The organism is Pseudomonas sp. FG35 (genome assembly GCF_057809295.1).
This window is the reverse complement of the sequence record NZ_JBMDJR010000013.1, coordinates 1-57,671: the sequence shown is the minus strand read 5'-3', so window position 1 is coordinate 57,671 and position 57,671 is coordinate 1. Positions and strand designations below refer to the sequence as shown.

35 protein-coding genes (1 of these 35 running past the window's edge) are annotated in these 57,671 nt (G+C 62.2%); 18 read left to right on the top strand and 17 right to left on the bottom strand.

From position 1 onward, the window contains the following. From ACODTD_RS22815 to gloB, 7 genes are all read right to left on the bottom strand, one after another. Window positions 1-223: the start of an ABC transporter ATP-binding protein gene (locus ACODTD_RS22815; protein WP_285358110.1), read on the bottom strand. It extends 1,388 nt beyond the left edge of the window; only the first 223 of its 1,611 coding nucleotides appear in the window; its start codon is at window positions 221-223; its stop codon lies beyond the left edge, outside the window. A gap of 1 nt (window position 224) precedes the next feature. Next, window positions 225-1,244: an ABC transporter permease gene (locus tag ACODTD_RS22810; protein ID WP_221533088.1), complete on the bottom strand. Its 1,020-nt coding sequence runs from the start codon at window positions 1,242-1,244 to the stop codon at window positions 225-227. Window position 1,245: 1 nt separating this feature from the next. Next, window positions 1,246-2,319: a microcin C ABC transporter permease YejB gene (locus ACODTD_RS22805; RefSeq protein ID WP_039770815.1), complete on the bottom strand. Its 1,074-nt coding sequence runs from the start codon at window positions 2,317-2,319 to the stop codon at window positions 1,246-1,248. A gap of 4 nt (window positions 2,320-2,323) precedes the next feature. Further along, window positions 2,324-4,165 (bottom strand): extracellular solute-binding protein, encoded by a 1,842-nt coding sequence (locus ACODTD_RS22800; RefSeq protein WP_221615754.1) that lies wholly within the window; start codon window positions 4,163-4,165, stop codon window positions 2,324-2,326. Then, the gene (locus ACODTD_RS22795; RefSeq protein ID WP_489105237.1) at window positions 4,162-5,994 is read right to left on the bottom strand and encodes an extracellular solute-binding protein; all 1,833 of its coding nucleotides are present in this window, start codon (window positions 5,992-5,994) and stop codon (window positions 4,162-4,164) included. Before ACODTD_RS22795 ends, ACODTD_RS22800 begins: the two co-directional genes overlap by 4 nt. Before the next feature lie 175 nt (window positions 5,995-6,169). After that, entirely contained in the window at window positions 6,170-7,648 is a 1,479-nt protein-coding gene (locus tag ACODTD_RS22790; RefSeq protein ID WP_011333612.1) for a transglycosylase SLT domain-containing protein, read from the bottom strand. Window positions 7,649-7,747: 99 nt separating this feature from the next. Then, on the bottom strand, window positions 7,748-8,515 hold the full coding sequence (gene gloB, locus ACODTD_RS22785; protein ID WP_011333613.1) for a hydroxyacylglutathione hydrolase: 768 nt from the start codon (window positions 8,513-8,515) through the stop codon (window positions 7,748-7,750). A 65-nt stretch (window positions 8,516-8,580) separates the two neighbouring features. Here gloB and ACODTD_RS22780 point away from each other — a divergent pair, with 65 nt between their 5' ends. The 5 genes from ACODTD_RS22780 (at window position 8,581) to ACODTD_RS22760 (ending at window position 13,774) form a co-directional block, all read left to right on the top strand. After that, a complete protein-coding gene (locus ACODTD_RS22780) occupies window positions 8,581-9,339 on the top strand; it encodes a methyltransferase domain-containing protein (RefSeq protein WP_007956935.1) in 759 nt (252 codons plus the stop codon). A gap of 92 nt (window positions 9,340-9,431) precedes the next feature. After that, window positions 9,432-9,893 carry a ribonuclease HI gene (gene rnhA / locus ACODTD_RS22775; RefSeq protein WP_011333615.1) on the top strand — a complete coding sequence of 154 codons (462 nt, stop codon included), beginning with the start codon at window positions 9,432-9,434 and terminating at the stop codon, window positions 9,891-9,893. Between the two features lie 82 nt (window positions 9,894-9,975). Then, window positions 9,976-10,734, top strand: coding sequence for a DNA polymerase III subunit epsilon (dnaQ, locus tag ACODTD_RS22770; protein ID WP_011333616.1), 759 nt, complete (start codon window positions 9,976-9,978; stop codon window positions 10,732-10,734). A gap of 155 nt (window positions 10,735-10,889) precedes the next feature. Then, the gene (locus ACODTD_RS22765) at window positions 10,890-13,145 is read left to right on the top strand and encodes an Orn/Lys/Arg family decarboxylase (RefSeq protein ID WP_285358121.1); all 2,256 of its coding nucleotides are present in this window, start codon (window positions 10,890-10,892) and stop codon (window positions 13,143-13,145) included. Window positions 13,146-13,159: 14 nt separating this feature from the next. After that, window positions 13,160-13,774: a GNAT family N-acetyltransferase gene (locus tag ACODTD_RS22760; protein WP_221615757.1), complete on the top strand. Its 615-nt coding sequence runs from the start codon at window positions 13,160-13,162 to the stop codon at window positions 13,772-13,774. Here the strand turns inward: ACODTD_RS22760 and ACODTD_RS22755 are convergent. Next, window positions 13,740-14,633 (bottom strand): LysR family transcriptional regulator, encoded by an 894-nt coding sequence (locus tag ACODTD_RS22755; protein ID WP_489105236.1) that lies wholly within the window; start codon window positions 14,631-14,633, stop codon window positions 13,740-13,742. The genes ACODTD_RS22760 and ACODTD_RS22755 overlap by 35 nt on opposite strands. Window positions 14,634-14,718: 85 nt before the next feature. Next, window positions 14,719-14,955: a hypothetical protein gene (locus tag ACODTD_RS22750; protein WP_007956926.1), complete on the bottom strand. Its 237-nt coding sequence runs from the start codon at window positions 14,953-14,955 to the stop codon at window positions 14,719-14,721. Between the two features lie 185 nt (window positions 14,956-15,140). On the opposite strand from ACODTD_RS22750, the gene ACODTD_RS22745 reads away from it, so the two are divergent. After that, window positions 15,141-15,698 (top strand): NADPH-dependent FMN reductase, encoded by a 558-nt coding sequence (locus tag ACODTD_RS22745; protein ID WP_011333620.1) that lies wholly within the window; start codon window positions 15,141-15,143, stop codon window positions 15,696-15,698. Window positions 15,699-15,800: 102 nt separating this feature from the next. Beyond that, window positions 15,801-17,084 (top strand): arsenic transporter, encoded by a 1,284-nt coding sequence (locus ACODTD_RS22740; RefSeq protein WP_201817413.1) that lies wholly within the window; start codon window positions 15,801-15,803, stop codon window positions 17,082-17,084. Here ACODTD_RS22740 and ACODTD_RS22735 read toward each other — a convergent pair. Beyond that, window positions 17,081-18,031, bottom strand: a complete 951-nt coding sequence (locus ACODTD_RS22735; RefSeq protein ID WP_201817411.1) for a DUF1853 family protein — start codon at window positions 18,029-18,031, stop codon at window positions 17,081-17,083. The genes ACODTD_RS22740 and ACODTD_RS22735 overlap by 4 nt on opposite strands. 115 nt (window positions 18,032-18,146) lie before the next feature. On the opposite strand from ACODTD_RS22735, the gene ACODTD_RS22730 reads away from it, so the two are divergent. The 6 genes from ACODTD_RS22730 to pepN are packed head-to-tail and all read left to right on the top strand — an operon-like array spanning window position 18,147 to window position 24,660. Next, window positions 18,147-19,037 carry an NAD(+) kinase gene (locus tag ACODTD_RS22730; protein WP_011333623.1) on the top strand — a complete coding sequence of 297 codons (891 nt, stop codon included), beginning with the start codon at window positions 18,147-18,149 and terminating at the stop codon, window positions 19,035-19,037. Next, on the top strand, window positions 19,034-20,008 hold the full coding sequence (locus tag ACODTD_RS22725) for a metallophosphoesterase (protein ID WP_170929009.1): 975 nt from the start codon (window positions 19,034-19,036) through the stop codon (window positions 20,006-20,008). The genes ACODTD_RS22730 and ACODTD_RS22725 overlap by 4 nt, the downstream gene beginning before the upstream one ends. After that, the gene (locus ACODTD_RS22720) at window positions 20,005-20,874 is read left to right on the top strand and encodes a rhomboid family intramembrane serine protease (protein ID WP_201817409.1); all 870 of its coding nucleotides are present in this window, start codon (window positions 20,005-20,007) and stop codon (window positions 20,872-20,874) included. The genes ACODTD_RS22725 and ACODTD_RS22720 overlap by 4 nt, the downstream gene beginning before the upstream one ends. A 30-nt stretch (window positions 20,875-20,904) precedes the next feature. Continuing rightward, window positions 20,905-21,165, top strand: coding sequence for a YeaC family protein (locus tag ACODTD_RS22715; protein WP_011333626.1), 261 nt, complete (start codon window positions 20,905-20,907; stop codon window positions 21,163-21,165). Then, entirely contained in the window at window positions 21,162-21,992 is an 831-nt protein-coding gene (locus tag ACODTD_RS22710) for a DUF2797 domain-containing protein (protein WP_201817404.1), read from the top strand. Before ACODTD_RS22715 ends, ACODTD_RS22710 begins: the two co-directional genes overlap by 4 nt. A gap of 10 nt (window positions 21,993-22,002) precedes the next feature. Further along, complete coding sequence (gene pepN, locus ACODTD_RS22705) at window positions 22,003-24,660, top strand: aminopeptidase N (RefSeq protein WP_285358132.1); 2,658 nt, start codon at window positions 22,003-22,005, stop codon at window positions 24,658-24,660. A 66-nt stretch (window positions 24,661-24,726) separates the two neighbouring features. Here the strand turns inward: pepN and katG are convergent, their stop codons facing one another. Continuing rightward, window positions 24,727-26,994, bottom strand: a complete 2,268-nt coding sequence (katG, locus tag ACODTD_RS22700; RefSeq protein WP_285358134.1) for a catalase/peroxidase HPI — start codon at window positions 26,992-26,994, stop codon at window positions 24,727-24,729. Window positions 26,995-27,268: 274 nt separating this feature from the next. Between katG and ACODTD_RS22695 the strand changes: the two genes are divergently transcribed. Continuing rightward, window positions 27,269-27,646: a hypothetical protein gene (locus ACODTD_RS22695; protein WP_041475214.1), complete on the top strand. Its 378-nt coding sequence runs from the start codon at window positions 27,269-27,271 to the stop codon at window positions 27,644-27,646. Between the two features lie 96 nt (window positions 27,647-27,742). Here ACODTD_RS22695 and ACODTD_RS22690 read toward each other — a convergent pair whose 3' ends face one another. Both ACODTD_RS22690 and ACODTD_RS22685 read right to left on the bottom strand, forming a co-directional pair. Beyond that, window positions 27,743-29,953 carry an LTA synthase family protein gene (locus ACODTD_RS22690; RefSeq protein ID WP_011333631.1) on the bottom strand — a complete coding sequence of 737 codons (2,211 nt, stop codon included), beginning with the start codon at window positions 29,951-29,953 and terminating at the stop codon, window positions 27,743-27,745. Window positions 29,954-30,258: 305 nt separating this feature from the next. Then, window positions 30,259-30,594: a hypothetical protein gene (locus tag ACODTD_RS22685; RefSeq protein WP_011333632.1), complete on the bottom strand. Its 336-nt coding sequence runs from the start codon at window positions 30,592-30,594 to the stop codon at window positions 30,259-30,261. Window positions 30,595-30,847: 253 nt separating this feature from the next. Between ACODTD_RS22685 and ACODTD_RS22680 the strand changes: the two genes are divergently transcribed. Beyond that, window positions 30,848-31,861, top strand: a complete 1,014-nt coding sequence (locus ACODTD_RS22680; protein ID WP_489105235.1) for an ABC transporter substrate-binding protein — start codon at window positions 30,848-30,850, stop codon at window positions 31,859-31,861. Between the two features lie 157 nt (window positions 31,862-32,018). After that, a complete protein-coding gene (locus tag ACODTD_RS22675) occupies window positions 32,019-32,435 on the top strand; it encodes an organic hydroperoxide resistance protein (RefSeq protein ID WP_007956881.1) in 417 nt (138 codons plus the stop codon). A gap of 83 nt (window positions 32,436-32,518) precedes the next feature. Here ACODTD_RS22675 and ACODTD_RS22670 read toward each other — a convergent pair whose 3' ends face one another. From ACODTD_RS22670 to ACODTD_RS22655, 4 genes are all read right to left on the bottom strand, one after another. Next, entirely contained in the window at window positions 32,519-32,995 is a 477-nt protein-coding gene (locus ACODTD_RS22670) for a copper chaperone PCu(A)C (RefSeq protein WP_011333635.1), read from the bottom strand. Then, a complete protein-coding gene (locus tag ACODTD_RS22665; protein WP_039770777.1) occupies window positions 32,995-33,600 on the bottom strand; it encodes an SCO family protein in 606 nt (201 codons plus the stop codon). The genes ACODTD_RS22670 and ACODTD_RS22665 overlap by 1 nt, the downstream gene beginning before the upstream one ends. A 151-nt stretch (window positions 33,601-33,751) precedes the next feature. Further along, window positions 33,752-35,170 carry an AdeC/AdeK/OprM family multidrug efflux complex outer membrane factor gene (adeC, locus tag ACODTD_RS22660; RefSeq protein WP_489105234.1) on the bottom strand — a complete coding sequence of 473 codons (1,419 nt, stop codon included), beginning with the start codon at window positions 35,168-35,170 and terminating at the stop codon, window positions 33,752-33,754. A 62-nt stretch (window positions 35,171-35,232) separates the two neighbouring features. Continuing rightward, entirely contained in the window at window positions 35,233-36,027 is a 795-nt protein-coding gene (locus tag ACODTD_RS22655) for a helix-turn-helix transcriptional regulator (protein WP_011333638.1), read from the bottom strand. Between the two features lie 491 nt (window positions 36,028-36,518). On the opposite strand from ACODTD_RS22655, the gene ACODTD_RS22650 reads away from it, so the two are divergent. Both ACODTD_RS22650 and ACODTD_RS22645 read left to right on the top strand, forming a co-directional pair. Then, window positions 36,519-42,929, top strand: coding sequence for an amino acid adenylation domain-containing protein (locus tag ACODTD_RS22650; RefSeq protein ID WP_489105233.1), 6,411 nt, complete (start codon window positions 36,519-36,521; stop codon window positions 42,927-42,929). 185 nt (window positions 42,930-43,114) lie between these two features. Next, window positions 43,115-57,671: amino acid adenylation domain-containing protein (locus ACODTD_RS22645; protein ID WP_489105232.1), on the top strand; the 14,557-nt coding region annotated here is incomplete at its 3' end.

The following is a 57,671-nucleotide window of genomic DNA, read 5'->3' as shown; positions in this document are numbered from 1 at the left end:
AGTAATTGATGCTGCCGGCCGGATGCCGCGCCAGCGGGTAGGGCAGCAAGCGCAGGATCGAGTGCGCGGTCACCGATTTGCCCGAGCCGGATTCGCCGACCAACGCGAGGGTTTCACCGCGCTTGATGTCGAAACTCACGCCTTCCACGACCCGGTGCACACGCTCGCCGAAACCGAATTCGACGGCGAGGTCGCGCACTTCGATCAGATTGTCCTGATTCATTTCACTTCCTCGGGTCGAAGGCATCGCGAGCGGACTCGCCGATGAACACCAGCAGACTCAACATCAGCGCCAGCACCGCAAACGCACTCATGCCCAGCCACGGCGCTTGCAGGTTGGATTTGCCCTGGGCCACCAGTTCACCCAGCGACGGACTGCCGGCCGGCAAGCCGAAACCGAGGAAGTCCAGCGCGGTGAGGGTGCCGATGGCGCCGGTCAGGATGAATGGCATGAAGGTCATGGTCGAAACCATGGCGTTGGGCAGGATGTGGCGGAACATGATCGCGCCATTCTGCATGCCCAGCGCCCGGGCTGCGCGCACGTATTCGAGGTTGCGCCCGCGCAGGAACTCGGCGCGCACCACGTCCACCAGGCTCATCCACGAGAACAACAGCATGATGCCCAGCAGCCACCAGAAGTTCGGCTGGACGAAACTGGCGAGGATGATCAGCAGGTACAGCACCGGCAAGCCCGACCAGATCTCCAGGAAACGCTGGCCGGCCAGATCGACCCAGCCACCATAGAAGCCCTGCAAGGCGCCGGCGATCACGCCGATGATCGAGCTGAGCACGGTCAGCGTCAGGGCAAACAGCACCGACACCCGGAAGCCGTAGATGACCCGCGCCAGCACATCGCGGCCCTGATCGTCGGTGCCCAACAGGTTGACCGCCGACGGCGGGGCGGGAGCCGGGACTTTCAGGTCGTAGTTGATGCTCTGGTAGCTGAACGGAATCGGCGCCCACAGTACCCATGCGTCCTTGGCCTTGAGCAGTTCGCGGATGTACGGGCTCTTGTAATTGGCTTCCAGCGGGAATTCGCCGCCGAAGGTGGTTTCCGGGTAGCGCTTGATCGCCGGGAAATACCAGTTATTGTCGTAATGCACCACCAGCGGCTTGTCGTTGGCGATCAGCTCGGCACCGAGGCTCAGGCCGAACAGGATCAAAAACAGCCACAACGACCACCAGCCACGCTTGTTGGCCTTGAACAGTTCGAAGCGCCGGCGGTTGAGAGGGGACAGGTTCATCTCAATGCTCCCGGCTGGCAAAGTCGATGCGCGGATCGACCAGGGTGTAGGTGAGGTCGCCGATCAGTTTCACCACCAGCCCCAGCAGGGTGAAGATGAACAGGGTGCCGAACACCACCGGGTAATCGCGGTTGATCGCCGCTTCGAAACTCATCAGGCCGAGGCCGTCGAGGGAGAAGATCACTTCCACCAGCAACGATCCGGTGAAGAAGATGCCGATAAACGCCGACGGGAAACCGGCGATCACCAGCAGCATCGCATTGCGGAACACATGGCCGTAGAGCACGCGGTGGCGGGTCAGGCCCTTGGCCTTGGCGGTGACCACGTACTGCTTGTTGATTTCGTCGAGGAAGCTGTTTTTGGTCAGCAGGGTCATGGTCGCGAAGTTGCCGATTACCAGCGCCGTCACCGGCAGCGCCAGGTGCCAGAAGTAATCGAGGATCTTGCCGCCCAGGCTCAGCTCATCGAAGTTGTTCGAGGTCAGTCCGCGTAAAGGAAACCAGTCCAGGTAACTGCCGCCGGCAAACACCACGATCAGCAAAATCGCAAACAGGAATGCCGGGATCGCATAACCGACGATGATCGCCGAACTGGTCCAGACGTCGAAATGGCTGCCGTGCCGCGTGGCCTTGGCGATCCCCAGCGGGATCGACACCAGGTACATGATCAGCGTGCTCCACAGCCCGAGGGAGATCGACACCGGCATCTTCTCCTTGATCAGGTCGATGACCTTGGCGTCGCGGAAGAAGCTGTCGCCGAAATCCAGCCGGGCGTAGTTCTTGACCATGATCCACAGGCGTTCCGGGGCCGACTTGTCGAACCCGTACATCTTCTCGATTTCCTTGATCAGCGCCGGGTCAAGGCCCTGCGCGCCGCGATAGGAGGAGCCGGCCACCGACACCTCGGCACCGCCGCCGGCGATGCGGCTGGTGGCGCCTTCGAAGCCTTCGAGCTTGGCGATCATCTGTTCCACCGGCCCGCCGGGCGCGGCCTGGATGATCACGAAGTTGATCAGCAGAATGCCGAACAGGGTCGGGATGATCAGCAGCAGTCGCCGAAAAATGTACGCCAGCATCTGATTACTCCGTGCCCGCAGGGTCGGCTTGCAGTTGGGTTTCGACTTCTACCGCAGGTTTCGCATCGGGTTTGACCCACCAGGTGTTAATGCCGATGTCGTACTTGGGGGAGACTTTAGGGTGGCCGATGTGGTTCCAGTACGCCACGCGCCAGGTCTTGATGTGCCAGTTGGGGATCACGTAGTAGCCCCATTGCAACACACGGTCCAGAGCGCGGGCGTGGGCCACCAGGCTTTTGCGCGAATCGGCGTTGATCAGGTTTTCCACCAGATGGTCGACCACCGGGTCCTTGAGGCCCATTGAATTGCGGCTGCTGGACTTGTCGGCGGCGGCGCTCATCCAGAACTCACGCTGTTCGTTACCCGGCGAGTTGGACTGCGGGAAGCTGCCGACGATCATGTCGAAATCCCGCGAACGCACGCGATTGACGTATTGCGATACGTCCACGCGGCGGATCACCAGATCGATGCCGAGGTCGCTGAGGTTGCGCTTGAACGGCAACAGCACGCGCTCGAATTCGGTTTGCGCCAGCAGGAATTCGATGACCACCGGTTTGCCGGTGGCGTCGACCATTTTGTCGTCGACGATTTTCCAGCCGGCCTCTTGCAGCAACTGATACGCCTCACGCTGTTGTGCGCGGATCATGCCACTGGCGTCGGTTTTCGGATTCTCGAAGGCTTCGCTGAACACCTGCGCCGGCAGCTGGCTGCGGAATGGATCGAGGATTGCTACCTGCTCTGCATCAGGCAGGCCGGTGGCGGCCATTTCCGAGTTTTCGAAGTAACTGCGGGTGCGCGCATAAGCGCCGTTGAACAATTGCTTGTTGGTCCATTCGAAGTCGAACAGCAGGCCGAGGGCCTGGCGTACCCGCACGTCCTGAAACACCGGCCGGCGCAAATTGAAGACGAAGCCCTGCATGCCGGTCGGGTTGCTGTTGGCAATCTGTTCCTTGATCAGTCGCCCCTCGGTCACTGCCGGCACGTTGTAGGCGTTGGCCCAGTTTTTCGCGGCCATTTCCAGCCAGTAATCGAATTGCCCGGCTTTCAACGCTTCCAGCGCGACGGTGTTGTCGCGGTAATAGTCGGTGGTCATCACGTCGAAGTTGTAGAAGCCGCGATTGACCGGCAGGTCCTTGCCCCAGTAATCCTTGACCCGCTCATAACGCACCGAGCGTCCGGCCTTCACTTGGGTGACCTTGTACGGGCCGCTGCCCAAGGGGATTTCCAGGTTGCCCTTGTTGAAATCACGCTCGGCCCACCAGTGCTTCGGCAGCACCGGCAACTGACCGAGGATCAGCGGCAACTCGCGGTTGTTGGTGTGCTTGAACTTGAACAGCACCTTGAGCGGGTCTTCGGCGATCACTTCTTCAACGTCGGCGTAGTAGCCGCGATACATCGGTGAGCCTTCCTTGGTCAGGGTCTGGAAGCTGAATACCACATCGTCAGCGCGTACCGGGTGGCCGTCGTGAAACTTCGCTTCGGGCCGCAGGTAAAAGCGTACCCAGCTGTTGTCGGGGGCCTTTTCGATCTTGCTGGCGATCAGGCCGTATTCGGTGAACGGCTCGTCCAGACCCTGTTTGGCCAGGGTGTCGTAGATCAGGCCGATATCGTCCGCCGGCACACCTTTGCTGATGAACGGGTTGAGGCTGTCGAAACCGCCGAAGCCGGCCTGGCGGAAGATCCCGCCCTTGGGCGCGTCGGGGTTCACGTAATCGAAGTGCTTGAAGTCGGCGGGGTATTTCGGCGGCTCGTTGTACAGGGTCACGGCGTGTTGCGGGGCGGCACAGGCCAGCCCGGCGAACAGCAGACCGCTGGCCTGCACAAGCAGGGCGCGGATAGGCTTCATCGATCTTTCTCCGAAGATTTCAGCCACCACGCGCTCAGGCCCAGGGTGTAGGGCGGCGTAGTGACGAAGGCGAACCGGTTGCGGTACGCCAGACGGTGATAATTGAGGTACCAGTTGGGAATGCTGTAGTGCTGCCAGAGCAGCACGCGGTCGAGCGCCTTGCCGGCGGCGACCTGTTCATCGCGGGTGCGGGCGGCGAGCAGTTGCTCGAGCAGATGATCGACCACCGGGTTGGCGATGCCCGCGTAATTCTTGCTGCCCTTGACCCCGACCTGGCTGGAGTGGAAGTACTGCCACTGTTCCAGCCCCGGGCTGAGCGTCTGGTTGAGGGTCATCAGGATCATGTCGAAATCGAACTGGTCCAGACGCTGTTTGTATTGGGCGCGATCCACCGTGCGCAGGCGCGCGTCGATGCCGATGCTGTTGAGGTTTTCGATGTACGGCTGGAGGATTCGCTCCAGGTTCGGATTGACCAGCAGCAACTCGAACCGCAGCGGTTGGCCGGCGGCATCTTGCAGACGCTGGCCGTTGAGCTTCCAGCCAGCCTCGGCCAGCAGCGCCAGGGCCTTGCGCATGGTTTCCCGAGGAATGCCGCGACCGTCGGTCTGCGGCAGCGTGAACGGTTCGGTGAACAGCCGCGCCGGCAGTTGATCCTTGTACGGTTTGAGCATCAGCCATTCATGGCCGACCGGCAGGCCGACGGCGCTGAACTCGCTGTTGGGGTAGTAGCTGGTGGTGCGCTTGTAGGCGTCGCTGAACAGCGCGCGATTGGTCCATTCGAAGTCGAACATCAGGCCCATGGCTTCGCGCACCTTGATGTCGGCGAAGGCCGGGCGTCGGGTGTTCATGAGCAGCCCCTGGCTCTGGGTCGGGATCTGGTGCGGGATCTGCGCCTTGATCACGTCGCCGCGACGGATCGCCGGGAAGTTGTAGCCGTTGGCCCAGTTCTTGGCCTGATGCTCGATATAGATGTCGAACTCGCCGGCCTTGAACGCTTCGAAGGCCACATCGCTGTCGCGGTAGAACTCGACTTCCATGCGATCGACGTTGTACTTGCCGCGATTGACCGGCAGGTCCTTGCCCCAGTAGTCCTTGACCCGCTCGAAAATCAACTGCCGCCCCGGCGTGACCGAGGTAATGCGATACGGCCCGCTGCCCAGCGGCGGCTCGAAGGTGGTGGCCTTGAAGTCGCGGCCCTTCCAGTAATGCTGGGGCAGCACCGGCAATTCGCCGAGGCGCAGGATCAGCAACGGATTGCCGCTGCGCTTGAGTACGAAACGGATGCGCTGCGGATTGAGGATATCGACGCGGAGCACTTCCTGAAGGGCGGTGCGATACAGCGGGTGACCTTCCTTGAGCAGCAGGCGATAGGAAAACGCCACGTCGTACGCGGTGATCGGTGTGCCGTCGTGGAAATGCGCTTGCGGGCGCAGATTGAACACCACCCAACTGCGATCTTCGCTGTACTCCACCGATTGGGCGATCAAGCCGTAACTGGATGCTGGTTCGTCCCCGGACGGCGCGTATTGCCCGGTGCCGACCATCAGTGGCTCGTTGAGCTCGTTGATGCCGTACTGCAGGAAATTGGGGGTGGTAACCGGGCTGGTGCCCTTGAAGGTGTAGGGGTTGAGCGTATCGAAGGTGCCAAACGCCATCACCCGCAAGGTGCCGCCCTTGGGCGCTTGCGGGTTGACCCAGTCGAAGTGGGTAAATCTGGCCGGGTACTTGAGCGTGCCGAACTGCGCATAACCGTGGCTTTCGGTGATCGTCGCGCTGACGGGGGAGCTCAAGGCCAGGCTGATCAGGAGCAGGAGGAGGGGACGCTTCAAGTCAGATCCGATCCAGGCGGCTTGGGCTTTGTGGGCGGTACAGTAACAGCTTGTATGGACAGGAAAAAGACAGGGGCTTAATGCGCGGTTAATTGTGGGAGCTGTCTGCGCCGATCTACGGAAATATCAAAAAATGACAGGCGAAAAAAAGCCCCTGAAATTCAGGGGCTCCTTGTCAGTGCGGCTGGTAGACCGTGAGCATCTGCCCAGGCTTGAGCGCCTTGCCGGCGCCCGGATTCCAGCGCTTGAGGTGTTGCATCTCGACGTTGAAGCGCTTGGCCACCACGTACAGCGTGTCGCCACGTTTGACCTTGTACTGGGTCTGTTGCTTGCCGTCGTCATTGGCTTTGGTCTTGCTGCTGGTCTTGCTGTTGGCCGCGACAACCGTATTGATGCGTCCGCCACTGTTACGCGCCGGGGTGCGTCTGGTGGTGTCCTGCATGACCAGGGTCTGGCCGACCTTGAGGTTCTTGCCGGTCAGCTTGTTCCAGCGTTGCAGGTCCTTGACCTCGACCTTGTTGGCCTTGGCGATGGAGCCGAGGTTGTCGCCGCGCTTGACCCGATAGGCGCGCTTGGCCTGGGCGATCTCGCTCGGGTCGGCGCCTTCGAACACCGGTTTCAGCGAACGCGGGCTGATCAGCTCTTCAGGACGCATGGTCTGCAGGCTGGCGGTCAGCAGTTGTGCCTTCGAGGTCGGCACCAGCAGGTGCTGCGGGCCGTCGATGGTGGTGCGCTGCTTGAACGCCGGGTTGAGCTGGAACAGCTCGTCTTCATCGATGTTGGCCACCGCTGCGACCTTGGACAGGTCCATGCGCTGGTTGATTTCGACGACCTGGAAATACGGTTCGTTGGCGATCGGGTTGAGGTTCACGCCATAGGCTTCGGGCGTCAGCACCACTTGCGAGAGCGCCAGCAGTTTCGGCACGTAAGCCTGGGTTTCCGCCGGCAGTGGCAGGTTCCAGTAGTCGGTCGGCAGGCCGAGCTTTTCGTTGCGCTCGATGGCGCGGCTGACCGTGCCTTCACCGGCGTTGTACGCGGCCAGGGCCAGCAGCCAGTCGCCGTTGAACATGTCATGCAGGCGGGTCAGGTAGTCCATCGCTGCCGTGGTCGACGCGGTAATGTCGCGACGGCCATCGTAGAAACGGGTCTGGCGCAGGTTGAAGTAGCGCCCGGTGGACGGGATGAACTGCCAGAGGCCCACCGCGTCGGCCCGGGAATAGGCCATCGGGTTGTAGGCGCTTTCGATGACCGGCAGCAGTGCCAGTTCCAGCGGCATGTTGCGTTCTTCGAGGCGCTCGACGATGTAATGAATGTAGAGGCTGCCGCGTTCGCCGGCGTTCTCGAGAAAGGAAGGGTTACTGGCGAACCACAGGCGCTGTTGCTCGATGCGCGGGTTCACGCCCAGACCTTCCTGCAGCTGGAAACCACTGCGCATGCGCTCCCAGATGTCCTGAGGCACCTGCGGGCTGGGCTTTTCCGACAGCCAGATGGGCTTCTGCTTGGCTCGCGCAGCAATGTTCGGCGTATGCGTCGCTTCAGTCTGCGGAGCATGGCTGGAACAGCCCGCCAGCGTGGCGGACACAGCCACCGCGATGGCTTGCGCCAGGCGGGTCAGTGCATCTGAATTGACGGACTTACGTATGGATGACGACATTGGCTGGAAGTAAGTTCCGGGCAAAAATGTCGGGCGATTCTAGAAAGCGCACCCCCTGCGGTCAACCATTCAGAATTTTTGTACCAGGCGGCGAGCCACTCAGAACGTATCTTTCCATGCCCGCAGAGCCGCAAAAACCTCACTCGGCGCCCGGTTCTGAGGGCCGTTCCGTTCGTCCACTTTTTGTGTAACTAATATTTCACCGGTGCGCAAAAACGGGTTTGTGAGTTTTTCCAGCGCAAGGGTCGAGGGCAGGGTCATGACACCGTTCTCACGTTGCCGGGTGACTTTTTCCAGACGGGCGGCGATGTCCCGGTTGTCCGGCTCCACGGCAGCAGCGAATTTCAGGTTGCTCAGGGTGTACTCGTGGGTGCAGTAGACCAGCGTGTCTTCCGGCAGCGCCGCCAGACGGCTCAACGACTGGTGCATTTGTTGCGGCGTACCTTCGAACAGACGGCCGCAGCCGGCAGCGAACAGGGTGTCACCGCAAAACAGCAGGCCGTGATGGTAGTAGGCGATGTGTCCGAGGGTGTGGCCGGGAACGGCATAGACATCGAAGTCCCAGCCGAGCACGCGCACCGTGTCGTTGTCCTTGAGGGCCACGTCCCGCCCCGGAATGTTTTCGCTGGCCGGTCCATAGACCGTGGCACCGGTGGCCTTCTTGAGCGTCTCGACGCCGCCGACATGGTCGTGGTGATGGTGAGTGATGAGGATGTCGCCGAGCACCCAGCCCGGATGCGCGTCGAGCCACGCCTGCACCGGGGCGGCATCGCCTGGGTCGACCACTGCACAACGCTGGGTGGCATGATCCTGTAACAACCAGATGTAGTTGTCGGTGAAGGCGGGCAGGGCACTGATCTGTATCATCGTCGAATTCGCCAAGCGGGTAACATTGGCGCATCTTAGAGGTTCCTGGCGTGTTGGAGAATGCAATGATCGATAAAGCGTTCGCTCAGGCCGATCCTGACTGGCTCGCGCTGATCGGTGCAGCCCGTGAATGGCTGTCCGGCCCCCTCGGGCAATTTCTGCTGGACGAAGAACGGCGCATGCTCGAAGACGAGCTGGGCCGGTTCTTCGGCGGCTATCTGGTGCACTACGGCCCGTCCGCCGAAACACCGCCGTCGGCGCCGCAGGTGCAGCGCAACGTGCGGCTCGGTGCGCCGTTGCCGGGCGTGGAAATCGTCTGCGAAGAACAAGCCTGGCCGTTGAGCGAGCACGCCGCCGATGTGGTGGTGTTGCAGCACGGCCTGGATTTCTGCCTGTCACCCCACGGCTTGCTGCGCGAAGCGGCCAGCAGCGTGCGCCCTGGCGGGCATCTGCTGATCGTCGGAATCAACCCCTGGAGCACCTGGGGGCTGCGCCATGTGTTCGCCCATGATGCGTTGCGTCAGGCGCGCTGCATCTCGCCGTCACGGGTGGCAGACTGGCTGAACCTGCTGGGCTTTGCGCTGGAGAAACGCCGCTTCGGGTGCTATCGTCCGCCGCTCGCTTCACCCAAGTGGCAGGCCCGTCTGGCCGGTTGGGAGCGCAAGGCCGGTGACTGGCAATTGTCGGGCGGCGGTTTCTATTTACTGGTCGCACGCAAGATCGTGGTCGGCCTGCGCCCGGTGCGTCAGGAACGCCGCGAGCCGATGGGCAAGCTGATTCCGCTGCCGATGGCCAAGGTCAACCGCCGACGCATCGAACCGTAAACCTTCTTTTATTCATGGCCGGGTATATCCCGGCCTTGGCCATCGTCGATCCGTGATCGGCGAGGCCACGCATTTTTTCTGGATAGACTGGCATGAGCGAAAGCGTCGATAGCGTAGAACTGTTCACTGACGGCGCCTGTAAAGGCAACCCCGGCCCCGGCGGCTGGGGCGCCTTGCTGGTGTGCAAGGGTGTTGAAAAGGAACTGTGGGGCGGCGAAGCCAACACCACCAACAACCGCATGGAGCTGCTCGGCGCGATTCGCGGCCTGGAAGCCCTCAAGCGTCCGTGCGAAGTGCTGCTGGTGACTGACTCGCAATACGTGATGAAAGGCATCAACGAGTGGATGGCCAACTGGAAGAAACGCGGCTGGAAAACCGCTGCCAAGGAGCCGGTCAAAAACGCCGATCTGTGGAAAGCGCTCGACGAGCAGGTCAACCGCCACAAAGTCACCTGGAAATGGGTCCGCGGCCACATCGGCCACCACGGCAACGAACGCGCCGACCAGTTGGCCAACCGTGGGGTGGATGAAGTTCGCGGTTACAAGCAGAGCTGAATCCTTCTCGCTGAAACACTCCCGGCGAGCGTGTTAACATCGCCGCTTTTGCACGATTGACCCCGTTGAGAGCTGAACACTGATGGCCACCAGATCCGTTGTACTCGATACCGAAACCACCGGCATGCCGGTGACCGACGGCCACCGGATTATCGAAATCGGTTGTGTCGAGCTGATCGGTCGACGTCTGACGGGCCGGCACTTTCACGTTTATCTGCAACCGGATCGCGAGAGTGACGAAGGCGCGATTGCCGTTCACGGCATCACCAACGAGTTCCTGGTCGGCAAGCCGCGCTTCGCCGAAGTGGCCGACGAGTTCTTCGAGTTCATCAACGGCGCGCAGCTGATCATCCATAACGCGGCGTTCGACGTTGGCTTCATCAACAACGAATTCGCCCTGATGGGCCAGCACGATCGCGCGGACATCACGCAGCACTGCACGATCCTCGACACCCTGATGATGGCCCGGGAACGTCACCCGGGTCAGCGCAACAGCCTCGATGCCCTGTGTAAACGCTACGGCGTCGACAACTCCGGTCGTGAGCTGCACGGCGCCTTGCTCGACTCGGAGATTCTCGCCGACGTCTACCTGACCATGACCGGTGGCCAGACCAGCCTGTCGCTGGCCGGCAACGCTTCCGACGGCAATGGCACGGGCGAGGGCGCGGACAACTCCGCCACCGAAATCCGCCGTCTGCCGGCAGATCGTCAGCCGGGGCGAATCATTCGCGCCACTGAAGCCGAGCTGGCCGAGCACCAGGTGCGCCTGGAAATCATCGCCAAGTCAGCTGGCGCCCCCGCGCTGTGGACTCAGTTGCTGGAAGCCGAAGCTCAGGCGTAAGGCAAAAAAGGATCGCCCGAACATCCAGGCCGTGTTCAGGCGATCCTTTGTTTTTGGCAGTACTGACAACTGGCCACCCTCGCCACATCGGCTCCGACCCTCTAACCTGAGGACATTGGCAGATCACTCTCCGCCGCCTCAGGACACTGAGCCTCATGTACAAAGATTTGAAGTTCCCGGTGTTGATCGTCCACCGCGACATCAAGGCCGACACGGTTGCCGGTGACCGCATCCGCGGCATTGCCCGAGAGCTGGAGCTGGAAGGTTTCAGTATCGTTTCGGCCACCGACTACACCGAAGGCCGGCTCGTGGCGTCGACCCACCATGGTCTGGCGTGCATGCTGATCGCCGCCGAAGACGCCAGCACCAACTCCCATCTGTTGCAGAACATGGCCGAACTGATCGGTCTGGCCCGGGTGCGGGCGCCGGATCTGCCGATCTTTGCCCTCGGCGAGCAAGTCACCCTGGAAAACGCCCCGGCCGATGCGATGGCCGAACTCAACCAGTTACGCGGCATTCTCTACCTGTTCGAAGACACCGTGCCGTTTCTCGCCCGACAAGTGGCGCGGGCAGCGCGCAAATACCTGGACGGCCTGTTGCCGCCATTCTTCAAGGCGCTGGTCCAGCACACCGCCGATTCCAACTATTCCTGGCACACCCCCGGTCACGGCGGCGGGGTGGCCTATCACAAGAGTCCGGTGGGGCAGGCGTTTCATCAGTTCTTCGGGGAAAACACCCTGCGCTCCGATTTATCGGTCTCGGTGCCGGAGCTGGGTTCCTTGCTCGATCACACCGGGCCGCTGGCCGAGGCGGAAGCGCGGGCCGCGCGCAATTTCGGCGCGGATCACACCTTTTTCGTGATCAATGGCACCTCGACCGCCAACAAGATCGTCTGGCACTCGATGGTCGGGCGCGATGATCTGGTGCTGGTGGATCGCAACTGCCACAAGTCGGTGCTGCACGCGATCATCATGACCGGCGCGATTCCGCTGTACCTGTGCCCGGAGCGCAACGAGCTGGGGATCATCGGGCCGATCCCGCTCAGTGAATTCAGCCGCGAATCGATCCAGGCCAAGATCGACGCCAGCCCTTTGACCGAGGGCCGCGAGCCGAAAGTCAAACTGGCGGTGATCACCAACTCCACCTACGACGGCCTCTGCTACAACGCCGAACTGATCAAGCAGAGTCTGGGCAACAGCGTCGAAGTCCTGCATTTCGACGAAGCCTGGTACGCCTATGCGGCGTTTCACGAATTCTTTGCCGGCCGTTACGGCATGGCCACCTCGCGCAGCGAGGACAGTCCGCTGGTGTTCACCACCCATTCAACCCACAAACTGCTGGCGGCGTTCAGCCAGGCGTCGATGATTCATGTGCAGGACGGCGGCGCGCGGCAACTGGATCGCGACCGGTTCAACGAAGCGTTCATGATGCACATCTCGACGTCGCCGCAGTACAGCATCATTGCTTCGCTGGACGTCGCCTCGGCGATGATGGAAGGCCCGGCCGGACGCTCACTGTTGCAGGAGACCTTCGACGAAGCCCTGAGCTTTCGCCGGGCCCTGGCCAATCTGCGTCAGCACATCGCCGCCGACGATTGGTGGTTCTCGATCTGGCAGCCACCGGGCGTCGAAGGCATCGATCGTGTGCAGACCGAGGACTGGCTGCTGCAACCGGATGCGGACTGGCACGGTTTCGGCGAGGTCAGCGACGACTACGTACTGCTCGACCCGATCAAGGTCACTTTGGTCATGCCGGGCCTGACTGCTGGCGGCGCTTTGAGCGACAAGGGCATTCCGGCGGCCGTGGTCAGCCGTTTCCTCTGGGAGCGCGGGCTGGTGGTGGAGAAAACCGGTCTGTATTCATTTCTGGTGCTGTTCTCCATGGGCATCACCAAGGGCAAGTGGAGCACGCTGCTGACCGAACTGCTGGAGTTCAAACGCAGCTACGACGCCAACGTCAGCCTCGACACCTGCCTGAAGTGTGTCGCCCAGGAAGATCCTGTGCGCTATCGCGGCATGGGCCTGCGCGATCTGTGCGATCAGCTCCACGCCTGCTACCGCAGCAACGCCACCGCCAGACACCTCAAGCGCATGTACACGGTGCTGCCGGAAATCGCCATGAAACCGGCCCACGCCTACGACCAACTGGTGCGCGGCGAAGTCGAGGCGGTGCCGATCGATGAGCTGGAAGGCCGGGTGGCAGCGGTGATGCTGGTGCCGTACCCGCCGGGCATTCCGCTGATCATGCCTGGCGAACGCTTTACCGAATCCACGCGCTCGATCATCGAATACCTCAGGTTTGCCCGCACGTTCGACACAACGTTTCCGGGGTTCGTGGTCGATGTGCACGGTCTGCAACACGAAGATGAGGGCAATGGGCGGCACTACACCGTCGATTGCGTCAAGGAATGAGGGCTTTTCCGAGTATGCAACCGGTCATGAATCCGAAATACCCAGGGCTGTCGGTGCGGGTCGCCGACGACGGTTTTGCCGCGTATATCTGGGGCAGCGATTTCAGCTTCGAGGTGGCCGCCTACGGCACTGCTGAAATCGGCAAACCCGTGGCGCAATGGGCCATGACGCCCATCGTGCCGTATCGCAAGTGCTACGGCATCGATCCGGAGGAATTCAGCAGCTTTCGCGATGCCGCCGACAGTGCGATTTTCATGGCGTATCTGGAGGACGAGCCGGTCGGTCATCTGGTGATCAGTACCAACTGGAACGGCTTCGCCCACATCGATGAACTGGCGGTGCACGCTCCGGCGCGGCGCCATGGGGTGGCCAAGGCCTTGCTCGACGTGGCGCAGTTCTGGAGCCGCAAGAAAAAACTGCCGGGGATCATGCTGGAAACCCAGAACAACAACCTCGGCGCCTGCCGCCTGTATGAGCGTTGCGGCTATGTGATCGGCGGCATCGACCATCTGCGTTATCGCGGCATCGATCCGAACACCGCCGAAGTGGCGTTGTTTTGGTATCGATTGTTCGATAACCCGCTGGAGCATCCGATCAGTTCGCCAGCATCGCCTCGGCTTGTTCCGTGACGATCCCGATCAGCGTCTGAATCGCCGCTGACGGTGTGGCGTGTTTGAAGGTCAGGGCATAGAGGCTGATCGGCACCGCCGGCGACAGTGGGCAGACATCGAGACCGCCCGCCCGTGCACCGAGGGCGGTGAACGGATCGACGATCGCCAGGCCTTCGCCGGCCTCGACCATGCTGCGCATCATCTGGTGGGTTTGCACGCGGGTCTGGATGGTCGGCACCGGGCGCAGGGCCTGGAGCTTGTTTTCCAGGGCCGGACTCAGCGGGTCCTGGCCTTCGAGGCCGACCATCGCCTGGCCGGCCAGATCCTGCAGAGAAATGTATTTCTGCTTCGGTTGCAGCCAGCCGTGGGGCGCAAGCAATTGCAGCTTGCCCTGGGCCAGTGGCTGGCAATGAATGTCGGGGTGTTGCGGATCATGCAGACTCAGGCCCAGATCACTGTCGCGCAGCACCAAGTGGCGGACGATGTCGCGGGTCGGTTCGCTGAGCAGGGTGCAGGGCACGTCGGGCAAGCGACGGCGCAGGGCCGCGAGGCTTTGCGGCAGCAGTTGCTGGGCCAGCGGCGGGGTGCCGATGATCCGCAGGGGCGGGGCGAGGTATTGCTTGAGGCTGCTGGCCAGCCGTTGCACCGGTTCCAGCGCTTCATAGATGTGGCCGATCTCGACTTGCAGCGCCCGGGCCTCCGGGGTTGGCTGAAGTCGTCCGCGTACGCTGGCGAACAGCATGAAACCGAGCTGACTCTCGGCTTCGCGCAAACGCTCTTCGACCTCGGGCGCCGATAGTTGCAGCCATTCGGCGGCGGTGCCCACGTGACCGGTCTGCAAAAGCGCCTGAATCACTTCGATATGACGTAAACGCATGCGTGAAGTCCATGTCCGGCCGTTGGGGTCAGTGGCTGAATCCTACCCCAACTCGGCGCGGATGACTTCTGCTCATAACGATCGGTTATGAAGCGACCGATGGCTCGGGTTCGCGGATCAGGGTGATGCCCGACTGAACCAGCAGAAACTCGTTGTCGTCGATCTTGTTGACGCGGTCGCCAATCGCCAGTTTGTAGGTGGTAACGGGCTCCGTGCCGGTGAAACCGTCTGCCGACGGGTTGGATTCCTGGAACTCATGCACGGAATAAACGCGGCCTTCCGCATCTCTTGCATGGAACTGACCGACGAGTACTGCTGCCATCTGCTTAGAACCTCTGGAGATAAAACGCTTGATTTGCGGCTTGGTAGACCTTCATCGAGCTTGGTAAGTTTTCCTACAGGAAAAAAATATTCCAGACGCGGGAAATAACCTTCGACGTCTGGTGGAATCGTCATCGGATCATCTATAACTACTGGCTCCTCCCACGGACAGTCGAGAGTCTCCCAATGAGCAATGTCTATAACGTCGCAGTAGTGGTCGGCAGCCTGCGCAAGGCGTCCATCAACCGCAAAGTCGCCCTGGCGCTGGCGGAACTGGCACCGGCCAATCTCAAACTGAACATTGTCGAAATTGGCGATCTGCCACTCTACAACGAAGACATCGACGGCGATTCACCGCCGGCAGCCTACAGCACTTTCCGTCAGAAAGTGGCTTCATCCGACGCTCTGCTGTTTGTCACTCCGGAGTACAACCGCTCGGTGCCGGCGCCTTTGAAGAACGCGATCGACGTCGGTTCGCGGCCGTATGGCAAGAGCGCCTGGAGCGGCAAGCCGGGGGCGGTAATCAGCGTTTCGCCGGGTGCCATCGGCGGTTTTGGCGCCAACCAGCATCTGCGCCAGTCCTTTGTTTTCCTCAACGTGCCGTGCATGCAGCAGCCGGAAGCCTACCTGGGCGGCGCGGGCACGGCATTCGATGAGGCGGGCAAGCTGAACGAGTCGGTGAAACCGTTCCTGCAAAGTTTCATCAATGCGTTTGGTGAGTGGGTGGCGCAGCACAAGAAGTGATCTGGCAATATTTCTGACACGATAACGAACCTGTGGGGGCTGGCTTCCACAGGTTTTTTTTGTGTGGTCTGATTCTTTCCCTTTTATTGAAGGCTGTCGCGAATGCTCGCTGCGTCACTGATTTTCCTGCTGACCATTACCCTGGTGATCTGGCAACCCAAAGGCCTCGGGGTCGGCTGGAGTGCAACGTTCGGCGCCATCGTTGCGCTGATTTTCGGCGTGGTGCACCTGAGCGACATCCCGCTGGTGTGGCAAATCATCTGGAACGCCACCGGTACGTTTGTGGCGCTGATCATCATCAGTCTGTTGCTCGACGAGGCCGGGTTTTTCGCCTGGGCCGCCCTGCACGTAGCGCGTTGGGGGCGTGGCAGCGGGCGCAAGCTGTTTGCTTTCATGGTGCTGCTCGGTGCACTGGTGTCGGCGCTGTTCGCCAATGACGGCGCGGCGCTGATCCTCACGCCGATCGTGATTTCCATGCTGCTGGCCCTGCGTTTTTCCCCGGCGGCGACCCTGGCGTTCGTCATGGGCGCGGGCTTCATTGCCGACACCGCGAGCCTGCCGCTGGTGGTGTCGAACCTGGTGAATATCGTCTCGGCCGACTTCTTTCACATCGGATTCAACCGGTATGCGGCGGTGATGGTGCCGGTCAACTTTGTCAGCGTCGCGGCCACGCTGGGCATGTTGCTGTGGTTCTTCCGCCGCGACATTCCCAAGGCCTACGACCCGGAGCAACTTGAACACCCGGAAACCGCCATCCACGACAAAGCCACGTTCTACGCCGGTTGGGCGGTGCTGGTCATTCTGCTGATCGGCTGTTTCGCGCTGGAGCCGCTGGGAATCCCGATCAGTGCAATCTCGGCGGTGTGCGCGGCGCTGTTGCTGGCGATTGCCGCGCGCGGGCACAAGATCTCCACGCGCAAGGTGATGAAAGAGGCGCCGTGGCAGATCGTGATTTTCTCGCTGGGCATGTATTTGGTGGTCTACGGGCTACGCAATGCCGGGCTCACTGATTATCTGGCCGGGTGGCTCAATGTGTTCGCCGGTCACGGTGTGTGGGGCGCGGCGATGGGCACCGGGGTGCTGACGGCCTTGTTGTCGTCGATCATGAACAACCTGCCGACGGTGCTGGTCGGCCTGCTGTCGATCGATGCCAGCCAGGCTACGGGTGTGGTGAAGGAAGCGATGATCTACGCCAACGTGATCGGCAGCGACCTGGGCCCGAAAATCACCCCGATCGGCAGTCTGGCGACTCTGCTCTGGCTGCATGTGCTGGAGCGCAAGAACATCAAGATCGGCTGGGGGTATTACTTCAGGGTCGGGATCGTGCTGACCGTGCCGGTGTTGCTGGTGACGCTGGCCGCACTGGCTGTGCGGTTGAGCGTCTAACTCTGCCCGGGCACGTTCGGCCACAGGTCCGACACCAGAAACAGCCGCTCGGCTTCTTCCCACTCGCCCCGGGCGTTTTCGGTCAGGCGCACCATCAGTTGCGCCGGGGCCAACGGTTCAAGTTCATCGAGCCAGGCCTGCAAATGCCCGTTGCTCCAGGTCTGCTCCGCCGGGTAGTGCGCCGGCGCCAGCCAGGCGTGGCGGGGCAGGGGTTGCCAGCGTCCGGCCGGGCGCTGGGCGACGAACGCCGGCCAGTCTTTCTGATGCAGCCAGCTGCCACGCAAATGCTGAGAATGGGCGCCGCTGGGCGGCACGGACTGGCCGGGCCACGGATACAGCAGATACCCACCCAGCCACAGTTGCGCACTGAACGACCCGACATCCAGCGCCGCCAGCACTTCGCGGCTTTCCGGGCGCGCGGAGATCGGCAGCTGATGCTCGCTCAAATGCGCCAGTTTGCGATCCAGTCGATCATGACAGCCCGGCCCCAGCCACGACGCCGGATCATGACCGTCGCCGTTCTGCGGGCCGAGGTAGAGCTTGATGGCCAGTTCCAGGTGGTGCACGCCGTCGCGATCGCGCAGCAGCATGTCCAGCTCGCCGAGGGTGTGGCCTTCGCGGCGGATCGGCAGGTTGGCGGCAATCAGTTCGATGCCCGGCGCGTGTTTCACCGCAAATTGCCACAACCGTTCGTAATACAGGCCCAGGCGCCGGGTACGGGCCTGGGACAGCCAGTGCAGCAGGCCGTAACTGTCGCGGTCGAGCTGGCGCAGCCAGTGTTCCAGACGCTCGGGATCGCTGACCCAGTCGCTGCCCGCCAGCGGATGGCGCTGCGGCCACGGGGTGGCGGCGAGCATCGGCGGGGCGAGGATCACCCACGCCAGATCGCGCACCTCGGGGTGGCGTAACTGGTGGGGTAACTGAAGCAAATCGGGAAATAGGATCATCTTGCGAGCATAGCCTCAAACACCGGTGCATCCTCGGGGCTGAAAGGATTTTGTCTATCCGGCGCTTTCGCCCATAATCGTGCTTTTCGCCGTCTCAGTCCCCCGCAGGAGTCCCATGGAGCAATTTCGTAATATCGGCATCATCGGTCGCCTGGGCAGCTCCCAGGTGCTGGATACCGTCCGCCGACTGAAACGCTTCCTGCTCGATCGTCACCTGCATGTGATTCTCGAAGACACCATCGCCGAAGTCCTGCCGGGCCATGGCCTGCAAACTTCGTCACGCAAGATGCTCGGCGAAGTCTGCGACATGGTCATCGTGGTCGGCGGTGACGGCAGCCTGCTCGGCGCAGCGCGGGCACTGGCCAAACACAATATTCCGGTGCTCGGGATCAACCGTGGCAGCCTCGGTTTTCTCACCGACATCCGCCCCGACGAGCTGGAAATCAAGGTCGCCGAGGTACTCGACGGCCATTATCTGGTGGAAAACCGCTTCCTGCTGCAGGCCGAAGTTCGTCGCCACGCCGAGGCCATCGGCCAGGGCGATGCGCTGAACGACGTGGTGCTGCACCCCGGCAAATCGACGCGGATGATCGAGTTCGAGCTGTACATCGACGGCCAGTTCGTCTGCAGCCAGAAGGCCGACGGCCTGATCGTCGCCACCCCGACCGGTTCCACCGCTTACGCACTGTCCGCCGGTGGCCCGATCATGCATCCCAAGCTTGACGCTATTGTGATTGTGCCGATGTACCCCCATACCTTGTCGGGCAGACCGATCGTGGTCGATGGCAATAGTGAGCTGAAAATCGTCGTGTCCAAAGATATGCAGATCTACCCGCAGGTCTCCTGCGACGGGCAGAACCACTTCACCTGCGCGCCGGGCGACACCATCACCGTCAGCAAGAAAGCGCAGAAGCTGCGGCTGATTCATCCGCTCGACCACAACTACTACGAAGTCTGCCGGACCAAGCTCGGCTGGGGCAGCAAGTTGGGTGGTGGAGGCGACTGATGCTCGATCCCGCGCGCAGTTATGACCTGATTGGTGACGTGCACGGATGCGCCCTGACCCTGGAACACCTGCTGGACCGTCTCGGTTATCACAAGCAGGGCGGAGTCTGGCGGCATCCGTCGCGCATGGCCGTGTTTGTCGGCGACATCATCGACCGTGGCCCACGGATTCGCGAGGCGCTGCACATCGTTCACGACATGGTCGAAGCCGGTCAGGCGTTGTGCATCATGGGCAACCACGAATTCAACGCGCTCGGTTGGAGCACACCGGCGCCTCCGGGCAGCGGCAAGCAATTCGTCCGTGAACACACCCCGCGCCATGCCCGATTGCTGCACGAAACCCTGACCCAATTCGAAAACCATCCGCGCGACTGGCACGATTTCCAGCAGTGGTTCTATCAACTGCCGTTGTTCGTCGACGCCGGACGCTTCCGCGTGGTGCATGCCTGCTGGGATGCCGGCCTGATCGAGCCGTTGCGCGGTTTGTTCCCCGATGGCTGCATTGATGAACACTTCCTCCAGGCCTCGGCCGTGCCGGGCAGTTTCGCCTGCACCGTGTTCGATCGCCTGCTGCGCGGCACTGACATGCGCCTGCCGGATGGCCTGACCATGACCAGCGGCGACGGCCTGGTGCGTTCGTTCTTCCGCACCAAGTTCTGGGAAGACGATCCGCAAACCTACGGCGACATCGTGTTCCAGCCCGATGCACTGCCGGAACCAGTGGCGCAAAAGCCGCTGACCTCCAGCGAAAAGAATTCCCTGCTGCGCTACGGTATCGATGAGCCGTTGCTGTTCGTCGGCCACTACTGGCGCAGCGGCAAACCGGCGCCGATCCGCCCGAACCTCGCGTGCCTGGATTACAGCGCGGTGCTGTACGGCAAACTGGTTGCCTATCGTCTGGATCAGGAAACCCGCCTCGATCCGCATAAATTTGTCTGGGTCGACGTCGAGCGGCCGGAGGTGCTGCGATGAGTGCCATAGCCGTCTTGCGTGTGCCGTTGGCGGCGGACCTGAGTGGTTTCGTCAAACTGCTGCAACGCATGCAAGTGCCCCATCGTGTCAGCGAAGAGGCGGGCGAGCAGGTGTTGTGGGTGCCGTCGGAAATCAGCGATGACGTACGCTCGCTGTACGAGCGTTTCCCGGCGGGTGACCCGGATCAGCAGCTGGAAATTCCGGCGGCGCCGACGTTCAAGCGCCCGAGCTTCGCCGAGCAACTGAAACATGCCAAAGCCACCGGATTCATTCTGCTGCTGAGCCTGATCGTCGGCGGGTTGACCTTCCTTGGCGATAACCTCGACACCCTGCGTTGGCTGACCTTCCTCGATTTCCGCGTGGTCGGCGACTACATCCACTTCACACCACTGGCCGACAGCCTGGCAGCGGGGCAGTGGTGGCGCCTGTTTACGCCGATGCTGATCCACTTCGGCATCCTGCACCTGGCCATGAACGGCATGTGGTACTGGGAACTGGGGCGGCGCATCGAGTCGCGCCAGGGCAGCGTCAACCTGATCGGCCTGACGCTGCTGTTCGGCCTGGTTTCCAACTATGCGCAGTTCGCCTGGAGCGGCCCGAGCCTGTTCGGCGGCCTGTCCGGCGTACTTTACGGGCTGCTCGGTCACTGCTGGATCTTCCAGCTGCTGGCGCCGAACCCGGCCTATCGCCTGCCGCGCGGCGTGCTGGCGATGATGCTGGTGTGGTTGCTGGTGTGCATGTCGGGGCTGGTCTCGATGATCGGTTTCGGCGAAATCGCCAACGCCGCCCACGTCGGCGGGTTACTCATCGGATGCTTCACCGGTTTGTTGGGCGGTTTGTACAACCGCCGTAAACTGGCCGCCTGAATTTTTTGAATAAAGAGCACGGAGACCCTGATGTCCTCTTTTAACGATTTGATCAAGAACATCACCCCCGACATCTACCAGAGCCTGAAACTGGCCGTAGAGATCGGCAAATGGTCGGACGGTGGCAAGCTCACCGCCGAACAGCGTGAACTGTCGTTGCAGGCGATGATCGCCTGGGAAATGCAGAACCTGCCCGAAGAAGAGCGCACCGGTTACATGGGCCCGCAGGAATGTGCGTCGAAGTCGATCGAAGTGCCGAACATCCTGTTCAAGTCGGACGCCCTCCATTGATCGAGATCGGCCGCGGTGCAATCAGCAAAATGTCGGCGCGCCTGGACGGGCCGAACGTGCAGTACGCGTTTCGTCTGGATGACGTCGAGGTGCCGGCCAACCCGTTGATCGGCAGCACGGTGCGTCTGGAATATCTGGGGGCGATCCACTGCACCCATTGCGGGCGCAAGACCAAGACCAGTTTCAGTCAGGGTTACTGCTATCCGTGCATGACCAAACTCGCCCAGTGCGACATTTGCATCATGAGCCCGGAGCGCTGCCACTTCGAGGCCGGCACCTGCCGTGAGCCGGAGTGGGGCGAGAAGTTCTGCATGACCGACCACGTCGTCTACCTGGCCAATTCGTCGGGGATCAAGGTCGGCATCACCCGCGCCACCCAGTTGCCGACCCGCTGGCTCGATCAGGGCGCCAGTCAGGCGCTGCCGATCATGCGCGTTTCGACGCGGCAGCAGTCGGGCTTCGTCGAAGACCTGTTCCGCAGCCAGGTGGCGGACAAGACCAACTGGCGCGCCTTGCTCAAGGGCGATGCGGCGGCGGTGGATCTGGCGCAGGTGCGTGATCAGTTGTTCGAAAGCTGCGCCGAAGGCCTGCAAGGCTTGCAGGAGCGTTTCGGGCTCCAGGCCATTCAGACCATCGCCGATGTCGAGCCGCTGGAAATCCGTTACCCGGTCGAGCAGTACCCGGCCAAGATCGTCAGTTTCAACCTGGACAAGAACCCGATTGCCGAAGGCACGCTGCTGGGGATCAAGGGCCAGTACCTGATCTTCGACACCGGCGTGATCAACATTCGCAAGTACACGGCCTATCAGCTCGCCGTGCATCAATAAGGACTTCAGCATGCGCACCGAACAACCGAAGATGATTTACCTGAAGGACTATCAGGCGCCCGAGTACCTGATCGATGAAACACACCTGACCTTCGAGTTGTTCGAGGACCACAGTCTGGTCCACGCGCAACTGGTGATGCGCCGCAACCCGGCCCGTGGCCCGGGCCTGCCGCCGCTGGTGCTCGATGGCCAGCAGCTGGAATTGCTCTCGGTGACCCTGGCAGACCAGGAACTGAGCGCGAGCGATTACCAACTGACTGAAAACCACCTGACCCTGCAACCGGCCAGCGAAACCTTCACGGTCGACACCAGCGTCAGGATCCACCCGGAAACCAACACCGCACTGGAAGGCCTGTACAAGTCCGGCACGATGTTCTGCACCCAGTGCGAGGCTGAAGGCTTCCGCAAGATCACCTATTACCTCGACCGCCCGGACGTGATGAGCAAGTTCACCACCACCGTGGTCGCCGAGCAGCACAGCTATCCGGTGTTGCTGTCCAACGGCAACCCGATCGCCAGCGGCCCTGGCGAAGATGGCCGGCACTGGGCGACCTGGGAAGACCCGTTCATGAAACCGGCGTACCTGTTCGCGCTGGTGGCCGGGGACTTGTGGTGCGTTGAAGACAGCTTCACCACCATGACCAACCGCAACGTGGCGCTGCGCATCTATGTCGAGCCGGAAAACATCGACAAGTGTCAGCACGCCATGAACAGCCTGAAGAAGTCGATGCGCTGGGACGAAGAGGTCTACGGTCGCGAGTACGATCTGGACATCTTCATGATCGTCGCCGTGAACGACTTCAACATGGGGGCGATGGAAAACAAGGGCCTCAACATCTTCAACTCCAGCGCCGTGCTGGCCCGCGCCGAAACCGCTACCGACGCCGCGCACCAGCGCGTTGAAGCGATCGTCGCTCACGAATACTTCCACAACTGGTCGGGCAACCGCGTGACCTGCCGCGACTGGTTCCAGCTGTCGCTGAAAGAAGGCTTCACCGTCTTCCGTGACGCTGGTTTCTCGTCCGACATGAACTCGGCCACGGTCAAGCGCATTCAGGACGTGGCGTACCTGCGTACCCACCAGTTCGCCGAAGATGCAGGTCCCATGGCCCACGCCGTGCGCCCGGACAGCTTTATCGAGATTTCCAACTTCTACACCCTGACCGTGTACGAAAAGGGCTCGGAAGTGGTCGGCATGATCCACACCCTCCTGGGCGCCGAAGGCTTCCGCAAGGGCAGCGATCTGTACTTCGAACGCCACGACGGCCAGGCCGTGACCTGCGATGACTTTATCAAGGCCATGGAAGATGCCAACGGCGTCGACCTGACCCAGTTCAAGCGCTGGTACAGCCAGGCCGGCACACCACGTCTGGCGGTGAGCGAGTCTTACGATGCCGCCGCGAAAACCTACAGCCTGACCTTCCGCCAGAGCTGCCCGGAAACCCCGGACAAGGTTGAAAAGCTGCCGTTCGTGATTCCGGTCGAACTGGGCCTGCTCGACAGCCAGGGCAACGAGATCGCCCTGCGTCTGGCCGGCGAAGCCTCGGCTCAAGGCACCTCCCGGGTGATTTCGGTGACCGAAGCCGAGCAGACCTTCACCTTCGTCGACATCGCCGAACAACCGCTGCCGTCCTTGCTGCGTGGCTTCTCGGCGCCGGTGAAACTGAGCTTCCCGTATAACCGCGATCAGTTGATGTTCCTGATGCAACACGACACCGACGGTTTCAACCGCTGGGATGCCGGTCAGCAACTGTCGGTGCAGGTGCTGCAAGAGTTGATCGGCCAGCAGCAGAAGGGCGAAAGCCTGCTGCTCGACCCACGTCTGGTTTCCGCGCTGCGCACCGTGCTGTCGGACGAAACGCTGGATCAGGCGATGGTCGCGGAAATGCTCTCGCTGCCAAGCGAAGCGTACCTGACCGAAATCAGTGAAATCGCCGACGTGGACTCGATCCACACCGCCCGCGAATTCGCCCGTCAGCAACTGGCGGACAACCTGTTCGAACCACTGTGGCTGCGTTATCAAGCCAACCGCGACCTGTCGAAGCAAACCCCGTACGTGGCCGAGGCCGAGCACTTCGCCCGTCGCGCGTTGCAGAACATCGCGCTGTCGTACCTGATGCTCAGCGGCAAGCCGGAAGTCCTGGCGGCAACCCTGGAACAGTTCGACAGCTGCGACAACATGACCGAGCGCCTGACCGCGCTGGCGGTGCTGGTCAACTCGCCGTTCGACGAGCAGAAAGCCAAAGCCCTGGCCAGTTTCGCCGAGCACTTCAAGGACAATCCGCTGGTCATGGATCAGTGGTTCAGCGTGCAGGCCGGCAGCACCTTGCCGGGCGGTCTGGAGCGCGTGAAGGCACTTATTCAGCACCCGGCGTTCAACATCAAGAACCCGAACAAGGTGCGTGCACTGGTCGGTGCCTTCGCCGGACAGAACCTGATCAACTTCCACGCGGCGGATGGCTCGGGCTATCGCTTCCTCGCGGATCTGGTGATCGAACTGAACGGCTTCAACCCGCAGATCGCCTCTCGCCAATTGGCGCCGCTGACGCGCTGGCGCAAGTACGACAGCGCTCGTCAGGCGCTGATGAAGGCGGAGCTGGAGCGGATTCTGGCTTCGGGGCAGCTGTCCAGCGATGTGTATGAAGTTGTCAGCAAAAGCCTTGCCTGAAGTCTTTTCGGGACAATAAAAAACGCCGCTCAATGAGCGGCGTTTTTGTGGGTCGATGAAAAGCCCTTATTGGCGCAGATCAAACCGATCCAGATCCATCACCTTCGCCCAGGCTGCAACGAAGTCCGTGACGAACTGTTCCTTCGCATCGGAACTGGCGTATACCTCGGCCAGTGCCCGCAGCACCGAGTTGGAACCGAACACCAGATCGACCCGGGTCGCCGTCCATTTCACGCTGCCGGTTTTACGGTCGCGGCCTTCGAACTCGGTTTTGGACGTCGGTTTCCATTCCACGCCCATGTCCAGCAGGTTGCGGAAGAAATCGTTGGTCAAGGTGCCGGGTTTGTCGGTGAACACTCCGTGTTTCGTCTTGCCGACGTTGGTGTCCAGCACGCGTAGGCCGCCGATCAACACGGTCATTTCCGGCGCCGAAAGCGTCAGCAATTGCGCCTTGTCGATCAGCAATGCCTCGGCCGGCACGCGGTAGGTGTTGGCGGCGTAGTTGCGGAAGCCGTCGGTGTGCGGTTCAAGGAAACCGAACGACTCGACGTCGGTTTGCTCCTGAGTCGCATCGGTGCGCCCCGGATTGAACGGCACGGTCACCGTGTGCCCGGCGTTTTTCGCCGCTTGTTCGACACCGGCATTACCCGCCAGCACGATCAGGTCCGCCAGCGAGACTTGCTTGCCTGCCGCCCCGGCGTTGAACTCGTTCTGAATGCCTTCGAGGACTTTCAGCACCTTGTCCAGTTGCTCCGGCTGGTTGGCCTGCCAGAACTTTTGCGGTGCCAGACGCAGACGACCGCCATTGGCGCCGCCGCGTTTGTCCGAACCCCGGAAGGTCGATGCGGCCGCCCAGGCAGTGGAAACCAGTTCCGAAACGGACAGCCCCGACGCCAGTATTTTGCCTTTCAGCGCCCTGATATCGCTGTCGTCCACCAGTGGATGGTTGGCCTCGGGAATCGGGTCTTGCCACAGCAGTTCTTCCTGGGGCAATTCCGGGCCGAGATAACGTGACAGCGGGCCCATGTCACGGTGAATCAGCTTGTACCAGGCCCGGGCGAAGGCGTCGGCCAGTTGATCGGGATTGGCCAGGAAGCGCCGCGAAATCTTCTCGTAGGCCGGGTCGAAACGCAGGGCCAGGTCGGAGGTGAGCATGGTCGGGTCGATGCGTTTGTTCGGGTCGTGGGCGTGCGGAATGGTACCGGCCCCGGCGCCGTTTTTCGGCTTCCACTGATGGGCGCCGGCGGGGCTCTTGGTCAATTCCCACTCGAAGCCGAACAGGTTTTCCAGATAGTTGTTGCTCCACTTGGTCGGGGTGGTGGTCCAGGTCACTTCCAGGCCGCTGGTGATGGTATCGGCGCCCTTGCCGGTGCCGAAGCTGTTTTTCCAGCCCAGGCCTTGTTCTTCGAGGCCGGCGGCTTCCGGTTCCGGGCCGACATTATCGGCGGGGCCTGCGCCGTGAGTCTTGCCGAAGGCGTGACCACCGGCGATCAGGGCGACGGTTTCCTCGTCGTTCATGGCCATGCGGCCGAAGGTTTCGCGGATGTCCTTGGCCGAAGCCACCGGGTCGGGATTGCCTTCCGGACCTTCCGGGTTCACGTAGATCAGGCCCATCTGCACCGCGGCGAGCGGGTTCTCGAGGTTGCGTTCGCCCTGGTTGGTGCGGCTCTCTTCATTGCCGTGCTCGGCTGGTTCGGCCACCAGCGTGCCTTCGCCCGGCGGCTGCATGGATTCCGGATCCTTGCCGTAACGGTTGTCGCCGCCCAGCCATTTGTTTTCCGAACCCCAGTACACATCTTCATCCGGTTCCCACACATCCGCGCGGCCACCGGAGAAACCGAAGGTCTTGAAGCCCATGGATTCCAGCGCGACGTTGCCGGTGAGCACGATCAGGTCGGCCCAGGAAATGTTGCGGCCGTATTTCTGTTTGATCGGCCACAGCAGGCGGCGGGCCTTGTCGAGGCTGACGTTGTCCGGCCAGCTGTTGAGCGGGGCGAAACGTTGCTGGCCGGAACCGGCACCGCCACGACCGTCAGCGGTGCGATAGGTGCCGGCGCTGTGCCAGGCCATGCGGATGAAGAGCGGGCCGTAGTGGCCGAAGTCCGCTGGCCACCACTCCTGAGAGTCGGTCATCAGTGCCGTCAGATCGCGTTTGAGGGCCTGGAAATCCAGGCTTTTGAAAGCCTTGGCGTAGTCGAAGTCCTTGCCCAGCGGATCGGATGCGGGCGAGTGCTGACTCAGGATTTTCAGGTTCAGTTGATTCGGCCACCAATCGCGGTTCGTCGTGCCACCGCCGGCGGCGTGATTGAACGGGCATTTCGATTCATTTGCCATGTTCGGGTCCTTATCAGGTCTTCTGCGGCCGGCTCGTGCCGACTTCGGAGTAGTAAGGCTAGACCCGACTCGGCGAGTCAGCTAATAGGCGAAGTATTGGTATCTGATAGAGCTGCTCTCTCACAAACAACGATGAGTAATGATGATCGTGGTGCTTACTTCGAATAGTGATAAAAAACTGTCGTAAATGACAGTTGGGGCGTGCAGTCGTCAAGTGTAGGTTTGAGTTGTGAAAGATATAAAAGCCCCTCCATCCTTAAAGAAGGAAGTTTGTATGAGCCAAAATGTAAATAGACCCAGCAAAGGTACTTTCGAGGCCTCTCTCAATGGCGAGAAGTTTCTTACCAGCACCTTGGTTAAATTTCACGAGACAAACAATGGGGACATCATTCAAGGTTATGACAATAAAAATAGTTTCATAGTTTTTTTTATTGGTCTATTAGTGGGTGGGCCGCATGAAGTGATGTATGACCCGAACTCACCGGTCGCATGGACCGTCCAAATCGACAATGAAATTTATGCTATCGATTCCGGGCATGTGATCGTAACTATTGACCAAGATCACGAAAGCGTAAAGGGTACAGTCTATCTCGTTTTGCAGGATGATAAAGGGACGGTGGCCGGGGATTTTGATATCACTAACCTGGTTTAACCCAATAAGAAGCCGATTCAGGCAGACAATGCGGCGGCCGGTGCGCTTTACCATCCAGGAGCAGCCTTCGGGCCGCTCCTGCATTGTCCACGGCGATCAACTGGATTGCGCCGTCTCGTCAGCCGGCGTTTCATCCAGCATATCTTCCTGCCCCGGCAGTTCGGTGATCACGCTGAAGTCACTGACTTCCACCGCGCCCAGCCCATATCCCAACAAGTGAAACGAAAACGCCTTGCGTGGTTGCGGGTTGTCGAAGCTGAAATCCATCTCCAGCGGCTGATCCGCTGTGGCGACCATCTCGGTCGGCAGGCCCAGTTGCACGTCCTGTTCGAACTCCTTGGCTTTGAGCTGAATGTACGCCGCCTGCTGCGGATCGACCGAGCGCACGGTCAGGCGCACGCGGGTGTGGGAGCCCTTGGGCATTTCCAGGTATTGCGCGCCGATCAGGTTGTCGGCCCAGTCGTCCTTGATCTGCGCTTGCAGCGGGATGACGTTGGCGCTGCCGAACTGATAGCGCTGGTTGAGCGGGGTGCGCAGCAGCGACAGGTCCAGGGCCGAGGCGCGGGCGGCGATGTCCCGGGCATTCTGGCCGCTGGCGTTGCCCTTGAACGTGGCGCTTTCGGCGATGAATCCTTCACTGGCGTAATTGCGGCAACGACGCGGCATGTCGCATTCGGTCAGCAGGCCGCGACCGTCGTGATAACGCAGCTTGCCGTTGGTGAACGACATGATTTCGCGGCCCGAATCGTAATCGCGAAACAGTGAGCGACCGCTGAGGGCGGAAGGCACCGGAAAGTCGAAGTAATCCAGAATCGACGCACTCAGGTCGACGTGACCGTAGACCCCGGCGTTCAGGCGCGGCAGTTGCGCCTGTTCCGGCGCGAGGGTCAGGTTGAAGCCCCAGGACGACGCGAGACGGACGCCGTCGATGCCGTGGGACTCGTCCGAGGTGATGACCACCAGCGTGTCTTTCAGCACGCCCTGGCGTTCGAGGCCACTGAGAAACTGTTCCAGTGCATCGTCCAGATAACCGACGGCGGCTTGCTTGGGTGTGTCGTAGCGTTGCAGGTATTCCTCCGGCGCGGAGTAGGGCTGGTGGGTGCCGACGGTCAGCAGCGTGAGCATCCACGGTTGTTTCTGCTTTTTCAGGTCGCCGACGTATTTCAGCGCGCCTTCGAAGAACGCCTTGTCATCCTTGCCCCACGGGAATTCCAGGTAGTTGGCGTTGGTGAACCACTCCAGGCCATGGGTCGCGTCGAACCCGATGTGCGGCATGATCTTGTCTTTGGCCATGAACCGCAGCCCTGCGCCTTGCAGGTAGTGAGTGGCAAAACCGTGCTGACGCAACTGAGCCGGCAGACAGGCTTGATTGCGCTCGTGCTGGGTCAGCATTTCCACGCCTTTGGGCGTGCCGTTGTCGAGTTTGTCGTAATCGCCGCAGAGCATGGCGTACAGACCGCGAATGGTCTGGTGGGTGTGCAGCACGTAATCCGGGGTGTTCATGCCGCGCTCGGCCCAGCGGCTGAGGTTGGGCATCAGGTCTTCCTGATAATGGCTGCCGATGGCCTGGCGATTGGCGCCGATGTAGGCGCCGGGAATGCCTTCGAGCGCGACGATCAGCACATTGCGCGCTTGGCCCTTGGCCGCCAGCAGCGGATGACCGTTCAGATCGACATCGGTGAGGCCGGCCATCGGTGGGGGAGCAACCTGAGTGTCGCCGTCCAGCCATTCTTCGGCCTGCATCTGCACGTCGGCGACCTGCGCGGCGAGCAGTTGGTGCGGCAGGTTGTACAGACGCCATGGGTCGGCATCGCTCGGGTTCAGGTGCTGCGCGCCCCAGTACGCGCAGAACAGCAGCACCGGCGTCGCCCAGGCTGTGCGGGGCAGAGCGGGGGCGGTTCTTCCGCGTCGAGTCCAATGACTCAGCAACCAAAAGGCCAGAGCCACCAGCAGCGTAACCGCCACACCGGGATGGGCGAATCCGCCGCCGGTGGAGTTTTCCACGAACTGCGGGTCGATCAGGTAATGCAGATCCGCCACGGTCGGCAGGCGACCGACTGCGCTGACCAGTTCAGCGGTCGCCACCGCCAGCAATCCCCAGAACAGCAGCACCGGCAGCGCCAGCCACCAGGGACGGCGATGCAACAAAACCAACAGCAGACTGCCGATGGCCAGATCCGAAAGGTAGCCGAACAGGCTCGACCAGCCGAGCGCCGCGCGAAGGCACACCGGCACGATCAGTACCAGGAAAACCAGAGAAAGAAGGCGGGCATCCAGGCGCCGCAGCCGTTGAAAAAGAGCGCTCACAAAAAAGACCTTCCAGCCATTAAACCGTCATAAAAGTGTGGGCGATGATACCAAGGGTAGGAAGGCTGATCGTGTTTTTAAACGCAGTAACGAGCCCATTGCGCGTGGAGCACGCGAGCGAGAAATGCGTGAGGCCTTTGACCGACTTGACTAAAGAGGTCCAACCGAAGGAAAACTGCCTGACATAATTATTGTTACTGAGTGTTTGGCCGGAGCAACATCTTCGCTCCTTCTCGCAGCGGTTGCAGCCCAAAGGGATGAAGCGCCAAGTAGCTGTAGCGGCTCAGCTACTCTTATCGCAGTTATTACGAGATGACCTTGATTAATCCGAAGACCATGCCGATCCCCGTAGCGATCAATATGCAATCCAGGTTCTTGTTATATGCATCTTCCAGATACGAGCGAGGGATGATTGTGTCCAGAATTCGCGTTGTTTGAGACTTGCGCTCCATTCGCAGTGAGTCGGGATTAAGGAGATCTACTGTGAGTCCGTTTGTCGCAAGTTTAGTTGTGACTCTCGCCCCTTGAGCGGAGATCGCCCTCAAGGAAATCGTCATGTCTACAGGGTTTAAACCTTCGATTTCGAAGTCCTTAAAGGTGGCGGTGTTTGGGCCTAGATTCTGCCGAGAGAGGTGACTCATTTTAAGATTCCTGTGAAATTGCGGTCGGAAATAACCTCTCAGCAGATTAGTGAGCAAATGTCGTTGCTGAACCTGTCAAACTTGTCAGTTTTTTAGATCAAATCATTCTTTGAGGCGATTTTATAATTCCCGGCGCCGATTCAAGACCGGCTTCAAGGTGATATCAATATGTGATAACGGTATTTAAATTTCGTTTTTTATAGCGATAGAGTCCCGCCTCACAGATTTCCCTGTAAATCACTGCGAGGTTGTCATGACCCTACCGCTCAAACGTTCTGCACTGACGCTGCTGGCGGCCTCGCTGGCTGGCGCACTGCTCGGCAACACTGCGCAAGCCGAAGGCAAGATCAGCATCGCCCAGCAATTCGGCATCGGTTATCTGATTCTGGATGTGGTGCGCGATCAGCAATTGATCGAGAAACACGGCAAGGCTCAGGGGCTGGACATCAAGGTCGACTGGAACAGCATTTCCGGCGCCACCGCGATGAACGAAGCATTGCTCACCGGATCGCTGGACGTGGTCTCGGCGGGCGTGCCGCCGATGCTCACCGTATGGGATCGCACCAAGGGCAAGCAGAGCGTCAAGGCCATCGCTTCGCTGGGTTCGATGCCCAACTACCTGCTGACCAATAACCCGAACGTGAAAACCCTCAAGGACTTCAGCGACAAGGATCGCATCGCCGTGCCGGCGGCGGGCGTGGGCTTCCAGTCACGCACGCTGCAGATCGAAACGGCCAAGGAATTCGGCAATGACCACTACAAGAAATTCGACGACATCTCCGTCAGCCTGCCGCACCCGGATGCCACGGCTGCACTGATCGCCGGCGGCTCGGAAATCAACGCGCACTTCTCCAGCCCGCCGTTTCAGTATCAGGCGTTGCAGAATCCCAACGTGCATAAAGTGTTGAGTTCCTACGATGTGCTCGGCGGCCAGGCCACGTTTAACGTGCTCTACACCACGGAAAAATTCCACGACGAAAACCCGAAAACCTACAAGGCCTTCTATGACGCTCTGGTCGAGGCCGAGAAGATCATCAAGGCCGACAAACCTGCGGCGGCTCAGGCCTACATTCGGGTTGAACAGTCAAAGCTGCCGCTGGCGCTGGTGGAGAAAATCGTCACCGACCCGGAAATCGATTTCACCGTGGTGCCGCAACGCACCTTTATCTATGCAGAGAAATTGCAGGAGCTGGGCGTGCTGAAGAACAAGGCGGACAGCTGGAAGGATTATTTCTTTGAAGAGGCGCATGGCGGGGCGGGGAGTTGAGCAGTCGTGATTGCTGAACCATCCGCCCATCCTCTTGCCGGGTGAGCGGTAAACCCGCGTCTATAGTGAGAGGGCTGTGTGAAACGGGTGGCGCACCTCAAGCTGCGACGGGAGGCGCCGAGTGAACAATCTGCTGTTTTTCATTCAGGAGATCGCCATGAGTCAGATCGAAAAAGTCCTCTACACCGCGAAAACCCACACCACCGGCGGACGTGACGGCGCATCGCGCAGTTCCGACGGGATCCTCGATGTAAAACTGTCGTCGCCCGGTTCCAGTGGCGGCGGGACCAATCCGGAGCAACTGTTCGCCGCAGGCTGGTCGGCGTGTTTCATCGGCGCGATGAAAGCGGTGGCGGGGCAGCAGAAAATCAGCCTGCCGGCGGACCTGGCGGTGGATGCCGAAGTGGACCTGGGCACTAATTCGGGAGGGTATCTGCTGCAGGCTCGACTGAATGTAAGCCTGCCGGGCATGGAGCGCGGCGCGGCGCAGCAGCTGGTGGATGCGGCGCATCAGGTGTGCCCGTACTCCAAGGCCACGCGCAACAATATCGAGGTCGAATTGAAACTGGTCTGACATTCAGATGCAAAAGGGGCGGCATGATCATCGATCATGCCGCCCCTTTTGTTTTTTGAAGCCGTGTATCTGTCAGTCAGCGATCAATGCATCTTGCTGTGATCGTGGCCTTCCATGGTCAGCGCCTTGACCGGCGCTTTCACTTCCACGGTTTCCTTTTCGCCCTTGGCGTTTTCGATAGTCAGGGTCAGCGGCACGCTGTCGCCTTCCTTCAACTGAGCGCTCAGGCCCATCAGCATCACATGGTAGCCATTCGGATCGAAGTTGATGGCTTTGCCCGCCGGCAGGTCGACCGATTTCACCGGGCCCATGCTCATCACGTCGTTCTTCATGGTCATCTCATGAATCTGCACGTCCTTGGCCGCCGGCGAAGCAACGCTGAGCAGCTTGCTGTCGCTGTCGGCGGTGACGGTCATGAATGCGCCGCTGGCCGACTGGTTCGGCACGGTCGCACGCACCCAGGCGTCGTCGACTTTGGTCTGCGCCGATACCTGGAAAGCCAGGCCCAGCAGGGACAGGCCCAGTGCGGCGCGTTTGATGTGGTTCAGAAAAGGGTTCATCAGCAGACCTCCATGACGGTAAGCAAATCTTCCGTGCACTCTTGTGCAGAAAGCGATTGAGACAGGCCCACACGCAATGTGCCCCGGGTGTCGTAGACATAACTGGTGGCGGTGTGGGAAAGGGTATAGGTGTCGCCGGCCGGGACTTTTTCGTAGAACACGTCGAATTCCTTGGCGGTGGCCTTGGTTTCTTCGAGGGTGCCGTACAGGGCGACGAAGCTTGGATCGAAGGTCTTGACGTAGGCGTCGAGGATTTCCGGGGTGTCGCGTTCCGGGTCGAGGGTGATGAACACCACTTGCAGGATGTCACCGTCCTTGCCCATCAGCTTCTTGATTTTCGCGGCGCGGGCCAGCGTCGTCGGGCAGATCGCCGGGCACTGGGTGAAGCCGAAGAAGATCATCGGCATCAGGCCGCGAAAGCTCGACAGCGTCACGGTGTTGCCTTCGGTGTCCTTGAGCTTGAAGGTGCGTCCGAGGATCTTGTCGCTCAGATCCTTGCCGTACTTGTACGACAGTTCGCCGCGGGTGTCGCAGCCGGCGAGCAGGCCGAGACCGAGTACGCCCATTCCCGCAAGCACCTTGCGGCGAGTCAACAAAGCCGTCATTTCATACCGCCCTTTGGAGCCCGCCGGTCGGCAGGACAGGCGGGCGGGTTAACCGTAAAAGCGGCGCATGATACCAAAATGATCCGCTGCGCCGGTTTTCGATCGCCGGGCAATGTGGGATCTGGCGACAAAAGGTGTAAGAAAAAATGACTCAAGGTGCTGGCGGAAGCGGCTCGACCGGGCTCCAGCCACCGCCCAGCGCGGTGTACAGATTCACTTGCGCCAACAGCTGCGCCAACCGATCGGTAATCAGTCCTTGCTGGGAACTGAACAGCGAACGCTGGGCATCAAGGAACGTCAGGCTGCTGTCGACGCCGCTTCGATAGCGATGCTGCGCCATGTCGTAGTAATCCTGGGTCGCCTGCACCAGATCGCGTTGGGCCTGGAGCTGTTGTTCGTAGGTCTGGCGCGCTGCGAGGCCGTCGGACACTTCCTGAAATGCCGTCTGAATGGTCTTTTCGTACTCGGCGACGGTGATGTCTTTTTGCAGCTTCGCGTAATCCAGGCTGGCGCGCAGACTGCCGGCGTTGAAAATCGGCAAGTTGATCTGCGGCTGGAACGTCCAGGTCCCGGAGCCGCCCTTGAACAGCCTGGACAGATCGCGGCTGGATGTCCCGGCATTGGCGGTCAGGCTGACACTCGGGAAAAACGCCGCCCGCGCCGCGCCGATGTTGGCATTGGCGGCGCGCAGCTTGTATTCGGCCTGGAGAATGTCCGGTCGGCGTTGCAGCAGATCCGAGGGCAATCCGGCCGGCACGGTTGCCACAAGATCACTGTCCAGCGGACGCGCCGGCAGGTGCTCGGGCACCGGCGCGCCCACCAGCAGCGTCAGGCTGTTCAAGTCCTGGGCGACCTGGCGCTGATAACGGGCCAGGCTCGCGCGGGTGCTGTCGACACTGGTCTGCGCCTGAATCTGATCCAGCGCCGAGGACTTGCCGGCCTCGCGGTTGCGGGTGGTCAGGTGCAGGCTGCGCTCGTCGGCGGCCAGCGTCTCCTGAGCCAGTGCCAGCAACTCCTGATCGGCACGCCAGGTCAGGTAGGCATTGGCGACATTGGCCACCAGACTCAATTGCGCACTGCGCCGCGCCTCTTCGGTGGACAGCCAGGTCAGCAGCGCCTGCTCGCTGAGACTGCGCACCCGGCCGAAGAAGTCCAGTTCATAGGCGCTGATGCCCAGATTCACCGAGTAGGTCGAGGTGATCGCCGCCTTGGTGCGGGTCACGCTGGACGGCACCCGCTGGCGCAGTTCGTTGGCGTTGGCCGACACCGCCGGCAGCAGATCGGCGCGCTGGATCCGGTACTGCGCCTGAAACGCCTCGACATTCAGCGCAGCGACCCGCAGGTCACGGTTGTTGACCAGCGCGCTTTCAATCAATTGCTGCAACGCCGGGTCATTGAACAGCGCGCGCCAGTCTTCGACCCGGGGCGTGACCGGGGATTGCGCGGCATACGCCGGACCTTGCGGATACTGCGCCGCGCTCGGCGATGCCGGTCGCTGGTAATCGGGAATCAACGAGCAACCGCCCAGCAGCAGCGCGGCGGTCAGCAGGGAAATCGGCAACCTGGACATCAAACAGCCTCGTTCACGAATGAGAGCGGACGCCGGGCGCCCGTGATGAGAAAAACGCCGGATCAGGCTCCGGCCATCCATTTCGCCAGACCGTGACGGCCGCTGACCCCAAGCTTGGCGGCCGCGCGCTTGAGGTAGGTCTCGATCGAGCTGTTCTTGACCCGCAACCGTTCGGCCATCTGCGGCACGGTGCCGCCGGTCAGCAGGCCCAGGCAGACCTCTTTCTCACGCACTGACAAGGTGATGTCGCCCAACGCCAGGCGTTCGTCGAACACCTGTTGCAGCGGCGTCTGTGGTTGATCGGCTTGTGGCGCGCGGGGTTGGCGGGCGATGGCTTGTCGACTGATGTGCGCGTGGCGCTCGATCAAGGGCAGCAGGGTGTCGGACAGGCGCTTGAGGAACGACAGCTCAGGCAGAGAGAACACCCGATGCGTGTGGGGACGGTAGAACGAGATAACGCAACGGCGGTTGGACGTGCGGGACACCAGATTGCATTGGTGGACACTGTGGTGCGGATGCCGATGCTGGAGCGAGGCTTTCAGTTGAATCAGTAGCGAGTCGTTCATCTCGATCATCTGTTGCAGCAGCGGATGGTCGTCCGGGTGCTGCAGCGGATCCGGGGGCGGGAAGGTGTCCGGCAACCCCGCGCTGCCCAACGCCTTGATCTCGACCACGCTGGACTCTCGTTCATCCAGGGTCCACTCACTGAGATGGACGCGATTGACCGGCACAAGGTTGTCGACCAGCTGGAACATGTTCGTGGCAAAACGCTCGTTGCCGGTGCTGGCGATCAACTCCCCCAACTGCCAATAAAAGTGCGGATTTTCCATGTTGCGAAGACTGCCGGTCAGATTCATATCCTTGTCATCCCTGATTTAGAGCCATTGCCGAATCGTCTGCCGTGCATGCACCCGTGAAACGCCCACCCAGCCTTTTCTCCTTGAAATCGTCTGGAGCGGGATTTAAGCCTATGCATTTGTCCTACGTCTGTAGGGGAAAACAGGGACACAAAGTGCCACCCTTTCCGAAAAAATGGCGTCACGTTTCTGTCAGATCAATGTGTCAGATCACGTAGGTCGTGACTGTACGGTCTAGTGCGAACCCCGTAATCCGGGGCTCGCGCCGACACGTCCTGCAATGACGGGGCACTAGTCGGTAGCAGCGTGTGGCGATTGTCCTACAGGATTTTCAGCCATTTCTTTCCGAACTATTAGGGGGATCGCTGACTTGTCCGACGCTGTTGGTTCACAGGGTTGTACGAAGAGAGGGAAGTTGTCCGGGTTTCACGTGTCATGCGGGTTTCAGGGCCGATGCTTGAATACGCGCCAAATCACGTGAGATGGATCTTATGAACCAATTTGCTGCCGACGCGGCGGACGGTCTGTCCGCGATTTCCGAGGCTTTCCCGCTGACCGCTGCCCAGCGCGATATCTGGCTCGATCAATTGCGTCAGGGAAATTCGCCGATGTACAACATCGGTGGCTATGTCGAACTGACCGGGCCGCTGGATCCGGCGCTGATGCAGACAGCTCTCGAGGGGCTCGTGGCCCGGCATGACGCCATGCGCACCAGCCTGCTGCCGGGGGCCGGCGAGCATGGGCTGCCATTGCAGCGTTTCGCGCGATCGATGCCGGTGCCGATGCCGGTGCACGATTTACGCAGCCATCCCGATCCATACGCCGCAGCGCGCCAACTGACGCAGGAAAACATCGAGCAGCTGTTTACGCTGGATGGCGGTCCGTTGTTTCGGTTTAGTCTGCTCTGGCTCGATGACGACCGTCATTGGCTCTCACTCCAGGCCCATCACTTGATCGTTGATGGCTGGGGGTTCGGCGAGATGCTCAAGTCCCTCGACGAGATCTACAACGCGCTCGCGCTCGGGCAACTGCCGCCCGATTCGGCGCCGTCCTATGTCGATTTCATCCGCGACGATGCGCGGTATTTTCAGTCCGCCCGTTATGCCCGCGACCGTGCGTATTGGCTGGACAAATACCAGCACCGTCCCGAGCCGCTGTTGTTGCCGCGTTACCAGGAGCGCTTTGCCGGCGCTGCGGCACCCACCCGGATTTTCTCGCAGGTGTTTCCGGCTCGCTTGCACGAGCGCATGAAGCAGGTGGCCCGAGAGTACGGTGCGTCGGCGTTTCACGTGTTGCTGGCAGCGATCCATGTGCACTTCAGCCGCAGCGCCCAGCGTGACGAATGGGTGGTGGGCGTGCCGCTGCTCAACCGTTCCGGCGCCCGGTTCAAATCGACCCTGGGGCTGTTCACCCAGGTCAGCGCGGTGCGCATGGGGTTTGGTCGCGAGTTGTCATTCAAGACGCTGGTCAAGGCGATTCACGACGAATTGAAAAAAGACTTCCGCCACCAGCGTTTTCCCTTGAGCGAGATGAACCGCGCCCTCGGTTTGCTGCGCGAGGATCGCTCGCAGCTGTTCGAAGTGACCGTGTCCTATGAGCGCGACGCCCATGAATATCGCTATGGCGAAGCACAGGGGCGGGTGGTCAAAGTGTCGAACCACGAAGAGGGTACGCCGCTGTCCGTGCACTTGCGCAGCAGCCGGGGCGACGACGAGGACAGTCTCTACATGGTGTACAACGAGGCCTACTTTGACGCCAACGAAGTCGCGGCGCTGAGCGGGCGCTTGCTGTGGGTGCTGGAGCAGGGGCTTGAAGAACCGGCGCTGGCAGTGGGCGACTTCAGCCTGAGCCTGCCGGCCGAATCGGCGTTGCTACAGCAATGGAATGACACGCGCGTTGAATTCCCCCAAGACCTGACCATTCACCAGCGCATCGAAGCGCAATCGGCGGCGCGGCCGGACGCGGTAGCGGCTGAATCCCTGGGACAGCAGATGACCTATGCCGAGCTGAACCGACAGGCCAACGCCCTGGCCCATCATTTGATCGGGCTCGGCGTGCGACCCGACGACCGTGTGGCGCTGGTCGCCCGACGAGGGCTGGACACGCTGGTCGCGCTGCTGGCGATTCTCAAATCCGGCGCCGGTTACGTGCCGGTCGATCCGGCCCATCCTGCGGAACGCCTGAGCTATTTATTGCGCGACAGTGCTCCGGCCGTGGTCCTGACCCAGCGCGATTTGCGCGAACGCTTGCCGGTGCTGGACGTGTCGCTGATCGAAATCGATTCGCGCGGCTGGCCGATCAACGATCTCAACCCCGACGTCTCGGGGCTGACCTCCGCGCACCTGGCCTACGTGATCTACACCTCCGGCTCCACCGGCCAGCCCAAGGGCGTGATGGTCGAACATCACACGTTATCGAATCTGGTCGACTGGCATTGCACAGCCTTCGATCTGTGGGCCGGTCGCCACGCTTCAAGCCTTGCCGGCTTCGGCTTCGACGCCATGGCCTGGGAAGTCTGGCCCGCCCTGTGTGTCGGCGCGACCCTGCACCTGGCGCCGTCTCGTGACGGTGGCGAAGACATTGATGCGCTGCTCGACTGGTGGCGCGCGCAACCGCTGGACGTGAGTTTCCTGCCGACCCCGATTGCCGAATACGCCTTCAGTCGCCACGTCGAACACCCGACCCTGCGCACGCTGCTGATCGGCGGTGATCGCCTGCGTCAGTTCAATCGCGAGCAGACGTTCGCGGTGATCAACAACTACGGCCCGACCGAAGCGACGGTGGTCGCTACCTCGGGCCGAATCGGGCCAGGCCGGACGCTGCACATCGGCAAACCCGTGAGCAATGCCACGGCCTATCTGCTGGATGACCGACAGTGTCCGGTGCCGATTGGCGTTCCCGGTGAGTTGTACGTCGGTGGCGCCGGTGTGGCGAGGGGGTATTTCAACCGCCCTGAGCTGACCGCCGAACGTTTCCTCGACGATCCATTCAGCCGCCAGCCCAACGCGCGGATGTACCGCACCGGCGACCTCGCACGCTGGCGCCCGGACGGCACCCTCGAGTACCTGGGCCGCAACGACGATCAGGTGAAAATCCGTGGGGTGCGCATCGAGCCCGGTGAGATCGAAGCCGCTTTGAGCAGCCATGAATCCGTGCGCGATGCGGTGGTGCAGGTACGCGACGGGCAATTGCTGGCCTGGTTCACTGAACGCCAGCCGCTGGATATCACGCAGCTGCATGCTCACCTCAAGACCCGTCTGCCCAGCGCGATGCTGCCATCGGCTTACGTACGCTTGACGGCGTTGCCCCTGACGGCCAACGGCAAACTGGATCGCCAGGCGTTGCCGGCACCGGGGCCGGAGGCATTGATCCGCCGCGAGTACGAGGCCCCGCAAGGCGACGTCGAAATCCTCCTGGCGCAGATCTGGGCTGAGGTGCTGCAAGTCGAAAAGGTCGGGCGTCACGATCACTTCTTTGAACTCGGCGGGCACTCGTTGCTGGCGGTCAACCTGATCGAACGCATGCGCCAGCTCGGCATGAGCAGCGATGTGCGCGTGCTGTTCGGCCAGCCGACCCTGGCGGCACTGGCTGCGTCGGTGGGCAGTGGCCGCGAGGTCGAAGTGCCGGCCAACCGCATTCCGCCAGGTTGCACGCGGATCACGCTGGACCTGTTGCCGTTGGTTGAACTGGATCAGGCCACCCTCGACCGGATCATCGCCACGGTGCCGGGCGGGGCGGCCAACGTGCAGGATATTTATCCGTTGGCGCCGTTGCAGGAAGGCATTCTTTATCACCACATCACTGCCGCGCAGGGCGATCCATACCTGCTGCAATCGCAACTGGCGTTCGCCAGCGTCGAGCGGGTCGAGGCCTATGCGGGCGCGTTGCGTCAGGTCATGGCGCGCCACGACATCCTGCGCACCGCCGTGGTCTGGGAAGGTTTGACCACTCCGGTGCAGGTGGTCTGGCGCGAAGCCGAATTGCCGGTGCAGGAAATCACCCTCGATCCGGCCGAGGGCGATGTCCTCGCGCAACTGCACGCGCGCTTCGATGCCCGACGTTATCGCATCGACGTCTGTCAGGCGCCGCTGATCCGGCTGATGTATGCGCGCGATCCGGCCCTCGGGCGGATCGTGGCGATTCTGTTGTTCCATCACCTGGCGCTGGATCACATTGCGCTGGAAGTCCTGCGCCATGAAATGCGCGCCAACCTGCTGGGGCTCGATGAACCGCTGCCGCCAGCGGTGCCGTATCGCAATTACGTGGCCCAGACCCGACTCGGTGTCAGCGAGCAGGAGCATGAAGCGTTCTTCCGCGAGATGCTTGCCGATATCGAGGAACCGACCCTGCCGTTCGGTTTGCAGGATGTGCAGGGCGACGGGCGCGGTATCGATGAAGCCGTACGCACGCTTGCGCCTGAACTGGACCGGCGATTGCGCCTTCAGGCGCGGCAGGCCGGCGTCAGCGTGGCCAGCCTGATTCACCTGGCCTGGGCGCAGGTGCTGGCGGCGACCTCGGGGCAGGAGCACGTGGTGTTCGGCAGTGTTTTTATGGGCCGTATGCAGGGCGGCGAGGGCGCGGACCGGGCGCTCGGGGTGTTCATCAATACTTTGCCATTGCGGGTGGACATGGACCGGAGCGCGCAGGAGGCGGTTCAGCTCACCCACGCCCGACTGACCGATCTGCTCGGGCACGAACATGCATCACTGGCGCTGGCCCAGCGTTGCAGCGGCGTTGCGTCACCGGCACCGCTGTTCAGTGCGTTGCTCAACTATCGGCACACCGACCTTGAGGCCCAGGAATCGGCGTCGGACCAAGCCTGGCAAGGCATCCAGACCCTGGACAACGAAGAGCGCACCAACTACCCGATGACCCTGAGCGTCGATGATCTGGGCAACGCCTTGCAGATCACCACGCGGACCCTGATCAGCATCGGTGCCCGGCGCATCGGCGACTACGTGCAGACCGCGTTGCAGGCACTGGTCGATACCCTTGAGCAGGCACCGCAACAGCCGCTGAATCGCTTGCCGATACTGCCGGCAGCAGAGCTTGAGCAATTGCTGGTCGAGTTCAATGCCAGCGAAGTCGATTGCCCGCTCGATCCGCCGCTTCAGGTGTTGTTCGAGCAACAAGTCCAGCGCAGGCCGGACGCCATCGCATTGCAGGCTGGCGAGCAACAACTGACCTATCGCCAATTGAACGAACAGGCCAACCGTCTGGCGCATCATCTACGCGAGCACGGCGTGCAACCCGATTCGCGGGTGGCGATCTGTGTCGAACGCAGCCTGGACCTGGTGGTCGGCCTGCTCGGCATTCTCAAGGCGGGCGGCGCGTACGTGCCGCTGGATCCCGACTATCCGCTGGAACGCCTGCATTACATGCTGCAGGACAGCGCCCCGGTGGCGGTGCTGGTCCATGACGTTACCCGCAATTTGTTGGGCGATCCGGGTGTGCCGGTCATCGATTTCGACCGTTGCACCTGGCAGCACGCGTCGACTGAAAACCTGCAAATACCGGGTCTGAGCGCTTCAAACCTGGCCTACATGATCTACACCTCGGGCTCCACCGGCACGCCGAAGGGCGTGATGATCGAACACCGAAGCGCCTGCAACATGGTGCACTGGGGCTCGCAGATCAGCCCGCCGACCGAGCACGGCGCGCTGTTGCAGAAGGCGCCGTTCAGCTTCGACAGTTCGGTGTGGGAGATTTTCTGGCCGCTGTGTTCCGGCCTGCGGCTGGTGCTGGCGCGTCCCGACGGCAACCGCGATTCGGCCTATGTGACCCAGGTGATTCGCGAACGGCAGATCACTGTGGTCAAGTTCGTGCCGGCGCTGCTGCAACAGTTCATCGAACAGGACGATGTCAGCCAGTGCACCAGCCTGACCGACGTGCTCAACGGTGGCGGCGAACTGACCGCCGCACTGGCCCGGCGTGTCCGCGAGCGCCTGCCATGGGTGCGCCTGCATAACGTCTACGGCCCGACCGAAACCACCGTCGACAGCACTGGCTGGACACTGGAACCGGACCAACCGGTGCCGGAGGCCGTGGTGCCAATCGGCAAGGCCCTGAGCAATACCCGGCTCTACGTGCTGGACGCCCACGATCAACCGGTGCCATTCGGCGTCAGCGGCCACCTGCACATCGGCGGGGTCGGGGTCGCGCGGGGGTATCTGGGCTTGTCGCAGATGCAGGCCGAGCGCTTCATCGACAGCCCGTTCGTGGCCGGTGATCGCCTGTACCGTACCGGCGATCTGGTGCGCTACCGGGCGGACGGCAACCTCGAATTCCTCGGCCGCAACGACTTCCAGATCAAGCTGCGCGGTCTGCGTCTGGAACCGGGGGAAATCGAGGCGCGACTGATCGAGCATCCCGCCGTGCGTGAAGCGGTGGTGCTGGTGCGGGACGAGCGGCTGGTGGCGTATTTCACCGTGCGCGAAGGCTTCGACGCGCCCCCCATCGAAACCTTGCGCGCCCATGTGCTGGAGCGTTTGCCGGAGTACATGGCGCCGGGCGCTTACGTGAAACTCGAGGCATTGCCCCTGACTCCCAACGACAAGGTCGACCGCAAAGCCTTGCCGGCACCGGGGGCGGAGGCGGTGCTCAGTCGCCGCTACGAGGCGCCCGAGGGCGAAGTCGAAATCCGGCTGGCGCAGATCTGGGCCGAAGTGCTGCAACTGGAGCAGGTCGGGCGCAATGACCACTTCTTCGAGCTGGGCGGGCATTCGTTGCTGGCGGTCAGCCTGGTGGCGCGCATGCGTCAGGCCGGGCTGCACGTCGATGCGCGGACGCTGTTCAGCCAGCCGACTCTGGCCGCGCTGGCGGCGCAAACCTCGGACCAGGCAAAACAGCTGGAAGTGCCGCCAACCACCATACCGACGCTCAACCGCAAACGCCGGCTCTGAGCCGACACCGGCGTCGATTCGCGGTTCCCGCGGATCGGCGCCATGACTGATCGGTCACGGGGCTTGTCCCCGCTTCCCATGTCAGACACCCAAGCCCCGATGTTTTAGTTTTTCCAGGCTGCGCGCGACCGCACGGACTCGCCGCTGCGCGCTCCTTTTTCCCGAATTTACAGCAGGTTACCCCCATGCAATTTCGCGAGCTGATGGCTGTTATTTCCACCCATGCGATCCGCCTTCAACAGGACGATGAAGACCTGGTCATTCTGGGCAACGACGACGCGCTCGACGATGCGTTGTGGGACAGCCTCGCCAAACACAAGGCGCAGTTGCTGGAGCTGGTGGCGAGCCACGGCGGCGACTGGTCGAGTCCGGCGCTGCGCATCACCCCGGACATGCTGCCGCTGGTGCAACTGGATCAGCCGGCCATCGACCGCATCGTCGCCACCGTGCCGGGCGGCGTGGCGAATGTGCAGGACATCTATCCGCTGGCGCCATTGCAGGAAGGCATGTTGTATCTGCACCTGGCGGCTGGCGAAGGCGATCTGTATGTGCAACAGGCGCAGTTCACCTTCGACAATCACCCGCGCCTCGATGCATTTGCCCAGGCACTGCAATGGGTGATCGACCGTCACGACATTCTGCGTACCTCGTTTGTCTGGGAGCGCCTGGACGAGCCGGTGCAAGTGGTCTGGCGCCAGGCGCCGCTGGTCTGCGAAGAGGTGGAAGCCGACACGTCCACCGATGTGTTCAGTCAGTTGCAGGCGCGCTACGACGCCCGTCATTTGCGCCTCGATCTGCAACAGGCACCGCTGCTGCGTCTGGTGTTCGCCCGGGATCCGGCGCAGGGCCGGATCGTGGCGCTGCTGCTGTTCCATCACATGATCATTGACCACGTTGCGCTGGACGTGGTGCGCCGGGAAATCCAGGCCTGGCTGCAAGGGCAGACCGAACAGGTCGCGCCGGCGGTGCCGTTTCGCAATCACTTGGCGCGGGCGCGCATGGCGCTCGATGAGCAGGCCCACGAAGCGTTCTTCCGCGAGATGCTCGGCGATATCGACGAGCCGACGTTGCCGTGGGGCTTGCAGGATGTTCACGGCGGCGGACAGGACTTCGAAGACGCGCAACTGATGCTCGGCGACGCACTGAACCTGCGACTGCGCACGCAGGCGCGGCAACTCGGTGTGAGCGTGGCGAGCCTGATGCACCTGGCGCTGGCGCGGGTGTTGGGCCAGTTGTCCGGGCGCACCTCGGTGGTGTTCGGCACCGTGTTGCTCGGACGAATGGAGGCGGGCGACGGCGGTGAGCAGGCGTTGGGCATGTTCATCAACACCTTGCCGTTGCGGGTCGATGTCGGGGCGCAAAGCGTCCACGACGGCGTGCTCGCCACGCACCGTCGGCTGAGCGCCTTGCTCGCTCATGAACAGGCCTCGCTGGCATTGGCCCAGCGTTGCAGCGCGTTGAGTGCGCAGACGCCGTTGTTCAGCGCCATGCTCAATTACCGTCACAGTGCTGTCGGTGACGTTGCCGAGGTGATCGACCTGGCCCCCGGTGTCCAGGTGTTGAGTGGCAAGGAACCGACCAACTATCCGCTGACCCTGAGCGTCGATGATCTGGGCAGTGGTTTCCGGTTGTCCGCCATCGCTCCGAGCGGCATTGGCGCCGAACGCGTTTGCGGATACGTGCAAACCGTTCTAGACGCCTTGCTCGATGCCCTGGAGCAATCGCCCGAGACGCCGATCAACCAGTTGCCGGTTTTGCCGGCACACGAGCGGCAGCAATTGCTGGAGGGCTTCAACGACAGTCACGTCGATCTCGATCTGGAACAGACCGTTCACCGTCTGTTCGAGGCGCAGGTCGAGCGTACGCCGCAGGCCGTCGCGTTGCAGTCCGGCGCGCAGTCACTGACGTACGTTGAACTCAATATGCGGGCCAATCGCCTGGCTCATCGGTTGCGCGAGTTGGGTGTCGGGCCGGATACGCCGGTGGCGATCTGTGTCGAGCGCGGACCTGAACTGGTGATCGGTCTGCTGGGCATTCTCAAGGCTGGCGGTGCTTACGTGCCGCTGGATCCGGCCTACCCGGCGGAACGCCTGAACTACATGCTCAAGGACAGCGCGCCAGTGGCGCTGCTGGCGCACGGCGCGACCCGAGCGCTGTTCGAGGCGGGCGGCGTGCCGTTGCTCGATTTCGATCAGGATCACTGGCAGGACTATCCCGAGCACAATCCTCAGGTGCCGGGCCTGAACGCTTCGAACCTGGCCTACGTGATCTACACCTCCGGCTCCACCGGCACGCCGAAAGGCGTGATGGTCGAGCACCGTGGCCTGGGCAATCTGCTTCATTGGAGCTCGCAGGTTTGCCCGCCGGTGGCGGACGGCGCCCTTTTGCAGAAAACCCCTTACAGTTTCGACGCCTCGGTCTGGGAGCTGTTCTGGCCGCTGACGGCCGGCCTGCGTCTGGTGCTGGCGCGTCCCGATGCGCACTTCGAACCGGCGTACCTGACGCAAGTGGTGCAGGAGCAGCGCATCAGCGTGATCCAGTTCGTCCCGGCGTTGTTGCAACAGTTCCTCGACGTGGAAAACGTCAGCCAATGCACCAGCCTTACGGATGTTTTCTGTGGCGGCGGCGAGCTGACGCCAGAGCTGGGCCGCCAGGTGCGCGAGCGTCTGCCGCAGGTTCGCTTGCATAACGTCTACGGCCCGACCGAAACCACTGTCGACAGCAGCGTGTGGACGCTGGAGCCATCGATGCCGGTGCCAGAGGCGCTGTTGCCTATCGGTCGGCCAGTCAGCAATACCCGTTTGTACATTCTCGATGAACAACTGCAACCGCTGCCGTTGGGCGTGGCCGGTGAGTTGTACATCGGCGGCGTGCAAGTGGCGCGGGGTTACTTGAACCTTGCGTCGCTCACCGCCGAGCGCTTCCTCGACGATCCGTTCAGCGATCAGCCGAACGCGCGGCTGTACCGCACGGGTGACCTGTGCCGCTACCGGGCCGACGGTAACCTTGAATACCTCGGTCGCAATGACGATCAGGTAAAGGTTCGCGGCCTGCGTATCGAACTCGGGGAAATTCAGACGCGCCTGACTCAACTCGCTACCGTGCTTGCGGCCGAAGTGCTGGTGCGCGAAGACGTGGCTGGCGATCCTCGGCTGGTGGCGTACTACACCGGCGGGCCGCTGGAGATCGGCGAACTGCGCAGCCATCTGCTGGAGCAGTTGCCGGATTACATGGTGCCGACGGCGTTCGTTCATCTCGCCGCCATGCCCCTGAGCCCCAACGGCAAACTCGACCGCAAAGCCTTGCCGGCACCGGATCAAAGCAGTCAGATGTTGCGCGGATATGAGGCGCCGGTCGGTGATGTGGAATGCCGCATCGCCGAAATCTGGCAAGCCTTGCTGAACGTCGAGCGGGTCGGTCGTCATGACAATTTCTTCGAGCTGGGCGGCCATTCCTTGCTGGCCGTGAAGCTGGTCGAGCGCATGCGCCAGCAGGAATTGAGCTGCGACGTGCGCGTCCTGTTCGGTCGGCCAACCGTGGCGGGGCTGGCGGCCACCCTGGGCGCGTCGTCCAGCGTTCAAGTGCCGGTAAATCGCATCACCCCTGACTGCCAACACATCACGCCAGACATGTTGCCCCTGGCCTCACTGGATCAGGCCGGCATCGACCGGGTAGTGGAAAGCGTCCCTGGCGGGGTCGCCAATGTGCAGGACATCTATGCGCTGGCGCCGTTGCAGGCGGGGATTCTGTATCACCACATGGCCGCGACTGCGGGCGATCCATACGTTTTGCAGGCGCAGTTCGTGTTTGACGGGATCAAGTCGATCAAGGCATTCGTGCGAGCCGTCAATGTGGTGATCGCGCGCCACGACATCCTGCGTTCCAGCGTGGTCTGGGAAGGCCTCGAAGAACCGGTGCAAGTGGTCTGGCGTGCGGCGCCACTGGCGCTTGAACGAGCAGATCACGAGGCACTGGAAGGCGACGTGCTGCAACAGATGCAGGCACGTTTCGACCCGCGGCACTATCGTCTGAATCTGGGCCGCGCACCGATGATGCGCTTCGCCTACACCGAGGATCCGCAGCAACAACGTTGGGTCGGCATCCTGCTGATGCACCACTTGATGCTCGATCACACCGCGCTGGAAGTGCTGGTGAGCGAGATGAACAGCGTGCTGCACGGTCACGCCGCCGAACTGGCGACCCCGGTGCAATACCGCAACTACGTCGCGCAGGCTCGGCTTGGCGCGAATGCCGAGGCGCACGAAGAGTTTTTCCGCCACATGCTCGGCGACATCGACGAGCCGACCCTGGCGTTCGGCGTGCAGGACGTGCACGGCGACGGCAGCGCCGTGGTCGACAGCCAGCTCACGCTGGACACCGCACTGGCCTTGCGTCTGCGCGAGCAGGCGCGGCGGCTCGGCATCAGTGTGGCGAGTCTGGCGCACCAGGCCTGGGCACAGGTCCTGGCGCAGATCAGCGGTCGGGACGAGGTGGTGTTCGGTACGGTGCTGCTGGGCCGGATGCAGGGCGGCGAGGGTGCCGACCGGGCGTTGGGCCTGTTCATCAACACCTTGCCGCTGCGGGTCAGCGTGACCGCCACAGCGGTGCGCGAAAGTGTGCTTGCCACCCATGAACGGCTGGCGCAATTGCTCGCGCATGAGCAAGCGTCACTGGCGCTGGCCCAGCGTTGCAGTGGGGTTTCCGGCTCGCTGCCGCTGTTCGGCACGTTGCTCAACTATCGCCATAGCGCGCCGCAGGCTGCGGGGCTGACGCTGGATGGCATTGAATTGCTCAGCTCCCGCGAGCGCAGCAACTATCCGCTGTTGGTCAGCGTCGATGACCTTGGCGAAGGTTTGCGTCTGAGCGTGCAAGCGGTGCCGGGCATCGACGGTGCGCGGGTCTGCGAGTACATCAATGTTGCCTTCGACAGTCTGGTGCAGGCGCTGGAGCAGACGCCGCAACGGGGCGTCGATCAGTTGTCGATTTTGCCGCCGGATGAGCGTCGGGAGTTACTGGTCGGGTTCAATTCCACTGAGCGGGAATACCCGTCAGGTTCGACGGTTCATGGTCTGTTCGAACAGCAGGTGAAACTGCATCCGCAAGCGGTGGCGGCGGTGCATGGCAACACCGCGTTGACCTATGAAGAGCTGAATCAACGGGCCAACCGACTGGCCCACCATCTGATCGGGCAGGGCGTACAGCCGGGCGACCCTGTGGCGATCCTGCTGCCGCGTTCCCTGGATCTGCTGGTCGCGCAACTGGCTATCGGTAAATGCGCAGCGGCTTATGTGCCGCTGGACATCAACGCGCCAGCCGAGCGGCAGGCGTTCATGGTGGAGGATTGCTCGGCGAAAGCGCTGCTGACCTTCAGCACTGAAACGGTTGATTACGCGGTGCGCCGGATCGATCTGGATTCGCTGCCGCTGGACGCGCAACCGGTCCACAACCCGGGCTTGCCGCAGTCCTCCGAATCCGTGGCCTATATCATGTACACCTCCGGCTCCACCGGCACGCCGAAAGGGGTGATGGTGCCGCACCGGGCCATCGGGCGACTGGTGATCAACAACGGCTATGCCGATTTCAATGCGCAGGATCGCGTGGCATTTGCCTCCAACCCGGCGTTCGATGCCAGCACGATGGACGTCTGGGGCCCGTTGCTCAACGGTGGGCGGGTGGTGGTGATCAATCACGACACCTTGCTTGATCAACACGTGTTCGGACAGGAACTAAAGGCTTCTGGCGTCACGATCCTGTTTGTCACTACCGCGTTGTTCAACCAGTACGTGCAGTTGATTCCGGAAGCCCTCAAAGGCCTGCGCATCGTGCTGTGCGGCGGCGAACGCGCTGACCCGGCCGCTTTCCGTCGCTTGCTGAGCGAGGCGCCGAACCTGCGCATCGTCCACTGCTACGGCCCGACCGAAACCACCACCTACGCCACAACCTTCGAAGTGCGCGAAGTGGCGGAGGACGCCGATAGCGTGCCAATCGGCGGCCCGATCTCCAACACCCAGGTCTACGTGCTCGACGCCCGTCAGCAACCCGTACCGATGGGCGTGACCGGCGAGCTGTACATCGGCGGGCAAGGCGTGGCGCTGGGCTATCTGAGTCGCCCGGATCTGACTGCCGAGAAATTCCTGCAAGACCCATTCAGCGAGCAACCGGGCGCGCTGCTGTATCGCACCGGCGACCTCGCACGCTGGCTCGCGCCGGGCCAACTGGAATGCATCGGCCGTAACGACGATCAGGTGAAGATCCGCGGCTTCCGCATCGAACTCGGGGAAATCGAAAATCGCCTGCTGAACTGCGAGGGGGTCAAGGAAGCCATTGTGCTGGCCCGTCAGGACGGTCAGGAACCGCTGCGCCTCGTGGCGTATTTCACCGCCGAAAAGGGCGTGGACAGCGCCAGCCTGCGCGAACAATTGCAAGCGCGCCTGCCGGAATACATGGTGCCCTCGGCCTGGGTGCAGCTCGATGCGTTGCTGTTGAACAACAACGGCAAGGTCGACCGCAAGGCCTTGCCGCTGCCGGATTCGAGCGCCTGGCTCAGTCAGGCATACGAAGCCCCGCAAGGCCCGGTGGAAACCGCGCTGGCGCAAATCTGGGCCGATGTCCTGAAGCTGGAAAAAGTCGGTCGCCACGACAACTTCTTCGAACTGGGCGGCCATTCATTGCTGGCGGTGAGCCTGATCGAACGCCTGCGCCGGATCGGCCTGAGCACCGACGTGCGCGTGCTGTTCAGTCAGCCGACCCTGGCCGCGCTGGCTGCGGCGGTGGGCCGCGGTCGGGAGATCGAAGTGCCGGCCAACCGCATTCCTGCCGGTTGCACCCACATCACCCCGGACCTGCTGAGCCTCACCGAACTGGATCAGACCAGCATCGACCGGATCGTCGCCAGCGTGCCGGACGGCGCTGCCAACGTGCAGGAAATCTATCCGCTGGCGCCGTTGCAGGAAGGCATCCTTTATCACCACTTGAGCGCGGAGCAGGGCGACCCGTACCTGCTGCAATCGCGGCTGGCCTTCGACAGCGTCGAGCGTCTGCGCACCTTCACCGACACCTTGCAGCAGGTCATCGCTCGCCACGACATCCTGCGCACCAGCGTTGTCCACGAAGGTCTCGCCACCCCTCATCAAGTGGTGTGGCGCCACGCCGAACTGGTGGTTCAGCACGTGACGCTGGACCCGGCGCAGAGCGACATCCTCAAGCAGTTGCACGAGCGTTTCGACGCCCGTCACTACCGCCTCGACATCAGCCAGGCGCCGCTGCTGCGCATGGTCTATGCCGAAGATCCGAAACAGCAACGCGTGGTGGCGATCCTGCTGTCCCATCACCTGATCCTCGATCACACGGCGCTGGAAGTGATCGTCGAGGAAATGCGCGGTGTGATGTTCGGTGAGGTCGATCACCTTTCGGCGCCGATTCCCTATCGCAATTACGTAGCTCAGGCACGCCTGGGGCTCAGCGAGCTGGAACACGAAACGTTCTTCCGCGAAATGCTCGGCGACATCGATGAGCCGACCCTGCCACTCGGTCTGCGGGACGTGCAGGGCGACGGTCACGGCGTCGAGGAAGCGCTGCAACCGGTGGCTGCCGAACTCAATCTGCGCTTGCGTGAACAGGCGCGACAACTGGGCGTGAGCGCGGCCAGCCTGATGCACTTGGCCTGGGCGCAGGTGCTGGGCGTGCTGTCGAACCGTCGCGATGTGGTGTTCGGCACGGTGATGATGGGGCGGATGCAGGGTGGTGATGGTGCCGACCGGGCGCTGGGGGTGTTCATCAACACCTTGCCGCTGCGCATCGATATCGGCGCCGGCGCGCGGGAAGGAGTCAAAGCGACCCACGCACGGCTGACGGCATTGCTCGGGCATGAACATGCTTCGCTGGCGCTGGCCCAGCGTTGCAGTGGTGTCGCGGCGTCGTCGCCGTTGTTCAGCGCCTTGTTCAACTACCGCCACAGCGCCCCTGCGCAGCCGTCACAAAACGGGCAGGGCATCTGGGAGGGCGTGCAAAAACTCGGTGGTGAAGAGCGCACCAACTATCCGCTGACCCTGAGCGTGGACGATCTGGGCGAAGGCTTTGCCTTGTCGGTGCTGGCGGTCAGCCAGATCGGCGCGCAGCGGATTTGCAGTTACATGCACACCGCGCTGGAGCAACTGGTGCAGGCGCTGGAACAGACGCCGCAAAAACCGTTGAACCGCTTGCCGATCCTTTCGACTGCGGAGCTGGAACGTCTGGTCGACGGCTTCAATCCACCGGTCACGGCCTATCCCCGTGGCGCGACGATTCACGCAATGGTCGAGGTGCAGGCCGAGCGCAACCCGCATGCCCTCGCCGTGATTCAAGGTGCGCAACAGCTGACCTACGGGCAGCTCAACCAGCGTGCCAACCGACTGGCCCATCATTTGATCGGTCTAGGCGTGCAACCGGACGACCGCGTCGCGCTCTGCGTGCGTCGTGGCCCGCAGATGCTGGTCGGCCTGCTGGCGATTCTCAAGGCCGGCGCCGGTTATGTGCCGGTGGATCCTGCGCATCCGGCGGAACGCATTGCCTACCTGTTGCAGGACAGCGATCCGGTGGCCGTGCTCGCACAGGCTTCGACCCGGGAGCTGCTGGGCATGATGCCGGTGATCGATCTGGACAGCGACGCCTGGCAACACCTGCCCGACAGCAACCCGCAACTGCCGTACCTGACTCCGGCAAATCTTGCGTACGTGATCTACACCTCGGGCTCCACCGGCCAGCCGAAAGGCGTGATGGTCGAACACGCGACCCTGGAAAACCTTGTGCACTGGCACGCCGAAGCTTTCGACCTGCACGCCGGCAGCCACACCGCCAGCGTGGCCGGGTTCGGCTTCGATGCGATGGCCTGGGAAGTCTGGCCGGCGTTGTGCGTCGGCGCGACGTTGCACCTGCCGCCGGAAACGGTGAGCAACGAGCACCTGGACGAGTTGCTCGACTGGTGGCGCGCGCAGCCGTTGCAGGTCAGCTTCCTGCCGACGCCGGTAGCCGAATACGCCTTCAGCCGCGAGCTGCAACACCCGACCTTGCGTACCTTGCTGATCGGTGGCGACAAGCTGCGTCAGTTCAACCGTGCACAAACCTTCGCAGTGATCAACAACTACGGCCCGACTGAGGCCACCGTGGTCGCCACGTCCGGCCCGGTGGAAGTCGGCCAGCCGCTGCACATCGGCCGGCCTATGGCGAACGCCCGCATCTATCTGCTCGATGACCAGCAACGTCCGGTGCCAGTAGGTGTCACGGGCGAGATGTACGTCGCCGGCGCTGGCGTGGCGCGGGGTTATCTGAACCGTCCCGATCTGACTGCCGAACGCTTCCTTACTGATCCGTTCAGCGATCAGCCGCAGGCGCGGATGTACCGCACCGGAGACCTTGCACGCTGGCTGGCGGACGGCAATATCGAGTATCTGGGTCGCAACGACGATCAGGTCAAACTGCGCGGCGTGCGGGTTGAACTGGGGGAAATCGAAGCGGCGCTGGCCAGCCATCCGGCGGTGCAGGACGCGGTGGCGCTGGTGCGCGACGGGCAGTTGCTGGCGTGGTTCACCGAGCGTGCGCCGGCCGATATCGAAGCCCTGCGCAATCATCTGCAAACCCGTTTGCCGCAAGCGCTGATCCCGGCGGCTTACGTGCGACTCGACGCCTTGCCGCTGACAGCCAACGGCAAACTCGACCGCAAGGTCTTGCCGGAACCGGATCAGAACGCCTGGCTCAGCCGTGAATACGCAGCCCCGCAAGGCCCGATGGAAACCGCGCTGGCGCAGATCTGGGCCGATGTCCTGAAACTGGAAAAAGTCGGACGCCACGACAACTTTTTCGAACTGGGCGGCCACTCGCTGCTGGCCGTGAGCCTGATCGAACGCCTGCGTCAGATCGGCCTGAGTAGCGACGTGCGTGTGCTGTTCAGCCAGCCAACGCTGGCTGCACTGGCCGCAACGGTGGGCAGCGGTCGCGAAATCGAAGTGCCGGCCAATCGCATTCCTGCTGATTGCATCCATATCGCCCCGGACCTGTTGAGCCTGGCGGAACTGGATCAGCCGAGCATTGACCGCATTGTTGCCACGGTGCCCGGCGGTGCTGTGAACGTGCAGGACATTTACCCACTGGCACCGTTGCAGGAAGGCATCCTTTACCACCACTTGAGCGCGGAGCAGGGCGATCCGTACCTGCTGCAATCGCGGCTGGCCTTCGACAGCGTCGAACGTGTGGAAGCGTTCGCGGCCGCGCTACGCCAGGTTGTTGCCCGTCACGACATCCTGCGCACGGCGGTGATCTGGCAGGAACTGGCCGAGCCGATGCAAGTGGTGTGGCGTCAAGTCGAGCTGCCGGTGCAGGAGATCGTGCTTGATCCGGCGGATGGCGACATCCTCGAGCAGTTGCACGGGCGTTTCGATGCCCGGCACTACCGGCTCGACATCAGCCAGGCACCGCTGCTGCGTCTGGTGTATGCCCGTGATCCGGTCCACGGTCGGGTGGTTGCGATGTTGCTGTTCCACCATGTGGTGATGGATCACACCGCGCTGGACGTGGTGCAGCACGAAATGCTCGCCTGCCTGCAAGGGCGCGAAGCCTCGCTGGGCGCGGCCGTGCCTTACCGCAACTACGTGGCGCAGGCGCGGTTGGGTGTCAGCGAGCAGGAGCACGAAGCGTTCTTCCGCGACATGCTCGGCGACATCGACGAGCCGAGCCTGCCGTTCGGCTTGCAGGATGTGCAAGGTGACGGTAGCGACATTGAGGAAACGCGACAGGCCCTGACCACTGCAACCGGCCAGCGTCTACGCAGCCTCGCGCGGCAACTGGGCATCAGCGTGGCCAGCCTGTTCCACCTCGCGTGGGGGCAGGTGCTGGCGGCGACGTCCGGGCAGGAGCGGGTGGTATTCGGCACGGTGCTGATGGGCCGGATGCAGGGCGGCGAGGGGGCCGACCGGGCGCTGGGGATGTTCATCAACACCTTGCCGCTGCGGGTCGATCTCGGAGATACGCCAGTGCGCGAAGGGGCTCGGGCGACGCATGCGCGGCTCAGTGCGCTGCTCGGCCATGAACACGCGTCACTGGCGCTGGCCCAGCGTTGCAGCGGCGTGGCCGCGCCTTCGCCGCTGTTCAGTTCGATGCTCAACTACCGGCACAGCGCCGACGAGGCGCAACAGCAAAACCTGCGTCAGGCCTGGCAAGGCATCGAGACCCTGAGCAGCGAAGAACGCACCAACTATCCGCTGAGTCTGGGTGTCGATGATCTGGGCAGCGGTTTTGTGCTCACCGCCATGACCCCGGCGAGCATTGGTTCGCAGCGCATCTGCGACTACATGCAGACCGCGCTGGAGACACTGGCGAATGCTTTGGAACAGGCACCGGATCAGTCGCTGAACCGCTTGCCGATCCTTGACAGCGCAGAGCGTCAGCATGTCGTTTACGACCTCAACGTCACCGGGACCGCAGACAATCTGGAGCACACCGTTCATGGGCTGTTCGAGGCGCAAGTGCAGCGCACGCCGCAAGCCATCGCGTTGCAGGCCGGTGAACAGCGGCTGACCTACGCCGAACTCAACGCACAGGCCAATCGACTGGCCCATCATCTGCGCGAACTGGGCGTGGGGCCGGATTCGCGGGTGGCGATCTGCGTCGAGCGCGGGCTGGAGCTGATGGTCGGTCTGCTCGGCATCCTCAAGGCGGGCGGTGCCTATGTGCCGCTGGATCCGGCGTACCCGGCAGAGCGTCTGGATTACATGCTCAAGGACAGCGCGCCGGTAGCGGTGCTGGTGCACGGTGCGACGCGTGAGTTGCTGGATGAGAGCACCGCGCTGGTGATCGATCTGGATCAGGCTCATTGGACATTCAACCCGGATGACAACCCGCAAGTGCTGGGCCTGAGCGCTTCGAACCTGGCCTACGTGATCTACACCTCCGGTTCCACCGGGGCGCCGAAAGGCGTGATGGTCGAGCATCGCGGCGTGGGCAATCTGCTGCACTGGAGTTCGCAGCTGTGTCCCGCCGTGACGGACGGCGCCCTGTTGCAGAAAACCCCGTTCAGTTTCGATGCCTCGGTCTGGGAGCTGTTCTGGCCATTGAGCGCCGGTTTGCGGCTGGTACTGGCGCGTCCCGACGGGCACCGCGAACCGGCGTATCTGGCGCAGGTGATTCGCGAGCAGCGGGTCAGCGTGATCCAGTTCGTGCCGGTGCTGTTGCAACAGTTCCTCGAGCAGGACGACGTCAGCCAGTGCAGCAGCCTCACCGATGTGTTCTGTGGCGGCGGCGACCTGACGCCGGCGCTGGCTCGCCTTGTGCGCGAGCGTTTGCCGCAAGTGCGTTTGCACAACGTTTACGGCCCGACTGAAGCCACGGTCGACAGCACGGTGTGGACGCTGGAGCCGTCAATGGCGGTACCGGACAGCGCGTTGCCGATCGGACGGCCGATCAACAACACCCGTCTCTACGTACTCGACGCTGCCAAACGGCCGGTGCCTATGGGCGTCATCGGTCAGTTGTTCATTGGTGGTGCCGGGGTTGCGCGGGGCTATCTGGGCCTGCCGCAATTGATGGCCGAACGGTTCACCCCGAGCCCGTTCGTGGCTGGCGATCGGCTGTACGCCACGGGCGACCTGGTGCGTTACCGCGCCGATGGCCAGCTCGAATTCATCGGGCGCAACGACTTCCAGGTCAAGCTGCGTGGCCTGCGCCTGGAACCGGGTGAAATCGAAGCGCAACTGCTCAGCCATCCGGCCCTGCGTGAAGCCGTGGTGCTGGTGCGTGAGGAACGTCTGGTGGCGTACTTCACCTGGCACGCCGAGGCCGGGCAACCTGGGATCGAGGCGTTGCGCGAACACTTGCTCGCACGCTTGCCGGATTACATGGTGCCGTCGGCATTCGTCGCGCTCGACAGCCTGCCGCTGAGCCCCAACGGCAAGGTGGATCGCAAGGCGCTGCCGGCCCCCGGTGCCGAGTCGGTGCTGGTGCGTGAATACGAGCCGCCGGTCGGCGAGACCGAAATCGCCCTGGCCCGGTTGTGGGCTGAGGTGCTGAAGGTCGAGCGGGTCGGGCGTCACGATCACTTCTTTGAACTGGGCGGGCACTCGCTGCTGGCGGTGAGCCTGATCGAACGCATGCGTCAGATCGGCCTGAGCACCGACGTGCGTGTGCTGTTCAGTCAGCCGACCCTGGCCGCACTGGCCGCCGCCGTGGGCAGCGGGCGGGAAATCGAAGTGCCGGCCAATCGCATCGCGGCCAATTGCACCCACATCACCCCGGACATGCTGACGCTGGTGTCGCTGGATCAAGCCGCCATCGACCGTGTGGTGTCCAGCGTGCCGGGTGGCGCTGCCAACGTGCAGGATATCTATCCGCTGGCGCCGTTGCAGGAAGGCATTCTTTATCACCACTTGAGTGCGGGAGAAGGCGATCCTTACCTGCTGCAATCGCGGTTGGCGTTCGACAGCCTTGAGCGTCTGCAGCGTTTCAGCGCGGCATTGCAACACGTCATTGACCGCCATGATGTTCTGCGTACGGGCGTGGTGTGGGAAGGCTTGAGCGTGCCGGTGCAGGCCGTGTGGCGTCAGGCTGAGCTCGTGGTGCAGGAGGTTTCGCTCGATCCTGCGGCCGGCGACATTCTTGAACAACTGCACGGCCGGTTCGATGCGCGGCATTACCGCCTCGACATTGCTCAGGCGCCGTTGCTGCGCCTGGTGTTCGCCCGTGATCCGGCCCATGGCCGGGTGGTGGCGATGCTGCTGTTCCATCACATCGTGCTCGACCACACCGCGCTGGAAGTGGTGCGCCACGAAATGCAGGCGTACCTGCGCGGGGCCGACGAGCCGTTGCCGGCGGCGGTGCCGTACCGCAATTACGTGGCGCAGGCGCGGTTGGGCGTCACGGAGCAGGAACATGAAGCATTCTTCCGCGACATGCTCGGCGACATCGCCGAGCCGACTTTGCCGTTCAGCCTGCGCGATGTGCGTGGCGACGGACGCGGCATCGAGGAAGTGCAGCAAGAACTCGACAACGGCCTGAACCTGCGCCTGCGCAGTCAGGCGCGGCAGTTGGGCATCAGCGTGGCCAGCCTGTTCCACCTCGCGTGGGCCCAGGTATTGGCGGCGACCTCCGGGCAAGACAATGTGGTGTTCGGCACCGTGCTGATGGGCCGGATGCAGGGCGGCCAGGGCGCTGACCGTGCGCTGGGCATGTTCATCAACACCTTGCCGTTGCGGGTCGATCTGGGGGAGACCCCGGTGCGCGAAGCGGTCAAGGCGACGCATCAGCGTCTCACCGCACTGTTGGGGCATGAGCATGCTTCGCTGGCATTGACCCAGCGTTGCAGCGGGATTGCGGCGACGTCGCCGTTGTTCAGCGCGATGCTCAACTACCGGCACAGCCATGGTTCAGAGCATTCGGACAGCGTGATTCAGGCCTGGCAAGGCATCGAGACCCTGAGCAGTGAAGAACGTACCAACTATCCACTGAGCCTGAATGTCGATGACCTGGGCAACGGTTTCTCGTTGATTGCCATGGTGCCGACGGACATCGGTGCGCAGCGGATTTGCGGTTACATGCAATCGGCGTTGGCGGGATTGGTTGAGGCGCTGGAACAGGCACCGACGCAGGCGATGAATCGCTTGCCGGTTCTTGAGGGGGCTGAGCGGCAGCGGCTGTTGTTCGACTTCAACGCGACCGACGTTGGTTATGACCTTCAGCAAAGCATCCATGGTCTGTTCGAGGCGCAGGTTTTGCGGTCGC

Coding starts and splice junctions, on each gene's coding strand:
- ACODTD_RS22810 (WP_221533088.1), bottom strand. CDS start 1,244: ATGAACCTGTCCCCTCTCAACCGCCGGCGCTTCGAACTGTTCAAGGCC.
- ACODTD_RS22805 (WP_039770815.1), bottom strand. CDS start 2,319: ATGCTGGCGTACATTTTTCGGCGACTGCTGCTGATCATCCCGACCCTG.
- ACODTD_RS22800 (WP_221615754.1), bottom strand. CDS start 4,165: ATGAAGCCTATCCGCGCCCTGCTTGTGCAGGCCAGCGGTCTGCTGTTC.
- ACODTD_RS22790 (WP_011333612.1), bottom strand. CDS start 7,648: ATGTCGTCATCCATACGTAAGTCCGTCAATTCAGATGCACTGACCCGC.
- gloB (WP_011333613.1), bottom strand. CDS start 8,515: ATGATACAGATCAGTGCCCTGCCCGCCTTCACCGACAACTACATCTGG.
- ACODTD_RS22780 (WP_007956935.1), top strand. CDS start 8,581: ATGATCGATAAAGCGTTCGCTCAGGCCGATCCTGACTGGCTCGCGCTG.
- rnhA (WP_011333615.1), top strand. CDS start 9,432: ATGAGCGAAAGCGTCGATAGCGTAGAACTGTTCACTGACGGCGCCTGT.
- dnaQ (WP_011333616.1), top strand. CDS start 9,976: ATGGCCACCAGATCCGTTGTACTCGATACCGAAACCACCGGCATGCCG.
- ACODTD_RS22765 (WP_285358121.1), top strand. CDS start 10,890: ATGTACAAAGATTTGAAGTTCCCGGTGTTGATCGTCCACCGCGACATC.
- ACODTD_RS22760 (WP_221615757.1), top strand. CDS start 13,160: ATGCAACCGGTCATGAATCCGAAATACCCAGGGCTGTCGGTGCGGGTC.
- ACODTD_RS22755 (WP_489105236.1), bottom strand. CDS start 14,633: ATGCGTTTACGTCATATCGAAGTGATTCAGGCGCTTTTGCAGACCGGT.
- ACODTD_RS22750 (WP_007956926.1), bottom strand. CDS start 14,955: ATGGCAGCAGTACTCGTCGGTCAGTTCCATGCAAGAGATGCGGAAGGC.
- ACODTD_RS22745 (WP_011333620.1), top strand. CDS start 15,141: ATGAGCAATGTCTATAACGTCGCAGTAGTGGTCGGCAGCCTGCGCAAG.
- ACODTD_RS22740 (WP_201817413.1), top strand. CDS start 15,801: ATGCTCGCTGCGTCACTGATTTTCCTGCTGACCATTACCCTGGTGATC.
- ACODTD_RS22735 (WP_201817411.1), bottom strand. CDS start 18,031: ATGATCCTATTTCCCGATTTGCTTCAGTTACCCCACCAGTTACGCCAC.
- ACODTD_RS22730 (WP_011333623.1), top strand. CDS start 18,147: ATGGAGCAATTTCGTAATATCGGCATCATCGGTCGCCTGGGCAGCTCC.
- ACODTD_RS22720 (WP_201817409.1), top strand. CDS start 20,005: ATGAGTGCCATAGCCGTCTTGCGTGTGCCGTTGGCGGCGGACCTGAGT.
- ACODTD_RS22715 (WP_011333626.1), top strand. CDS start 20,905: ATGTCCTCTTTTAACGATTTGATCAAGAACATCACCCCCGACATCTAC.
- pepN (WP_285358132.1), top strand. CDS start 22,003: ATGCGCACCGAACAACCGAAGATGATTTACCTGAAGGACTATCAGGCG.
- katG (WP_285358134.1), bottom strand. CDS start 26,994: ATGGCAAATGAATCGAAATGCCCGTTCAATCACGCCGCCGGCGGTGGC.
- ACODTD_RS22695 (WP_041475214.1), top strand. CDS start 27,269: ATGAGCCAAAATGTAAATAGACCCAGCAAAGGTACTTTCGAGGCCTCT.
- ACODTD_RS22685 (WP_011333632.1), bottom strand. CDS start 30,594: ATGAGTCACCTCTCTCGGCAGAATCTAGGCCCAAACACCGCCACCTTT.
- ACODTD_RS22680 (WP_489105235.1), top strand. CDS start 30,848: ATGACCCTACCGCTCAAACGTTCTGCACTGACGCTGCTGGCGGCCTCG.
- ACODTD_RS22675 (WP_007956881.1), top strand. CDS start 32,019: ATGAGTCAGATCGAAAAAGTCCTCTACACCGCGAAAACCCACACCACC.
- ACODTD_RS22670 (WP_011333635.1), bottom strand. CDS start 32,995: ATGAACCCTTTTCTGAACCACATCAAACGCGCCGCACTGGGCCTGTCC.
- ACODTD_RS22665 (WP_039770777.1), bottom strand. CDS start 33,600: ATGACGGCTTTGTTGACTCGCCGCAAGGTGCTTGCGGGAATGGGCGTA.
- adeC (WP_489105234.1), bottom strand. CDS start 35,170: ATGTCCAGGTTGCCGATTTCCCTGCTGACCGCCGCGCTGCTGCTGGGC.
- ACODTD_RS22655 (WP_011333638.1), bottom strand. CDS start 36,027: ATGAATCTGACCGGCAGTCTTCGCAACATGGAAAATCCGCACTTTTAT.
- ACODTD_RS22650 (WP_489105233.1), top strand. CDS start 36,519: ATGAACCAATTTGCTGCCGACGCGGCGGACGGTCTGTCCGCGATTTCC.